General features: G+C 70.9%; 44 protein-coding genes and 1 pseudogene (1 of these 45 running past the window's edge). 35 read left to right on the top strand and 10 right to left on the bottom strand.

The window, feature by feature from the left end; all coding sequences use genetic code 11:
* Positions 1 to 41: 41 nt before the first annotated feature.
* A complete protein-coding gene (locus ACLQ3B_RS08680) occupies positions 42 to 1211 on the bottom strand; it encodes a DUF222 domain-containing protein (protein ID WP_425779843.1) in 1170 nt (389 codons plus the stop codon).
* 241 nt (positions 1212 to 1452) lie between these two features.
* Between ACLQ3B_RS08680 and ACLQ3B_RS08675 the strand changes: the two genes are divergently transcribed.
* From ACLQ3B_RS08675 to ACLQ3B_RS08665, 3 genes are read left to right on the top strand one after another with little or no spacing between them, the layout of a single operon-like run.
* Positions 1453 to 2037 carry an ArsR/SmtB family transcription factor gene (locus ACLQ3B_RS08675; protein ID WP_425778975.1) on the top strand — a complete coding sequence of 195 codons (585 nt, stop codon included), beginning with the start codon at positions 1453 to 1455 and terminating at the stop codon, positions 2035 to 2037.
* A gap of 42 nt (positions 2038 to 2079) precedes the next feature.
* Complete coding sequence (locus tag ACLQ3B_RS08670) at positions 2080 to 3468, top strand: MFS transporter (RefSeq protein WP_425778973.1); 1389 nt, start codon at positions 2080 to 2082, stop codon at positions 3466 to 3468.
* A complete protein-coding gene (locus tag ACLQ3B_RS08665) occupies positions 3420 to 4271 on the top strand; it encodes a menaquinone biosynthetic enzyme MqnA/MqnD family protein (RefSeq protein ID WP_425778971.1) in 852 nt (283 codons plus the stop codon). Before ACLQ3B_RS08670 ends, ACLQ3B_RS08665 begins: the two co-directional genes overlap by 49 nt.
* 23 nt (positions 4272 to 4294) lie before the next feature.
* Here the strand turns inward: ACLQ3B_RS08665 and ACLQ3B_RS08660 are convergent, their stop codons facing one another.
* Together ACLQ3B_RS08660 and ACLQ3B_RS08655 are read right to left on the bottom strand one after the other, a co-directional pair.
* Complete coding sequence (locus ACLQ3B_RS08660) at positions 4295 to 5257, bottom strand: hypothetical protein (RefSeq protein ID WP_425778969.1); 963 nt, start codon at positions 5255 to 5257, stop codon at positions 4295 to 4297.
* Positions 5257 to 6249 carry a hypothetical protein gene (locus tag ACLQ3B_RS08655; protein WP_425778967.1) on the bottom strand — a complete coding sequence of 331 codons (993 nt, stop codon included), beginning with the start codon at positions 6247 to 6249 and terminating at the stop codon, positions 5257 to 5259. The genes ACLQ3B_RS08660 and ACLQ3B_RS08655 overlap by 1 nt, the downstream gene beginning before the upstream one ends.
* A 371-nt stretch (positions 6250 to 6620) precedes the next feature.
* On the opposite strand from ACLQ3B_RS08655, the gene paaA reads away from it, so the two are divergent.
* The 26 genes and pseudogenes from paaA to ACLQ3B_RS08525 all read left to right on the top strand — a co-directional run bounded on the left by paaA (position 6621) and on the right by ACLQ3B_RS08525 (position 34058).
* Positions 6621 to 7697, top strand: coding sequence for a 1,2-phenylacetyl-CoA epoxidase subunit PaaA (gene paaA / locus ACLQ3B_RS08650; RefSeq protein ID WP_425778965.1), 1077 nt, complete (start codon positions 6621 to 6623; stop codon positions 7695 to 7697).
* Entirely contained in the window at positions 7694 to 8014 is a 321-nt protein-coding gene (paaB, locus tag ACLQ3B_RS08645; RefSeq protein WP_425778963.1) for a 1,2-phenylacetyl-CoA epoxidase subunit PaaB, read from the top strand. Before paaA ends, paaB begins: the two co-directional genes overlap by 4 nt.
* Positions 8011 to 8736 (top strand): 1,2-phenylacetyl-CoA epoxidase subunit PaaC, encoded by a 726-nt coding sequence (gene paaC, locus ACLQ3B_RS08640; protein ID WP_425778961.1) that lies wholly within the window; start codon positions 8011 to 8013, stop codon positions 8734 to 8736. The genes paaB and paaC overlap by 4 nt, the downstream gene beginning before the upstream one ends.
* Positions 8730 to 9206, top strand: coding sequence for a 1,2-phenylacetyl-CoA epoxidase subunit PaaD (paaD, locus tag ACLQ3B_RS08635; RefSeq protein ID WP_425778959.1), 477 nt, complete (start codon positions 8730 to 8732; stop codon positions 9204 to 9206). The genes paaC and paaD overlap by 7 nt, the downstream gene beginning before the upstream one ends.
* Positions 9203 to 10321, top strand: coding sequence for a 1,2-phenylacetyl-CoA epoxidase subunit PaaE (paaE, locus tag ACLQ3B_RS08630; RefSeq protein WP_425778957.1), 1119 nt, complete (start codon positions 9203 to 9205; stop codon positions 10319 to 10321). Before paaD ends, paaE begins: the two co-directional genes overlap by 4 nt.
* Entirely contained in the window at positions 10318 to 10719 is a 402-nt protein-coding gene (locus ACLQ3B_RS08625; protein WP_425778955.1) for a hypothetical protein, read from the top strand. Before paaE ends, ACLQ3B_RS08625 begins: the two co-directional genes overlap by 4 nt.
* 74 nt (positions 10720 to 10793) lie before the next feature.
* Complete coding sequence (gene mqnC / locus ACLQ3B_RS08620; RefSeq protein WP_425778953.1) at positions 10794 to 11984, top strand: cyclic dehypoxanthinyl futalosine synthase; 1191 nt, start codon at positions 10794 to 10796, stop codon at positions 11982 to 11984.
* Positions 11985 to 12362: 378 nt separating this feature from the next.
* Positions 12363 to 13448, top strand: a pseudogene (locus ACLQ3B_RS08615) (cell wall anchor protein); the annotation flags it as partial.
* Between the two features lie 720 nt (positions 13449 to 14168).
* A complete protein-coding gene (locus ACLQ3B_RS08610) occupies positions 14169 to 14879 on the top strand; it encodes a demethylmenaquinone methyltransferase (RefSeq protein WP_425778951.1) in 711 nt (236 codons plus the stop codon).
* Positions 14880 to 14966: 87 nt separating this feature from the next.
* Complete coding sequence (locus tag ACLQ3B_RS08605; protein ID WP_124821347.1) at positions 14967 to 15191, top strand: hypothetical protein; 225 nt, start codon at positions 14967 to 14969, stop codon at positions 15189 to 15191.
* Between the two features lie 139 nt (positions 15192 to 15330).
* Positions 15331 to 16608 (top strand): geranylgeranyl reductase family protein, encoded by a 1278-nt coding sequence (locus ACLQ3B_RS08600; RefSeq protein ID WP_425778949.1) that lies wholly within the window; start codon positions 15331 to 15333, stop codon positions 16606 to 16608.
* 135 nt (positions 16609 to 16743) lie between these two features.
* Positions 16744 to 17109 (top strand): NADH-quinone oxidoreductase subunit A, encoded by a 366-nt coding sequence (locus ACLQ3B_RS08595; RefSeq protein WP_007454588.1) that lies wholly within the window; start codon positions 16744 to 16746, stop codon positions 17107 to 17109.
* A 14-nt stretch (positions 17110 to 17123) separates the two neighbouring features.
* Positions 17124 to 17801 (top strand): NuoB/complex I 20 kDa subunit family protein, encoded by a 678-nt coding sequence (locus ACLQ3B_RS08590; protein ID WP_030486262.1) that lies wholly within the window; start codon positions 17124 to 17126, stop codon positions 17799 to 17801.
* A complete protein-coding gene (locus ACLQ3B_RS08585) occupies positions 17798 to 18535 on the top strand; it encodes an NADH-quinone oxidoreductase subunit C (RefSeq protein ID WP_425778947.1) in 738 nt (245 codons plus the stop codon). Before ACLQ3B_RS08590 ends, ACLQ3B_RS08585 begins: the two co-directional genes overlap by 4 nt.
* The gene (locus tag ACLQ3B_RS08580) at positions 18532 to 19860 is read left to right on the top strand and encodes an NADH-quinone oxidoreductase subunit D (RefSeq protein WP_425778945.1); all 1329 of its coding nucleotides are present in this window, start codon (positions 18532 to 18534) and stop codon (positions 19858 to 19860) included. The genes ACLQ3B_RS08585 and ACLQ3B_RS08580 overlap by 4 nt, the downstream gene beginning before the upstream one ends.
* Positions 19857 to 20858 carry an NADH-quinone oxidoreductase subunit NuoE gene (nuoE, locus tag ACLQ3B_RS08575; protein WP_425778943.1) on the top strand — a complete coding sequence of 334 codons (1002 nt, stop codon included), beginning with the start codon at positions 19857 to 19859 and terminating at the stop codon, positions 20856 to 20858. The genes ACLQ3B_RS08580 and nuoE overlap by 4 nt, the downstream gene beginning before the upstream one ends.
* Positions 20855 to 22171: an NADH-quinone oxidoreductase subunit NuoF gene (gene nuoF / locus ACLQ3B_RS08570; protein WP_425778941.1), complete on the top strand. Its 1317-nt coding sequence runs from the start codon at positions 20855 to 20857 to the stop codon at positions 22169 to 22171. Before nuoE ends, nuoF begins: the two co-directional genes overlap by 4 nt.
* Entirely contained in the window at positions 22171 to 24678 is a 2508-nt protein-coding gene (locus tag ACLQ3B_RS08565) for an NADH-quinone oxidoreductase subunit G (protein ID WP_425778939.1), read from the top strand. The genes nuoF and ACLQ3B_RS08565 overlap by 1 nt, the downstream gene beginning before the upstream one ends.
* The gene (nuoH, locus tag ACLQ3B_RS08560) at positions 24675 to 26027 is read left to right on the top strand and encodes an NADH-quinone oxidoreductase subunit NuoH (RefSeq protein ID WP_425778938.1); all 1353 of its coding nucleotides are present in this window, start codon (positions 24675 to 24677) and stop codon (positions 26025 to 26027) included. The genes ACLQ3B_RS08565 and nuoH overlap by 4 nt, the downstream gene beginning before the upstream one ends.
* 1 nt (position 26028) lies before the next feature.
* The gene (gene nuoI, locus ACLQ3B_RS08555) at positions 26029 to 26670 is read left to right on the top strand and encodes an NADH-quinone oxidoreductase subunit NuoI (protein ID WP_425778936.1); all 642 of its coding nucleotides are present in this window, start codon (positions 26029 to 26031) and stop codon (positions 26668 to 26670) included.
* Complete coding sequence (locus ACLQ3B_RS08550) at positions 26667 to 27437, top strand: NADH-quinone oxidoreductase subunit J (protein WP_124821337.1); 771 nt, start codon at positions 26667 to 26669, stop codon at positions 27435 to 27437. The genes nuoI and ACLQ3B_RS08550 overlap by 4 nt, the downstream gene beginning before the upstream one ends.
* Before the next feature lie 57 nt (positions 27438 to 27494).
* The gene (nuoK, locus tag ACLQ3B_RS08545; protein ID WP_030486270.1) at positions 27495 to 27794 is read left to right on the top strand and encodes an NADH-quinone oxidoreductase subunit NuoK; all 300 of its coding nucleotides are present in this window, start codon (positions 27495 to 27497) and stop codon (positions 27792 to 27794) included.
* Between the two features lie 12 nt (positions 27795 to 27806).
* Positions 27807 to 29732, top strand: a complete 1926-nt coding sequence (gene nuoL / locus ACLQ3B_RS08540; protein WP_425778933.1) for an NADH-quinone oxidoreductase subunit L — start codon at positions 27807 to 27809, stop codon at positions 29730 to 29732.
* 64 nt (positions 29733 to 29796) lie between these two features.
* Complete coding sequence (locus ACLQ3B_RS08535; protein ID WP_091395550.1) at positions 29797 to 31332, top strand: NADH-quinone oxidoreductase subunit M; 1536 nt, start codon at positions 29797 to 29799, stop codon at positions 31330 to 31332.
* Positions 31329 to 32882 (top strand): NADH-quinone oxidoreductase subunit NuoN, encoded by a 1554-nt coding sequence (gene nuoN / locus ACLQ3B_RS08530; protein WP_425778931.1) that lies wholly within the window; start codon positions 31329 to 31331, stop codon positions 32880 to 32882. Before ACLQ3B_RS08535 ends, nuoN begins: the two co-directional genes overlap by 4 nt.
* A 90-nt stretch (positions 32883 to 32972) precedes the next feature.
* Complete coding sequence (locus ACLQ3B_RS08525) at positions 32973 to 34058, top strand: polyprenyl synthetase family protein (RefSeq protein ID WP_425778929.1); 1086 nt, start codon at positions 32973 to 32975, stop codon at positions 34056 to 34058.
* Here the strand turns inward: ACLQ3B_RS08525 and ACLQ3B_RS08520 are convergent.
* On the bottom strand, positions 34034 to 35263 hold the full coding sequence (locus ACLQ3B_RS08520; RefSeq protein WP_425778927.1) for an MFS transporter: 1230 nt from the start codon (positions 35261 to 35263) through the stop codon (positions 34034 to 34036). The genes ACLQ3B_RS08525 and ACLQ3B_RS08520 overlap by 25 nt on opposite strands.
* Before the next feature lie 154 nt (positions 35264 to 35417).
* Here ACLQ3B_RS08520 and ACLQ3B_RS08515 point away from each other — a divergent pair, with 154 nt between their 5' ends.
* Positions 35418 to 36200: an IclR family transcriptional regulator gene (locus ACLQ3B_RS08515; RefSeq protein ID WP_425778925.1), complete on the top strand. Its 783-nt coding sequence runs from the start codon at positions 35418 to 35420 to the stop codon at positions 36198 to 36200.
* A gap of 102 nt (positions 36201 to 36302) precedes the next feature.
* Here ACLQ3B_RS08515 and ACLQ3B_RS08510 read toward each other — a convergent pair whose 3' ends face one another.
* A complete protein-coding gene (locus ACLQ3B_RS08510; protein ID WP_425778923.1) occupies positions 36303 to 38429 on the bottom strand; it encodes a PhoX family protein in 2127 nt (708 codons plus the stop codon).
* Between the two features lie 227 nt (positions 38430 to 38656).
* Between ACLQ3B_RS08510 and ACLQ3B_RS08505 the strand changes: the two genes are divergently transcribed.
* A complete protein-coding gene (locus ACLQ3B_RS08505; RefSeq protein ID WP_051708644.1) occupies positions 38657 to 39172 on the top strand; it encodes a sigma-70 family RNA polymerase sigma factor in 516 nt (171 codons plus the stop codon).
* Entirely contained in the window at positions 39169 to 39885 is a 717-nt protein-coding gene (locus ACLQ3B_RS08500) for an anti-sigma factor family protein (protein WP_425778921.1), read from the top strand. Before ACLQ3B_RS08505 ends, ACLQ3B_RS08500 begins: the two co-directional genes overlap by 4 nt.
* A gap of 266 nt (positions 39886 to 40151) precedes the next feature.
* Here the strand turns inward: ACLQ3B_RS08500 and rarD are convergent, their stop codons facing one another.
* The 4 genes from rarD to eccE all read right to left on the bottom strand — a co-directional run bounded on the left by rarD (position 40152) and on the right by eccE (position 44034).
* On the bottom strand, positions 40152 to 41081 hold the full coding sequence (gene rarD / locus ACLQ3B_RS08495; protein ID WP_425778919.1) for an EamA family transporter RarD: 930 nt from the start codon (positions 41079 to 41081) through the stop codon (positions 40152 to 40154).
* Positions 41078 to 41575: a GNAT family N-acetyltransferase gene (locus ACLQ3B_RS08490; protein ID WP_425778917.1), complete on the bottom strand. Its 498-nt coding sequence runs from the start codon at positions 41573 to 41575 to the stop codon at positions 41078 to 41080. The genes rarD and ACLQ3B_RS08490 overlap by 4 nt, the downstream gene beginning before the upstream one ends.
* 127 nt (positions 41576 to 41702) lie before the next feature.
* Complete coding sequence (locus tag ACLQ3B_RS08485; protein WP_425778915.1) at positions 41703 to 42089, bottom strand: phage holin family protein; 387 nt, start codon at positions 42087 to 42089, stop codon at positions 41703 to 41705.
* Between the two features lie 61 nt (positions 42090 to 42150).
* Complete coding sequence (eccE, locus tag ACLQ3B_RS08480) at positions 42151 to 44034, bottom strand: type VII secretion protein EccE (protein WP_425779841.1); 1884 nt, start codon at positions 44032 to 44034, stop codon at positions 42151 to 42153.
* Between the two features lie 360 nt (positions 44035 to 44394).
* Between eccE and ACLQ3B_RS08475 the strand changes: the two genes are divergently transcribed.
* Entirely contained in the window at positions 44395 to 44715 is a 321-nt protein-coding gene (locus tag ACLQ3B_RS08475) for a WXG100 family type VII secretion target (RefSeq protein WP_357355530.1), read from the top strand.
* A gap of 21 nt (positions 44716 to 44736) precedes the next feature.
* Positions 44737 to 45030, top strand: a complete 294-nt coding sequence (locus ACLQ3B_RS08470; RefSeq protein WP_124815472.1) for a WXG100 family type VII secretion target — start codon at positions 44737 to 44739, stop codon at positions 45028 to 45030.
* Between the two features lie 85 nt (positions 45031 to 45115).
* Here ACLQ3B_RS08470 and mycP read toward each other — a convergent pair whose 3' ends face one another.
* On the bottom strand, positions 45116 to 46339 hold the full coding sequence (gene mycP / locus ACLQ3B_RS08465; RefSeq protein WP_425778912.1) for a type VII secretion-associated serine protease mycosin: 1224 nt from the start codon (positions 46337 to 46339) through the stop codon (positions 45116 to 45118).
* A 152-nt stretch (positions 46340 to 46491) separates the two neighbouring features.
* Between mycP and ACLQ3B_RS08460 the strand changes: the two genes are divergently transcribed.
* On the top strand, positions 46492 to 46569 hold the 5' end (the start) of the coding sequence (locus tag ACLQ3B_RS08460) for an SseB family protein (RefSeq protein WP_425778910.1). The gene runs 2682 nt beyond the window's last position; only the first 78 of its 2760 coding nucleotides appear in the window; the start codon lies at positions 46492 to 46494; the stop codon falls past the right edge of the window.

Here is a 46569-nt window from a genome sequence, read left to right as displayed (position 1 = left end):
CGCGCCGCGCGGTTTCGGGCGGAGTGGGCGTGGTGGCGGCGTCAGCAGCGCAGGTGGTAGAGGTTGCGACGTGGGGTGCGCAGCGGGTCGAGCCAGCTGGGCGGGAGGAATTCAGGTCGACCGTCCGCCGCGATGCGAACCGTCCAGTCGCCGCGGTGGATGAACCGGTGGTGGTAGCCGCAGAGCAGCACCGCATTGCCCAGCGCCGTCACCCCACCGTCGGCCCAGTGTCGGATGTGGTGACCGTCGCACCACCTCGGCGGCCGATCACAACCAGGAAAGGCGCAACCGCCGTCCCGCAGGAGCAGCGCGCGACGTAGTGGGCCGGTGAAGAGCCGGCGCTGGCGACCGACGTCGAGCACCTGACTGTTGCCACCAAGCACGACTGGCAGCACGCCAGCGTCGCAGGCCAGGCGGCGGACCGCGCCGGGCGTGAGGCGCGTGCCGGTGTCCAGTGCTCCGGCGCGTACGCCGTTGACCAGCTCGTCGAGCGACACGGTCACCACCAGCTGAGGGCGGTCGCCGCCGTTGCCGGGCAGCTGACCGGTGCGTAGCGCCAGACGACAGACCTCGCCCAACGCGTCGGCGCGGCGCTGACCAGGACTGCGGTCATCGTGCTCACCGGTCGGGGCGCAGAGCGGGTCGATTGCCTCGCGCAGCAGGCTCGCGGTTTCGGTGTCGAGGTTGCCGCGGAGGCGTACCTGCCCGTTCTGCTGCTCGGAGAGGGTGACGTGCCGGCGGGCCTCGGCCCGCTCGCTGGCCCGCTCCAGAGCCTTCAGTTCAGCCTCGTCGGCCAGCTCCGGGGCGACGTGCGTGAGGACGCGTTCGCCGAGCCGACTGAGGCTTGTCGGACCGAAACGGTCGGCCCAGGTGACAAGCAGTTGGGCGGCCTTGTCCGCCACTTCGGGACCAGCCTCGACCGGGAGAGCGGCGATCGTCTCGGCCACCACCCGACCCTGCTCGACGGCGATGGCACCGCTGAGCAGCGCCGCGCGCACCGTTGGCGGGGCGGCGTCGATGGTGGCGGCGAGCTGGACCAGCTGGCGCGCACTGCGACCCGAGAGCCGGAGCCGCTCCCGCAGCCAGACCGCGGTGGACGAGGCACCCTGGGCGACCGCCACCCCGCGACCGTCCAACTCGCGAACCAGGCCGAGCTGAACGGCGGCCAACCGTTGCGCCAACACCTGAGTCGCGTCGAGAGAAGCAAGCAGATCGTCATCGGAGAGCCCTCAGAGCGCGGTCTCGGCGCAGTCGTCAACCGCACCGCCCACCTGCTCCAACGCCTCCAACATGTAAACAGAATGGAACTGGTGTACGACACTTTCGGGTTGGCGTTGATCAATGAATGGGAACTGAATTCGTCGTCATGGCGAGCCGCCCGCGCCCTGCTCGTGGTCCGGGCGGAACGTGGGGGTGATGGCAGGTTGGGGGACCTGCCGGGATCATGGGCCCATGACCGAGGCCCGCCCTGATTCGCGCCGGATGACGATCAGCGACCCGCAGGTGATGCGGGCGATGGCCCATCCGGCCCGGATCGCGATCATGGAATACCTGAGTAGCCGCGAGAGCGGCGGGACCGCCACCGAGTGCGCCGAGATCGTCGGGCTGTCGCCGAGCGCAACCAGTTACCACCTGCGTGCGCTGGCGAAGTTCGGCCTGGTCGAGCAGGCGCCGAGCCGGGGGGACGCGCGCGAGCGGCTGTGGCGCGTGCCGAGTTTGAGTGTGCAGGTCGAGGCGGGTCGTGATGCCGGGCCCGAGGCGCGTGCGGCTGAGCAGGCGCTGGTGGAGGCGCATGCGGTCCGGGCCATGGAACGGACCCGGGACTGGTTGCGGCGGGCCGGCGACGAACCCGCCGAGTGGTACGACAACGCCCTGTTCAGCGACACGTTGTTGCTGCTCACCGCCGAGGAGCTGGCCGAGTTGAACGAGGCGGTGCTGGCCCTGCTGCGGCCGTACCAGCCGCGACGACGGCAGGGTGATCCACCGCCGGGGGCGCGCAGGGTCGCCGTGCAGTACCGAACGGTGCCGCTGACATAGGCAGGGTTGCATGGATCAGTTGTGAAGGATTATCTTCGAAGTATGTCCTTCACAACTGATGAGTCGCGCTGGGCGGATGTCTGGATCGCCGCCGCCGCTCGGGGCACCACGATCTGTGGGGACTTCCTCGCGGCGACCGCCCTGGCGCTGGCCCTCCAGGGTGCCGGTGCCGGTGGGCTGGCCGTCTCGGGGCTGCTGCTGGCCGCCACCCTGCCCCTGGTGGTGCTCGCCCCGCTCGCGGGCCGACTCGCCGACCGGACGGACAGCCGTACCCTGCTGGTGACCATCGGCTTCGGGCAGGCCGCGATCTGCGCGCTCCTCGCCGTCGTCGAGCAGCCGGTCCTGGTGGTCGGGCTCGTCACCCTGCTGGCCTGCGGGCTCGCGGTGACCCAACCCTGTCTGGCAGCGCTGCTGCCGGCGATGGTCCGTCCGACCGACCTGCCGCGGGCCAGCGCGATCAGTCAGACCGCCGTCTCGCTCGGCGCGCTCGGCGGCCCGGTGCTGGCCGGCCTGTTGGTGGGGCAGTTCGGCACCCGCGTACCGCTGCTTCTCGACGCCGCGACCTACCTGGCGCTCGTGGTGGCGAGCCTGCTGCTGCGGACCCGACGCGGCGGCCGGCGGCCCGCCGCCAGCCACGCCGTCGCGACCAGCCGGGCCGTCTCGGGCGGCGTGACGACCGCCGGGGGTACGGAGATCGGCTGGCGGCTGCGCCGCGACCCGCTGATGCTCGTCATGGTGGTGAGCACCGCCGTGGTGATCGCGGCGATCGGCGGCATCAACGTGATCGAGGTCTTCTTCATCCGGGAGACGTTGGGGGGTTCACCCACCACGTACGGCCTGGTCAGTGCCGCGTGGATGGCGGGCATGCTGCCGGGTGGCTGGCTTGCCGTACGACTCGCCAGGCGGCTCGACGACGACGGCGCGTTGGTACGTGGGGTGCTGGCCACCCTGGCCGTGTGCAGCCTGATGGTGTTGCTCGCGGCGACGGTGCCGGCGGCGGGCGTGTTGGTGCCGCTCTGGCTGGTGGGGGGCGCGGCCAACGGTGGCGACAACGTCTTCGCCAACCTGCTCACCGCTCGGCGGGTGCCGGAGGCGATGCGCGCTCGTGCGTACGCCAGCTACGGCGCGGCGGTGCAGGGCGGCTCGATGGCGGGCTTCCTGATCGGCGGAGCGTTGCTCGCGGCCGTGCCGCCTCGGCCGCTGATCGCCGGCGCCGGTGTGGTCGGGCTGCTGGTGGTGCTGGTGTTCGTGCCGGTCGTGACCCGGGCGGCACGGCGGCCGTCGCCGGCAGGCGGCCGACAATCAGCCGGGTCAAGTGCGGGCTTGGCCACTCCGGGCCGGCCCGCCGAGCCGGAGCCAGCCGCCGGGGATACGGTCGGGCCATGTCTGAGCGCATCGCACGCCCGCGAGTCGGGCACATCCAGTTCCTGAACTGCCTGCCGATCTACTGGGGTCTGATGCGCTCCGGTGCCCTGCTCGACGTCGACCTGCACAAGGACTCGCCGGACCGGCTGAGCGCGGCGCTGGTCGCCGGCGATCTCGACATCGGCCCGATCACGCTGTTGGAGTACCTGAAGCACGCCGACGAGCTGCTGCTCCTGCCGGACCTGGCGGTGGGCAGCGACGGGCCGGTGCTCTCGGTCAACATGGTCTCCACCCGGCCCCTCGGCGAGTTGGACGGCGCCCGGGTGGCGCTCGGTTCGACCTCGCGGACCGGGGTCATGCTGGCGCAGCTGCTGCTCGCCGAGCAGTACAACGTGCGGCCCGAATACTTCCGCTGCCCGCCGGACCTGACCCAGATGCTGTTGGAGGCCGACGCCGCCGTGCTGATCGGCGACGTGGCGCTGCGGGCGTACTACGAGGCGCCGCAGAAGGGCCTCACGGTCACCGACCTCGGGCAGGCGTGGCGGGAGTGGACCGGGCTGCCGATGGTCTTCGCCGTCTGGGCGGTCCGCCGGGACTTCGCCGCCGCCCACCCGGGCCTGGTCAAGGAGGTGCACGAGGCCTTCCTGCGCTCGCGGGACCTCTGCCTGGCGGAGTTGGACCAGGTCGCCGAGGCGGCGGCCCGCTGGGAGACCTTCGACGCGGAGACGCTTGCCACGTACTTCCGGACCCTCGACTTCTCCCTTGGCGACCGGCAGGTCGCCGGGCTGCGCGAGTGGGCCCGGCGGGCCGCCGCCATCGGCGAGGCCCCGGCGCTGCCGGACGGCGGCCCCGAGTTCTTCGCCGGCTGACCCGGCCGGCCGGGCCTGCGGGATCAGGTGCCGGGGCGGAGCAGTGCCTCGGTGATCTTCTCGCAGTTCTTCATGCCGTAGTCGTAGCCCATGTTGATCGGGTACTTGACCATCACGCCCATCGTCCAGGTGTCACCGATGGCCAGGCAGTTGATGTGCATCTCCTGCTCCCTGGTCCGGTCGATCCACCCGTTCTTGATGGCGATCTTCTTCTGCTCGGCGGCCGGGAAGGCCTTGCGGATACCGAAGTCGCCGGCACCGCGAACCTGCTTCATCTCGTTGAGCAGCCACTTGGTCCACTTCGGCCCGGCGGCCGTGCCGGTGACGATGCAGTTGCCCATCCGAGCGGTGTCGCGGGGGGAGAGCGCCGTCCGGCTCCAGCCGCCGTCGGGGGCGACGCTGCTGTCGGTCAGCTTGCACATGGAGATGAGTCGCTTGATCGAGGCGTCCCGGTCGACCTGGTTGTAGAACTGCTCGGCGCGGGTGTTGTCGCTGTCCCGGATGATCCGTGTCGCGTCGGCGAGTTTCGCGTCGCTCGGGGTCTGGCCGGCGTCGGCCGCGCGACGCAGGTAGTCGGCGACGATCCAGGCCTTGATCATCGAGGCGGTCGTGCTGGTCTCGCCCATGTTCTTCGAACCGATGATCTTTCCGGTCCGACGGTCGAGGACGCTCCAGGAATACCAGCCGGTGATGTCCAGCTTGAGGTCCTTGGCCACGAAGGGCAGCGGTTCCAGCGACGGGCTGGGGCTCGGTGACGGCGAGGACGGCTGGCGGGCGCTGCGGTCGGTGCCGGCGCCGGTGGGGCGGTCGCTGGCGCTGGAGCCGGCGTCACCCCACTTGGCCGCGGCGGACGACTCGAACGGCGACCCGGGCAGCAGCCGCAGCGACACCAGCACCAAGCCGATCAGGATGACCGCGACGGCGATCAGCCGAATCGGGGAGGTCTCGCCGCCGTTGCGCCGGTCGACCCGACGGTTGCCGGCCATCAAAGCTTCCCGACCGGCTGCTGCGGCACCTTGAGCGCGGCGCCGGGCTGCGGGGTGACCAGTTGGGTGGCCACGCTGGCGCAGACCTTCGCGCCGTAGTCCAGGCCGGTCCTGATCGGATAGCGAAGCATCACGGCGAGGCTCCACTTGCCGGTGACGGCGAGGCAGTTGACGTGCCAGTTGCCGTCGCCGTAGATCGGTGTCCACCCGTTCTTGATGCTGACCGGGCCCTGCGCGGTGATCGACTTGGGCAGACCGTCGATGATCCCCCAGCGACCACCGCCGGACGAGGTCCGCTGGTCCTTGGCCGCGGTGGTGCCCTTGACCTTGCTCATCTGGTCCAGCACCCACTTGGTCCACTTCTGACCGGCGGCCTTACCGTCGGCGATGCAGTCGCCGACCCGGACCGCGTCGCGGGGGGACATCCGGGTGAAGCTCCAGTAGCCGGTGTACGGCTTGACGTTGCCGCGCCTGGTGTCGGTCAGCCCGCAGATCTTGATCGCCCGCTGGATCACCGGGTCGGGAACGCTGCTCGACGAGGGCTTGTACGAGCCTCCCGCGGCGGCGTAGACCTTGTTGGCCGCCCCGTCGTTGCTGTCGACGATGGCGAGTCGCGCCATCTCCTTCATTGCTGCGGACGGCTCCTTGTTGCCGAGCTGCCGCAGGTAGTCGGAGACGATCCACGCCTTGATCATCGATTCGGTGGTGCTTGTCGCGGTCATGTTCGGCGACCCGGAGATCTTGCCGGTCTTGCGATCCAGCAGCGCCCACGAGAAGAACTGACCCTTGAAGCTCACCGACACCGGGCCCGGCGCCAGGGTGGGCGGCGGTGGTGGGGCGGGTGCGGGAGCGGCGACGCTCGACGTGCCGCCTCCACCGCCTCCGCCGGCGTTGTCGTCACTGGCGAGTTTGGCGTACGCGGTGGGGACCAGCAGGACGCCGCCGAGCACGACTGCCGTGATGGCGAGCACCAGGGTCACGCGAGATCGCATGAGTGGGTGAACTCCAGGTGTCAGGGCCGGGGGGACCGGCTTGTCGTCGGGACGAATCGGTGCGATCGCCGAGGCCGGGGGAGGTGGCCTCTGTGGAGATGTCGATGGTCGGCAGCCGATCGGTTGTCCGGCAGAAGTCTACGTCCGGACCGGCGGACCGCCAGGGTTCGACACTAGGCAACCTGCGATAAAGGCGCGATATGGGGCCACTATGAGGTTTTTGCAATGATTCACCTTTGTTTCGTGGCCTAAGTCACGGCGTCGGGGCGGCCGCCAGGTAGCACAAAGCAGTCATTCAGTTACGGATGGGATGCCCGGATTCCTGTTACACCCCCTGGTGCAATGAGGCGCTAGCTGTAACACTTAGCCTCATGTATGGCAACGACTTCTCCGCCCCGGACGGCGCCCCCGACGAGGCGCCCGGCGGCCTGCTGGGCGAGGTCGAGGCCGCCGAGGCCGAGCTGCGGGCAGCGGCGGCGCGCGGGCGGCGTGGCGGTCCCGGGCCGGACGAGGACCTGGCGGCGTACTTCGCCGAGGTGGTCGACGCCGAGCAGAAGATCGAGCCCCGCGACTGGATGCCCGACGCGTACCGGCGGACGCTGATCCGCCAGATCGCCCAGCACGCCCACTCCGAGATCATCGGCATGCAGCCGGAGGGCAACTGGATCAGCCGGGCGCCGTCACTCAAGCGCAAGGCGATCCTGCTGGCCAAGGTGCAGGACGAGGCGGGCCACGGCCTCTACCTCTACGCCGCCGCCGAGACCCTCGGCATCAGCCGCGACGAGCTGGTCCGGCTGCTGCTCGACGGCCGCCAGAAGTACAGCTCGATCTTCAACTACCCCACCCTGAGCTGGGCCGACGTGGGCGCCATCGGGTGGCTGGTGGACGGCGCGGCAATCGTCAACCAGGTGCCGCTCTGCCGCTGCTCCTACGGCCCCTACGCCCGCGCGATGATCCGGGTCTGCAAGGAGGAGTCGTTCCACCAGCGGCAGGGGTACGAGATCCTGCACACCCTGGGGCACGGCACCCCCGCCCAGCGGGCGATGGCCCAGGACGCGGTGGACCGGTGGTGGTACCCGTCGCTGGCCATGTTCGGCCCGCCGGACGGCGACTCCACGCACTCCGCCCAGTCGATGGCCTGGAAGATCAAGCGCTTCTCGAACGACGACCTGCGGCAACGCTTCGTCGACATGTGCGTCCAGCAGGCCGAGATCCTCGGGCTGCGCATCCCCGACGCCGACCTGCGCTGGAACGACGAGCGGCAGGCGTACGACTACACCCAGCCGGACTACGACGAGCTGATGCGGGTGATCTCCGGCGACGGGCCGTGCAACCGCGAGCGGATCGCCCACCGCCGCGCCGCGCACGCCGACGGCAGCTGGGTACGCGAGGCCGCCGCGGCGTACGCCGCGAAGCGGTCGGGACAGAAGGAGACGGTGGCCGCATGAGCGAGCGTAGCGAGCAAGCCGAGCAACCTGGCATGACGAGTCATTCGCCCTTGTGGGAGGTCTTCGTGCGGGCCCGGCGCGGGCTGTCGCACACGCACGTCGGCAGCCTGCACGCCCCCGACGCCGAGCTCGCCCTGCGCAACGCCCGTGACCTCTACACCCGCCGCCAGGAGGGCGTGTCCATCTGGGTGGTGCCGGCCGGCGCGATCACCGCGTCCAGCCCGGACGAGAAGGACGCCTTCTTCGACCCGGCCGCCGACAAGGTCTACCGCCATCCCACGTTCTACGAGGTGCCGGACGGGGTGGCACACCTGTGAACGGGCCCTTCGACTTCACCCTCGGCCTCGGTGACGACGCGCTTGTCACGGCCCAACGGCTGGCCGAGTGGACCACCCGCGCACCGGAGATGGAAGAGGACATCGCGCTGGCCAACATCGCCCTCGACCAGCTCGGCGCGGCGCGCCTGCTGCTGTCGTACGCGGGCGAGTTGGAAGGCGCCGGTCGCGACGAGGACGCGCTGGCGTACCTGCGCGACGACCGCGAGTTCCGCAACGCGCTACTGGTCGAGCTGCCCAACGACGACTTCGCGGTGACGATGGCGAAGCTGTTCTTCCTGGCGGCGTACCAACTGCCGTTGTACACGGCGCTGGCCGGTTGCGCGGACGAGCGGTTGGCCGCGATCGGCGCGAAGGCGCGCAAGGAGTCGGCGTACCACCTGGACCACGGCTCGCTGTGGGTGAAGCGGCTCGGTGACGGCACCGAGGAGTCGCATCGTCGGATGCAGGCGGCCGTCGACCAGGTGTGGCCGTACACCCATGAGCTGTTCGCCGCGGACCCGGCGGCGCCTGTCGACCCGGCCACCCTGCGGCCGGCGTTCGACGAGGTCGTCGGCCCGGTGCTGGCCGAGGCGACGCTCACCCGGCCGGAGAGCGCCTGGGCCCCGGCCGGCGGGCGGGCCGGTGTGCACACCGAGCACCTGGCCTACCTGCTCGCCGAGATGCAGGTGCTGCACCGGGCCCACCCCGGAGCGACGTGGTGAACCCCAGAGACGCGGCCGCGTCGGTGGTGGACCCGGAGATCCGGGTCATCACCATCGACGAGCTGGGCATCCTGCGGGCGGTCGAGGAGGATCCGGCCAGTGGCCGGGTCACCGTCACCATCACCCCGACCTACACCGGCTGCCCGGCCATGGACGTGATCCGGGCCGACATCCGCCGCGCGCTCACCGCTGCCGGCCACCCGGACGCCGAGGTCCAGACCGTCTACAGCCCACCGTGGAGCACCGACTGGATCTCCGAGGGCGGGCGGGCCAAGCTCGCCGCCGCCGGGATCGCCCCGCCGGCCCGGGTGCCCGCCGCCGGCGTCGTCTCGCTGACGCTCGCGGTCCGCTGCCCACAGTGCGGCTCGCCGGAGACCGAGCAGCTCAGCCGGTTCGGCTCCACCGCGTGCAAGGCACTGTGGCGGTGCCGCTCCTGCTCCGAACCCTTCGACCACCTGAAGGCGCTGTGACTGTCACCATCACCCGCCCGGTTCGCCGCCGGCCCGTCTTCCACAAGTTGTCCGTAGCCGCCGTCGACCGGCTCACCGACGACTCCGTGGCGGTGACCTTCGCCGTACCCGAGGAACTGCGGGAGACCTTCGCGTTCCGCGCGGGCCAGCACCTCACCGTGCGTCTTCCCGGCTCAGCCGCGCCGGACGGCGCGGACGTGCGCCGGTCGTACTCGATCTGCTCCACCCCCGACGACCTGGCCCGGCGCGGCCGGTTGCGGATCGGGGTGCGGGAGATCCCCGGCGGCGCCTTCTCGGCGTTCGCCTGCGGGGCGCTGCGCGGTGGCGACACGGTCGAGGTGCTGCCGCCGCTGGGCACCTTCACCACGGCGTTCGCGCCGGACCGGGCGCGGCACTACGGCGCGGTCGTCGCCGGCTCCGGCATCACCCCGGTGCTCGCGCTCGTCGCAACCGCCCTGGCCGTCGAGCCGGCCAGCACCTTCACCCTGGTGTACGGCAACCGCACGGCGAACACCGTGATGTTCGCCGAGGAGTTGGCCGACCTGAAGGACCGCTATCCCACCCGGCTGCACCTGGTGCACGTCCTCTCCCGGGAACAGGGCGAGTCGCCGCTGCTCTCCGGCCGGATCGACGCCGAGCGGCTGGGCCGGCTGCTGGGCACCATCGTGCCGGGCGACCTGATCGAGGAGTGGTTCCTCTGCGGCCCGTACGCCATGGTGGTCGACGTCCGGGACGTACTGACCGCACGCGGGCTGCCCGAGTCGGCGGTGCACACCGAACTGTTCCACGTCGACACGCCACCGGAGCCGGTGCGTCGACCCGTCGACCAGGCGGGCGCCGGGGCCGAGGTCACCATCGTGCTGGACGGCCGGTCGTCGAGCTTCACCATGGGTCGCGAGGAACGGGTGCTGGACGCCGCGCTGAAGGTGCGGGGCGAGCTGCCGTACGCCTGCAAGGGCGGTGTCTGCTCGACCTGCAAGGCGAAGGTCGTCGACGGCGCGGTCACGATGGCCCGCAACTACGCGCTGGAGCCCGACGAGCTGGCCGCCGGCTATGTGCTGACCTGCCAGTCCAGCCCGACCACCGACAAGCTCACCATCGACTACGACGCATGACGACGCCGAACGACCGCGAGTTCGTCGACCGGTTCGCCGAGGTCACCAGGGGACGACGGCCGACCGGCTACGTGGAGGGGTGGGAGCAGCTCGTCGAGTTCTGCGAGGAGGGGTACGACGACAACCTCGACGAGTACTGGTCCGACCTCAGCATCCGGGAAGCCATCGAGCGGGTGCTGACCGACGAACGGTTGTTCGGCTTTCCGCAGATGGGGTGGGTCCGGGAGCGGATCGAGGCGGCGGACGAGCGGTTCCGGGCGCTGCTCTCCGAGCAGCCGATGCCGGGGCACTCCGAGCGGTCGTGGTGGGAGGCGTACCTGCCGGCGTGGGTGGGGCCGGAGCTCGCGGCGGAGCTGCGGGACAGCTACGGCATCCACGTCGAGGTACGCGAGAGCTGACGGCGGCTGTGGGACGTGCCGCACCGCGCCGGGGTCCGGCGGCCGAGTCGGGTGGGCCGACGTAGGCTCGGGGGGTGACGGTGAGCCGGGAGATCGACGACATCCTGCAGCGCGGCGCGGACGGCGGGCGGATCACGCCCGAGGAGGCGCTGCTGCTCTACACCGAGGCGCCCTTCCACGCGTTGGGCGAGGCGGCGGACGCGGTGCGTCGGCGGCGCTACCCGGACAACGTCGTCACGTACCTGATCGATCGCAACATCAACTACACGAACGTCTGCGTGACGGCGTGCAAGTTCTGCGCGTTCTACCGGGCCCCCAAGCACAAGGAAGGGTGGACCCACCCGACCGAGGAGATCCTGCGCCGGTGCGGCGAGGCGGTCGAGCTGGGCGCCACCCAGGTGATGCTCCAGGGCGGGCACCACCCGGACTACGGCGTGGAGTACTACGAGGAGCTGTTCTCCTCGGTCAAGCAGGCGTACCCACAGCTGGTCATCCACTCGATCGGCCCCAGCGAGATCCTGCACATGGCCAAGGTCTCCGGGGTGAGCCTGGACGAGGCCATCGCCCGGATCAAGACCGCCGGCCTGGACTCGATCGCCGGCGCCGGCGCGGAGATGCTTCCCGAGCGGCCCCGTAAGGCCATCGCGCCCCTCAAGGAGTCGGGCGAGCGGTGGCTGGAGGTCATGGAGTTGGCCCACCGGCAGGGCGTCGAGTCGACCGCCACCATGATGATGGGCACCGGCGAGACGCACGCCGAGCGGATCGAGCACCTGCGCATGATCCGGGACGTGCAGGACCGCACCCGCGGTTTCCGGTCGTTCATCCCGTGGACGTACCAGCCGGAGAACAACCACCTCAAGGGCCGCACCCAGGCGACCACCTTGGAATACCTGCGGCTCGTCGCGGTGGCCCGGCTCTTCTTCGAAACCGTGCCGCACCTGCAGGCGTCCTGGCTGACCACCGGAAAGGACGTCGGGCAGCTCGCGCTGCACATGGGCGTGGACGACCTCGGCTCGATCATGCTGGAGGAGAACGTCATCTCCTCCGCCGGTGCGCGGCACCGCTCCAACCTGCACGAGCTGATCGGCATGATCCGCTCGGCGGACCGGATCCCCGCCCAGCGCGACACCCTCTACAACCGGCTCGCCGTGCACCACACGCCGGCCGACGACCCGACCGACGACCGGGTGGTCTCGCACTTCTCCTCGATCGCGCTGCCCGGTGGCGGCGCGGGCCGATCCCTGCCCCTGGTCGACGTCAGCTGACGGTCGAGGCCCGGCCGTTCGGCTGATCGACGCTCATGCTCCCGCCGGATCACCCCCCGGCGGTACGGGTGGTCCCCGCCGCCGCAGCGTCAGGCTGTCCGGTGCGGGGCTGGTGGAGATGATCGTCGGCGGCTAGCGTCCCGGCTCATATCCGTCACCGTCGCCAGACGGGGCAGTCCTCCATCGGCCCGCTGCGGGTCGTTCATATAACGCACGGCAGTACGGGCGGGATGGGTGACCATCCCGCCCGTACTGTCTGCCCAGCTGGAGCCGGACGGCTGAAAACGGGTCCGCCTGCTGGCGTGGAAGATCGGCCTCCGATAGCGTCCGCTCGTTCCGCAACCATTCTTCTCTTTCTTCCCTACCCCCGGGGGACTGATGACAGCGTTCCACCGCTCGACGCTGGTGCGCGCCAGTGTCGTGGCGCTGCTCGCGGCCGGCGGCATCGCCGCCGTGGCCGCCCCAGTGCTGGCGGCCGAGCAGGCCGATCTGGCCCTGGTGCCGCTCAGCTACAACCTGGCCAAGGGTGTCACGGAGGCCAAGAGCAAGCCGTTCAAGTTCACGGTCGACAACACCCGGAGCGAGGAAGACGCCAAGGGCGTCAGTTACACAGTGGACACCAGCAGGCTGAAGACGAGCAAGGTCCGGGTCGTGGTGCCCGACGGCTGCCGGGTGAACGGCGAGAAGTTCACCTGCCGCCTCGGCGACCTGGCCGCCGGCACCAGCGAGGACTTCGGCATCCCGGTCTTCTCCACAGGTGGTAAGGGCGACGCCGGCACGCTTGTGGTCACCATCCGCTCCGCCACCGAGGACCCCAACAAGGAAGACAACAAGGTCGAGCACGACATCACCGTCACCGAGCCCGGGTACGACCTGACCAGCTGGGTGCAGGACGTCAACGCGAACGTCGTGGTGAACGGCGTCAACGGCGACGACCCCGACCTCCGGCCGGTGCGGCCGGGCGAGACGGTGCCTGTCGACTGGGCGGTCTACAACGACGGCAGCCGTAAGGCCACCGGCCTCGCCTACGTGCTCACCCTCCCGGCGGGCGTCACCTTCGACACCCTGCCGGACACGTGCACCGAGCAGTCCTTCGGCGTCGCTCAGGCGCTCTGTCAGGACGACGGCGCGGTGATCCGGCCCGGCGACTACTACACGGCGGACATCAAGGTGACCGTCGGCAAGGACGTCACCGAGCCGGTGCTGCGGGTGGGCGAGCTGGTGGCGCACGGCCTGGACGCGGCAGCCGGCACGCCCGAGGAGCAGCCGAAGCGGGCCAACACCGCTCAGCGCAAGGCCTTCACCGAGGTCGACGAGGGCGACAATCAGGCGGTCTTCGACGTCTTCGTCGACCAGGCCGTGGAACCGACGCCGACCCCGACGGTCACTCCGACCGAGTCGCCGACTCCGACTCCGACGGTCACTCCGACCGAGTCGCCGACCCCGACGCCGACGGTCACTCCGACGGAGACGCCGACCCCGACGCCGACGGTCACTCCGACGGAGACGCCGACCCCGACGCCGACGGTCACCCCGACCGAGACGCCGACGCCGACCGGGTCGCCGACGCCGACGCCGACGGTCACCCCGACCGGGTCGCCGACGCCGACGCCGACAGCCACCCCGACGCCGACGGCCACCCCAACGGAGACGCCGACCGCTACGGCTACCCCGACCGCGACGGCCAACCCGACCGAGACCCCGACCGCGACGGCTACTCCGACGCCGATCCCGAGCGGTACGACGACGCCGGGCACGACCGTCTCGCCGGGTGCCGGTGGCGGCTCCGACGGTGGCGGCTCGGGCGGTGGCGGCCTGCCGGTGACCGGTGTGCAGGTCGGTCTGATCGGCGGAATCGGTGTGATCATCCTGCTCGTGGGCGGAGCGCTGCTGGTGCTCAGCCGCCGTCGCAAGGTGGTCCTGGTCTCGCCGGCCGACGAGAAGTCGACCGACTGACGCCGGTGCCCTGACCAGCGGCGCGCGGAAGAGGCGCGACCGTCACGGGTGCGAGAGCGACACGTGTCCTGACGAGGCGTCATGGACGCGGGCACGACGCGAGGGCGGGGTGGGCGACCACCCCGCCCTTTCGCGTACCCGGGGGCGTGCCGCCCAGCCGACGAGCGTCGCGGGGCGTGCCGCCCACCCAGCGAGCGTCGGTTGGCGGGCGGCTGGCAGAGTGGAGGGGTGAGCCGTTCCCCGCAGGGCCAGCGCGCCAGTCTGGACAAGCAGCCGCACGAGGTCGCCGCGATGTTCGACGGCGTGGCAGAGCGTTACGACCTGACCAACACGGTCATCTCGATGGGTCAGGACCGCTCCTGGCGCCGGGCCACCCGGGCGGCGCTCGGGCTGCGGCCGGGCGAGCGGGTGCTGGACGTGGGCGCGGGCACCGGTGTCTCGACGCGCGAGCTGGCCCAGTCCGGGGCGTACGCGGTCGGGGTCGACCTGTCGCTGGGGATGCTGCACACCGGCAAGCGGGCCCGGCCCGAGGTGCCGCTGTTGGCCGGAGACGCGCTGCGGCTGCCGTTCGCCGACGCCAGCTTCGACGCGGTGACCATCTCCTTTGCGCTGCGCAACGTCAACGACACCGACGCGGCGTTGCGTGAGCTGGCCCGGGTGACCCGGCCGGGTGGCCGGCTGGTGGTCTGCGAGTTCAGCACCCCGGTCAACCCGGTCTTCCGGACGGTCTACCTGTCGTATCTGATGCGGTCGCTGCCGGTGGTGGCCCGCACGGTGTCGAGCAACCCCGAGGCGTACGTCTATCTCGCCGAGTCGGTCCGGGCCTGGCCGGCGCAGTCGGCGCTGGCCGGGCGGGTGGCCGCGGCCGGGTGGGGACGTGTGGCGTGGCGCAACCTGACCGGTGGCGTGGTGGCGCTGCACCGGGGGATCCGCGAGTAGCGGACGGACCGCCCCAACCGGCACGGACATTATTCAGGTTCCGGCAATGTCGGTCTTTAGTCCACTTTGCCCCGTACGCTCGATCGCATGACCGGAGCAGACCCGGCGGACCCGGTGGCCGCCACCGATGACGACGCGGCCGAACTCATCGCCCAGTTGCGCCAGTTGGCCGGGGCCGACCCGGTCGAGGTCCGGCAGGTGGTCGCCGAGGTGTTGGCAGCACTGGACCGGGCGGCGGGTGGGGCGCTCCGCGAGCATCTGCCGGAGACGATCCGGGTCGACGCGGGCCTGGACGCCTCCAGCCCGGCCTGACACCCGACCGGTGTGGACGGTCGTCGGCTGTCACATCGGCGAGTTAGGTACCCCTGATCCTGCGCTGGTATGACGCCGGTCATACACTCGTCCCGTCTGGCTTGTGAAGCATTTCACGAGCGTGCGGGAGGAGGCGCGAATGACCGCGGTGGAACACGACGCCGACGTCATTGTCGTGGGCGCCGGTCCCGGTGGATCAGCGACTGCGTACCACCTGGCCCGGCACGGCGTACGGGTGCTGTTGTTGGAGAAGACCGAGTTCCCCCGGGAAAAGGTCTGCGGCGACGGGTTGACCCCGCGCGCGGTGCGCCAGCTCATCCGGATGGGTGTGGACACTTCGCCCGAGGCGGGCTGGCTGCACAACCGCGGCCTGCGGGTCATCGGCGGCGGGGTGCGCCTCGAACTGGACTGGCCCGAGCTGGCCAGCTTCCCCAACTACGGTCTGGTGCGCACGCGTCTGGACTTCGACGACCTGCTCGCCCAACGGGCGGTGGCCGCCGGCGCGAAGCTGCGGACCAGCGTCAACGTGCTGGGCCCGGTCCTCGACGGCGACGGCCGCGTGGCAGGTGTCGAGGCGGAGGTCGGGCCGGGCAAGGAGCCCACCACCTTCCACGCCCCGCTTGTCGTCGCGGCGGACGGCGTCTCCGGCCGGTTCCCGCTCGCGCTCGGGCTGGCCAAGCGGGAGGACCGGCCGATCGGCGTTGCCGTCCGCCGCTACTACCGCTCGCCGGCCAAGGCCGACGACAACTACCTGGAGTCCTGGCTGGAGTTGCGCAGCAAGGACAGCGGCGACAACCTGCTGCCCGGCTACGGCTGGATCTTCGGCCTCGGTGACGGCCGGGTCAACGTCGGCCTCGGCGTGCTCAACTCGTCCTCGGCGTTCGGCAAGACCAACTACCGCCGGCTGCTCACCGACTGGCTCGCCAACACCCCGGAAGACTGGGGGATGACCGACGAGACCAACGCCGACGGCCCGATCCTCGGCGCCGCGCTGCCGATGGGCTTCAACCGGGTGCCCCACTACACGCGGGGCGTGCTGCTGGTCGGCGACTCGGGCGGCATGGTCAACCCGTTCAACGGTGAGGGCATCGCGTACGCGATGGAGTCCGGCGAACTGGCCGCGGAGGCCATGGTCCAGGCCCTCGCCCGGCCGGCCGGCCCGGAACGCGAGCGCGCGCTGATGGCGTACCCGAACGAGCTGAAGGCCCGGCTCGGCGGCTACTACCGGTTGGGCGGCATCTTCGTGAAACTGATCGGCCGCCCCGAGATCATGCGGATCGCCACCAAACACGGCATGCCGCACCCGACGCTGATGCGTTTCGTGCTCAAGCTGTTGGCCAACCTGACCGACCCGCGCGGCGGGGACGCGATGGATCGGGTCATCAACGCGATGACGAAGGCCGCGCCAGCTGTCTGAGTAGGACGGCATCGGCGCTGGTCACGGCCCCGACGCTGACAAAGATCGACCCCCGCCGACTGCCACTGCGAGGGACGTGAATAGTGTGATTTTCGTCAAGCACCGAGGGCAGGGAAGGACGAGCAGGAGAAAACGATGTCGCTCTCGCCTTACGCACCGATCATCGGGCTGTTCGCCCTCGCCGCGGCGTTCTCGCTGTTTTCCGTAGGCGCCGCCCGCTTCGCCGGTCCCCGTCGCTACAACAAGGCCAAACTCGAGGCTTACGAGTGCGGCATCGAGCCCAGCCCGCAGCCGGTCGGCGGCGGGCGGTTCCCGATCAAGTTCTACCTGACGGCGATGCTCTTCATCGTCTTCGACATCGAGATCATCTTCCTCTACCCCTGGGCGGTCTCGTTCGACGCTCTGCCGATCTTCGGCTTCGTGGAGATGGTCCTGTTCATCGTCGCGGTCTTCGTTGCGTACGCCTACGTGTGGCGGCGCGGCGGCCTGGACTGGGACTGAGGAAGGAACGTCAGATGGGCATCGAGGAGAAGCTTCCCGCCGGCGTCCTGCTCACCTCGGTGGAGAAGCTGGTCAACTGGTCTCGGAAGTCGTCCGTGTGGGGCGCGACCTTCGGCCTGGCCTGCTGCGCCATCGAGATGATGGCCGCCGGTGGTCCGCACTACGACATGGGCCGCTGGGGCATGGAGGTCTTCCGGGCGTCGCCCCGGCAGGCCGACCTGATGATCGTGGCCGGCCGGGTGAGTCAGAAGATGGCCCCGGTGCTGCGCCAGATCTACGACCAGATGGCCGAGCCGCGCTGGGTGCTCTCGATGGGCGTCTGCGCCAGCAGCGGCGGCATGTTCAACAACTACGCGATCGTGCAGGGCGTCGACCACGTGGTGCCTGTCGACATGTACCTCCCCGGCTGCCCGCCCCGGCCGGAGATGCTCATCGACGCGATCCTCAAGCTCCGCGAGAAGATCATGTATGAGCCGCTGGGCCCGAACGGTCGCAAGATGCTCGCGGCCCGCCAGGAGCGCGGCGACGTTCCGGTCGTCCCCTACGGCTCGATGCCCTCCTCGTACCGCAGCGACAAGGCCCGGCGCGCCGAGTGGACCCGGGCGGTCCGCGAGGGCCGCGAGGAGCAGCTGCGCATCGAGAACTGGATGAACGCTCAGAACCACCTCCACCCGCAGGCAGGCCCGAAATGACGTCACCCACGGACAAGCCAAACGACGGAGGCGTACCGCTGCCGGTGGTGCCGGCCGGCGCCACAAGTGGTGCTCCCGCCGAGCTCCCGCCGTCCAGCCCGGCCGGTCGCGGGATGTTCGGCAACCAGGGCACCGGCGACGTGTCCGGTTACGGCGGCCTGGTCCGCCAGCGTCAGCCCATCGAAGAGGCGTCCCGACCGTACGGGGGCTACTTCGACGAGGTCCGCGACGCGCTGGAGGAGGCGTACCCGGCCTTCGCTGACGCGATCGAGAAGGTCGTGGTCGACAGGGGTGAGCTGACCCTGCACGTACGCCCGGAGCGCATCGCCGAGGTCTGCCAGGTGATGCGGGACGACCTGGCGCTGCGCTTCGAGCTGTGCTCCTCGGTGTCCGGTGCGGACTACCTGGGCGCCGACGAACGCCGGCTGCACGTGGTCTACCTGCTCACCTCGATGACGTACCGGCGGCGGGTCCGGCTGGAGGCCGCGGTCTCCGTCGAGGCACCGAACCTGCCCAGCGTGACCGCCATCTACCCGACCGCGGACTGGCAGGAGCGGGAGGCGTACGACATGTTCGGCATCGTCTTCGACGGCCACCCCAGCCTGACCCGGATCCTGATGCCGGACGACTGGGAGGGCCACCCGCAGCGCAAGGACTACCCGCTCGGCGGCGTCCCCGTCGAGTACAAGGGCGCGGAGATCCAGCCGCCGAACGAGCGGAGGTCGTACCAGTGAGCGCTACGTCGAACTACGCCAGCGAGCGCGAGACCGACGAGGGGCGTGTCTTCACCGTCACCGGTGGAGACTGGGACACGATCGTCTCGGGTACCGACCCGATCAACGACGAGCGCATCGTGGTCAACATGGGCCCGCAGCACCCGTCCACGCACGGGGTGCTGCGGCTGATCCTGGAGCTGGAGGGCGAGACGGTCCGCGAGGCCCGCTCGGTCGTCGGCTACCTGCACACCGGCATCGAGAAGAACCTCGAATACCGCAACTGGGTCCAGGGTTCGACGTTCGTGACCCGGATGGACTACCTCGCCCCGATCTTCAACGAGACGGCGTACGCCCTCGCGGTCGAGAAGCTGCTCGGCATCACCGACGACATCACCGAGCGGGCCACCACGATCCGCGTGCTGATGATGGAGCTCAACCGGATCTCGTCGCACCTGGTCTGGCTGGCCACCACCGGCATGGAGCTGGGCGCGATCTCGATCATGTTGTACGGCTTCCGCGAGCGGGAGTACATCCTCGACATCTTCGAGACCATCACCGGTCTGCGGATGAACCACGCGTACGTGCGGCCGGGCGGTGTGGCGCAGGACGTGCCGGACGAGGCGATCGTCAAGATCCGCGAGTTCCTCAAGATGATGCCGAAGAAGCTCAAGGAGTACGAGGACCTGCTCTCCGGCCAGCCGATCTGGACCGAGCGGACGAAGGGCGTCGCGGTGCTGGACGTCACCGGCTGCGTGGCCCTCGGCATCACCGGCCCGGTGCTGCGCTCCGCCGGCCTCGCCTGGGACCTGCGCAAGACCATGCCGTACTGCGGCTACGAGACGTACGAGTTCGACGTGCCGACCCACCCCGACGGTGACGTGTGGGGCCGCTACCAGGTCCGGCTCGCCGAGATCCGGGAGTCGATGAAGCTGGTCGAGCAGGCTCTGGACCGGCTCCGCCCGGGCCCGGTGATGGTCGCCGACCGCAAGATCGCCTGGCCGGCGCAGCTGGCCATCGGCGTGGACGGCATGGGCAACTCGCTGGAGCACGTCGCGAAGATCATGGGTCAGTCGATGGAGTCGCTGATCCACCACTTCAAGCTGGTGACCGAGGGCTTCCGGGTCCCGCCCGGCCAGGTGTACGTCGCCATCGAGGCGCCCCGCGGCGAGCTGGGCGTACACGCGGTCTCCGACGGCGGCACCCGGCCCTACCGGGTGCACTACCGGGAGCCGAGCTTCGTCAACCTCCAGGCCCTCCCGGCGATGGCCGAGGGCGGTCTGATCGCCGACGTGATCGCCGGCGGCGCCTCGTTGGACCCGGTGATGGGTGGTTGTGACCGATGAGTGTTTTCACTGACGAGACCCGGGAGCGGGCGCGCGAGATCATCGCCCGTTACCCGGCGGACCGGTCCCGCTCGGCGTTGCTGCCGCTGCTGCACCTGGTGCAGGCCGAAGAGGGGTACGTCTCCCCGGCCGGGGTCGCGTTCTGCGCCGAGGTGCTGGGGCTGAACAAGGCCCAGGTCGGCGCGGTGGCCACCTTCTACACGATGTACAAGCGCAAGCCGACAGGTGACTTCCTGGTCAGCGTCTGCACCAACACGATGTGCAACGTGCTCGGTGGCCAGGAGGTCTACGACACCCTCGCCGAGCACCTGGGCGTCGGGCACGACGAGACCACCGCGGACGGCACGATCACGCTGGAGCACGCGGAGTGCCTGGCGGCGTGCGACTACGGCCCGGTGATGACAGTCAACTACGACTTCTTCGACGGCGTGGACGCCTCCACCGCGGTAGGTGTGGTCGACGAGCTGCGGGCCGGCGGCCGGCCGATGCCGACCCGGGGCGCCCGGCTCTGCACCCTCAAGGAGATGGCGGTGCAGCTCGCCGGTTTCGCCGACGAGCGTGACGGTGCGGTCGCCGACGGCGGGCCGGGCGAGCCCACCCTGCGCGGGTTGCGGCTGGCCCAGCAGCACGGCGTCTCGGTGCCGGGCTTCGACCCGAACACCCCGATCCGCAGCAAGGCCGAGGCCGACAAGGCCGCCGCCGAGGCGAAGGCGAAGGCGGAGGCCGCCAAGCCGGCGCCCGTCGAGGCCAGCGCGGCACCGGTCAAGGGTGGCGACGGGGCGTCCGCCACGGTTCCCGCGGAGACCTCGCCGCCGGCACCGCGCGACGCGCAGAAGGCGGAGTCCGCGGGCGTTGCGGCCAACACGCCCGCTGGCGACCGCAAGCCCGCCGGCGACGAGGCCGGGGCACAGGAGCGCAACCTCACCGAAGCGAAGGCTGGGACGGACGCCGACGGCGCCGGCCCGGCGGACGCGAACGAAACGGGGGCCCAGAAGTGACCACTCCCCGCCCGGAGACGCTGGCCAAGCTGACGCCGGTGCTGACCAAGCGCTGGCTGTCGCCGGACGCCTGGCAGATCGGCACGTACGAGCAGCTGGACGGCTACGCCGCGCTGCGCAAGGCGCTCAAGGCCCACCCGGACGACCTGATCCAGCTGATCAAGGACTCCGGGCTGCGGGGCCGAGGTGGCGCCGGCTTCCCCACCGGCCTCAAGTGGGGCTTCATTCCGCAGGGCGACGGTAAGCCGCACTACCTGGTGGTCAACGCCGACGAGGGCGAGCCGGGCACCTGCAAGGACCTGCCGCTGATGACCCACGACCCGCACGCGCTGGTCGAAGGCGTGATCATCGCGTCGTACGCGATCCGGGCCGCCCGCGCCTACATCTACATCCGGGGCGAGGCGGTGCACGCCGCGCGTCGGCTGCGCAACGCGGTCCAGGAGGCGTACGACAAGGGTTACCTGGGCCGGAACATCCTGCGCAGCGGCTACGACCTGGAGCTGGTGGTGCACTCCGGCGCCGGGGCGTACATCTGCGGCGAGGAGACGGCGCTGCTGGACTCGCTTGAGGGGTTCCGGGGCCAGCCCCGCCTGCGCCCGCCGTTCCCGGCCACCCACGGCCTGTACGCGAGCCCGACTGTGGTGAACAACGTCGGCACCATCGCCAGCGTGCCGCCGATCGTGCTCGGTGGGGCCGACTGGTGGAAGAGCATGGGCACCGAGAAGTCCTCCGGGCCGATGATCTACTCGCTCTCCGGCCGGGTCGCCAACCCGGGCCAGTTCGAGTGCTCGATGGGTGTCACGCTGCGCGAGCTGCTGGAGCTGGCCGGCGGGATGCAGCCCGGTCACAACCTGCGGTTCTGGACGCCGGGCGGCTCGTCCACCCCGCTGCTCGCCGCCGAGCACCTGGACGTGCCACTGGACTTCGAGGGGGTGGCGGCGGCCGGCTCGATCCTCGGCACCACGGCCACCCAGATCTTCTCCGACCAGGACTGCCCGGTCTACGCGACGTACCGGTGGCTGGAGTTCTACCACCACGAGTCGTGCGGCAAGTGCACCCCGTGCCGCGAGGGCAACTACTGGATGGTCCGGGTCTACCGGCGGATCCTCGCCGGTCAGGGCACCCACGAAGACCTGGACACCCTGCTGGACACCTGCGACAACATCCTCGGCCGCTCGTTCTGCGGTCTGGGTGACGGCGCGACCAGCTCGGTGACCTCCTCGCTGAAGTACTTCAAGCAGGACTACCTCGACTACATCGAGGGTCGGACCGCACCCAAGCTGTCGGAGAAGACCCTGGTAGGGGCGCACTGATGACCGACGTAGCCAAGCAGACCGAGACCGTCACCCTCACCATCGACGGCGTCGAGGTCACCGCCCCCAAGGGGACGCTGCTGATCCGGGTCGCCGAGCAGATGGGCACCGAGATCCCCCGGTTCTGCGACCACCCGCTGCTGGCCCCGGCCGGCGCGTGCCGGCAGTGCCTGGTCGAGGTGGAGGGGCAGCGCAAGCCGGTGGCCTCCTGCACCCAGACCGTCGCCGACGGCATGGTCGTGCGTACCCAGATCACCTCCCCGGTGGCCAAGAAGGCGCAGGAGGGGGTGATGGAGCTGCTGCTGCTCAACCACCCACTGGACTGCCCGATGTGTGACAAGGGCGGCGAGTGCCCGCTCCAGAACCAGGCGATGTCCACCGGCCGCACCGACTCGCGCTTCCACGAGCACAAGCGGGAGTACGAGAAGCCGATGGCGATCAGCAGCCAGGTGCTGCTGGACCGCGAGCGGTGCGTGCTCTGCCAGCGGTGCACCCGGTTCTCCGATGAGATCGCCGGCGACAAGTTCATCGACCTGATGGGCCGGTCGTCCGCCGAGGAGATCAACATCTACCGGGACGACGCGTACGGCGAAGAGGGCGACGCCGGGGACGTCCCGTTCAACTCCTACTTCTCCGGCAACACCGTCCAGATCTGCCCGGTGGGCGCGCTGACCGGCGCCCAGTACCGCTTCCGCGCCCGCCCGTTCGACCTGGTCTCCAGCCCGAGCGTCTGCGAGCACTGCTCGGCCGGCTGTGGGCAGCGCACCGACTGGCGGCGCGGCAAGGTGCTGCGCCGGCTGGCCGGCGACGAGCCGGCGGTGAACGAGGAGTGGAACTGCGACAAGGGTCGGTGGGGCTTCCAGTACACCCGGGCCGCCGACCGGCTGACCACTCCGCTGGTCCGCGACGAGCACACCGGTGAGCTGCGCGAGGCGTCCTGGAGTGAGGCGCTCACCGTCGCCGCCGAGGGGCTGCACACGGCTCGGGAGAGCGGGCAGGGCACCGCGGTGCTCACCGGTGGTCGGCTGACCGTCGAGGACGCGTACGCGTACGCCAAGTTCGCCCGGGTCGCGTTGAACACCAACGACATCGACTTCCGGGCCCGGCCGGTCTCCCGCGAGGAGGCCGACTTCCTGGCCAGCTCGGTCGCCGGGGTCACCGACGTCACCTACACCGACGTGGAGAACGCGCCGGCGGTGGTGCTGGTCGGCCTGGAGCCGGAGGAGGAGTGCCCGATCCTCTTCCTGCGGCTGCGCAAGGCGTACCTGAAGAAGACCCTGACGGTGTACGCGCTGGCGCCCTTCGCCACCCGCGGCCTGGAGAAGCTCGGTGCGAAGCTGGCCCGGGTGGTGCCGGGCGAGGAGGCCAGCGTGCTCGCCGAGCACGCCACGGTCAGCGAGGCGCTGGGCGCACCGGGAGCGATCCTGATCGTCGGTGAGCGGTTGGCCAGCGTGCCGGGCGGGCTCTCCGCCGCGGCCGACGTGGCCCGGCGTACCGGCGCGAAGCTGGCCTGGGTGCCGCGGCGCGCGGGTGACCGCGGCGCGGTCGACGCGGGCTGCCTGCCCAACCTGCTCCCCGGTGGACGCCTCGTCACCGAGCCGGCCGCCCGGGCCGAGCTGGGTGAGGCGTGGGACATCCCGGCCGGGGTGATCCCGAGCCAGGCCGGCCGGGACACCGACGGCATCCTGACCGCGGCCGCCAACGGGCAGCTCGGCGCGCTTGTCGTCGGCGGTGTCGACCCGGCCGACCTGGCCGACCCGCGACTGGCCGAGTCCGCTCTGGACGCGGTGCCGTTCCTGGTCAGCCTCGAACTGCGCGCCAGCGCGGTGACCCGGCGGGCGAACGTGGTGCTCCCGGTCGCCCCGGTGGCCGAGAAGGCCGGCAGCTTCCTGGACTGGGAGGGCCGGCTGCGCCCGTTCGAGGCGGTGCTGAACACCGCGGCGATGACCGACGGCCGGGTGCTCGACGCGCTGGCCGCGCTGCTGGACGTGCGCCTCGGCACGGCCGACGTGCTGAGCGTGCGGCGCGAGTTGGCCACGCTGCCGGCGACGCGGATGTCTCGGCCGACCACGCCGTCGGTCGCGCCGGGCCGGGTGCCGCAGCCCAACGCCGGGGAGGCCGTGCTGGCCACCTGGCACCAGCTGGTGGACCTCGGCACCCTGACCGAGGGCGACGAGAACCTCGCCGGGACCGCCCGTCCGCCGGTGGTCCGGCTGGGCAAGGGCACCGCCGAGGCGCTCGGTGTGGTCGACGGTGACGCGGTCACGGTCGGCACCGACCGGGGGGCGCTGACCCTGCCGGCGGAACTCACCGAGATGCCGGACGGCGTGGTCTGGCTGCCGACCAACTCACCCGGCTCGACCGTGCGGCGCAGCCTCGGGGCGACGTCCGGCGCGGTCGTCCGGATCTCCGTCCCCGCACCGAGCGCGGCCATCCCGGCCGGGCGCGTGGCGGCCGACGAGACCGGTCTCCCGGGTCCGCTCCTCAACTCCGGGGGTAACCAGTGAGTCCGATCTACCTGGCCCAGGATCCGACGCTTGCCGACTTCGGCCGGGATCCGTGGTGGCTGGTCCTCGGCAAGATTGTCTTCGCGTTCGCCTTCGGTCTGCTGGCCACCCTGCTCGGTGTCTGGTTCGAGCGGCGCGTGGTCGGCTACATGCAGGTGCGGCCCGGCCCCAACCAGGTCGGCCCGTTCGGCCTGCTGCAGACCCTCGCCGACGGCCTGAAGATGGCCTTCAAGGAGGACATCCTGCCGAAGGCGGCCGACAAGGTCGTCTACTTCTTCGCCCCGACCATCTCGGTGATCTGCGCGGTCACCGCCCTGTCGGTGGTGCCGTTCGGCCCGATGGTGAGCATCTTCGGTCACCACACGCCGTTGCAGGTCACCGACGTGCCGGTGGCGGTGCTGCTGCTGCTCGCCTGCTCCTCGATGGGCGTCTACGGCATCGTGCTGGGTGGTTGGGCCTCCGGCTCGACGTATCCGCTGCTGGGTGGTCTCCGGTCGAGCGCCCAGATGATCTCCTACGAGGTCGCCATGGGGCTGAGCATCGTGGCGGTCTTCATGACCGCCGGCACGATGAGCACCAGCGGGATCGTCGCGAAGCAGGCGCACGGCACCGAGCTGAGCATCTTCGGCCAGACGATCCCGGCGCCGGGCTGGTACGCGATTCTGCTGCTGCCGAGCTTCGTCATCTTCTTCATCGCCACGGTGGGTGAGACCAACCGGGCGCCGTTCGACCTGCCCGAGGCCGAGTCCGAGCTGGTCGCGGGCTTCATGACCGAGTACAGCTCGTTGAAGTTCGCGCTCTTCATGCTCAGCGAGTACGTGGCGATGGTGACCATGTCCGCGGTCACCACCACGCTGTTCCTGGGCGGTTGGCGGGCACCCTGGCCGATCACCCTCTGGGAGGGCGCCAACTCCGGTTGGTGGCCGATGCTCTGGTTCTTCGGCAAGGTGATCGCGCTGGTCTTCGTCTTCGTGTGGCTGCGGGGCACGCTGCCCCGGCTGCGGTACGACCAGTTCATGCGGCTCGGCTGGAAGGTGCTGCTGCCGATCAACCTGGTCTGGATCCTGGTCCTGTCGGGCCTGCGCTCCATCGAGGACTGGGACACCCGCGGCAAGGTGATCGCCGTCGGCATTCCGGCCGGCATCCTGCTGATCGCCTCGATCTTCTGGCCCAGCCGGCGCCCGAAGCCGAAGCCGACCACGCAGGAACAGGTCGACAACCGACCGCACGGGAGCTTCCCGCTGCCACCGATGGATCTTCAGGTACCACCGAGCCCGCGTATCACGCGCGTGGTCGCCGAGCGGGAGCCGGCCAACATCGTTGCCGGCTCGGACTCCAGGGAGGTGTGACGTGGGCGCGATCACCGGAACGTTCAAGGGATTCGGTGTCACCTTCTCGCACATGTTCAGGAAGGTCGTCACGACCGACTACCCGTTCAAGCCGCCGGTGTCGGCGCCGCGCTACCACGGGCGGCACATCCTCAACCGGCACCCGGACGGCCTGGAGAAGTGCATCGGCTGCGAGCTGTGCGCCTGGGCCTGCCCGGCGGACGCGATCTACGTCGAGGGTGGCGACAACACCGACGAGGAACGCTTCTCGCCGGGTGAGCGGTACGCCAGCATCTACCAGATCAACTACGCCCGGTGCATCTTCTGCGGGCTGTGCATCGAGGCCTGCCCGACCCGGTCGCTCACCATGAGCAACGAGTACGAGCTGGCCCGGGACAACCGGCAGGACCTGATCTTCACCAAGGAGCAGCTGCTCGCGCCGTTGCTCGAGGGCATGGAGCAGCCGCCGCACCCGATGCGGCTGGGCGACAGCGAGAAGGACTACTACGTCGGCGCGCTGGACAACCCGGGCACCTCCGCCGGTGCGGAGACGTCCCCGATGGGCCCCGGCCGCTACCAGGTCGAGGAGCACCCCGGCGTGACGTTCCCGGGCGCCGAGCAGGCCGCCCAGCGCGTCGCGGCCGGCAAGGGAGAGAACGCATGACCACGTCTACGGTGCTGGCCGCGGCGGGTGGGGTGTCCGGCGGCGAGGAGGTCACCTTCTGGATCCTCGGCCCGCTCGCGCTCATCGGCGCGATCGGGATGGTGGCCGCCCGCAACGCGGTGCACTCCGCGCTCTGGCTGGTGCTCACCATGCTCTGTCTGGGCGTGTTCTACGTGCTCCAGGCCGGGCCGTTCATCGGCATGGTGCAGATCATCGTCTACACCGGCGCGATCATGATGCTCTTCCTCTTCGTGCTGATGCTCGTCGGTCGGGACTCCACCGACTCGCTGATCGAGACGTTGCGTGGTCAGCGGGTCGCCGCGATCGTGCTGGGGCTGGGCTTCGCCGGCCTGGTCGGCGGCGCGCTCTACCGGGCGTTGCAGGGGACCACAGCGGTCGGCCTGGAGCAGGCCAACGCGGAGGGCAACGTCCAAGGCATCGCCCGACTGCTCTTCACCAAGTACGTCTTCGCGTTCGAGCTGACCTCGGCGCTGCTGATCACCGCGGCGGTCGGTGCCATGGTGCTCGCGCACATCGAGCGCCGTAAGCAGGACAAGGTCGACCAGGTGTCGACGATGCGGGCGCGTTTCGCGCCGGGCAACTACCCCGGCCCCAAGCCGGGCCCCGGTGTCTTCGCGACCTCGTCCTCGGTGGCCACCCCGGCCCGACTGCCGGACGGCCGCCTCTCCGAGCGGAGTACGCCGGACATCCTGCCGGTGCGGGAGTTGACCGCGCAGGAAACCACCCTGAAGGGGACGGACCGGTGAGCGCGAGGAGTGCAGCGAAGCGGAGCCCCGCAGTCGCGAACGAAAGCGAGTCCAGCCATGACGCCTGACTACTACCTGGTGCTCGCGGCGGTGCTGTTCACCATCGGCGCTGCCGGGGTGCTCGTCCGGCGCAACGCGATCGTGCTGTTCATGTGCGTGGAGCTGATGCTCAACGCGGCCAACCTGACGCTGGTCACCTTCAGCCGGATCAACGGTGACCTCAACGGTCAGATCATGGCGTTCTTCGTGATGGTGGTGGCGGCGGCCGAGGTCGTGGTCGGGCTCGCGATCATCATGTCCATCTTCCGGACGCGACGCTCGGCGAGTGTCGACGACGCCAACCTGCTCAAGTACTAGAGGGGTCCACCGGTGGAAGAGACTGTGGAATACGCCCAGGCCACGGGGCTGCTAGGGGGCGTCTGGCTGCTGGTGGCGATCCCGCTGGTCAGCGCGGCCATCCTGCTGCTGCTCGGCCGCCGGGCCGACCGCTGGGGGCACTGGTTGGGCGTCGCCGCCATCGGCGCCGCGTTCGTGCTCGGCCTGAGCTTCTTCTTCCAGCTGCGTGGCCTGGAGAACAAGTCGGTCGAGCTGAGCCTCTGGGACTTCATCGCGGTCGGTGATCTGCGCGTCGACTTCGGCCTGCTCTTCGACCCGCTGGCCGCGGTCTTCGTACTGCTGATCACCGGGGTGGGTTTCCTGATCCACCTGTACGCGGTGGAGTACATGTCGCACGACGCCGGCCGTCGTCGGTTCTTCGCGTACTTCAACCTGTTCGTCGCGGCGATGCTGCTGCTGGTGCTCGGCAACAACTACGTGATGCTGTACTTCGGCTGGGAGGGCGTCGGTCTGGCGTCGTACCTGCTGATCTCCTTCTGGACCGAGCGGCCGAGCGCGGCCACCGCCGGCAAGAAGGCGTTCCTGATGAACCGGGTCGGCGACACCGGTCTGGCCATCGGCATCTTCATCATGTTCGCCACCCTGGGCACCACCCAGTACGACGAGGTGTTCAATGGTGTCGGCGCGCTGACCGGCACCACCGTGCTGGTCCTCGGCCTGTTGCTGCTGCTCGGCGCGGCCGGTAAGTCCGGTCAGTTCCCGTTGCAGGCGTGGTTGCCGGACGCGATGGAGGGCCCGACGCCGGTGTCGGCGCTCATCCACGCCGCCACCATGGTCACCGCGGGCGTCTACCTGATCGCCCGGTCCAACCCGATCTTCTCGGCCAACTCGACGCTGCAACTCGTGGTGGTCAGCGTCGGCGCGCTCACCCTGCTGATCGGCTGCATCATCGGTGCGGCCAAGGACGACATCAAGCGGGTGCTCGCCTGGTCCACGGTGAGCCAGATCGGCTACATGTTCCTCGGTGTCGGCCTCGGCGGCGCGGCGTACGCGCTGGCCATCGTGCACCTGCTGGCGCACGGCTTCTTCAAGGCCAACATGTTCCTCGGCGCCGGCTCGGTCATGCACGGGATGAAGGACCAGGTCGACATCCGTCGCTTCGGCGGGCTGTCGAAGTACATGAAGATCACCTGGCTGACCTTCATGATGGGCTGGCTGGCCATCATCGGCATGTTCCCGTTCTCCGGCTTCTTCTCCAAGGAGCCGATCATCGTGGCCGCCTTCGAGCGGGAGGACTGGACCGCCTGGCTCTTCGGCGGGGCGGCGCTGCTCGGCGCCGGGCTGACCGCGTTCTACATGACGCGGCTGTTCGTGCTCACCTTCCACGGTCCGCAGCGGTGGACCGAGGACATCGAGCACCCGCACGAGTCGCCGAAGCTGATGACCATCCCGCTGATCCTCCTGGCGGTCGGGTCGGTCGGCGCCGGTTTCCTGCTCGCCACGTCCGTGCCGGACTGGCTGACCGAGACCGCCGGGCTGGGCGGCGAGCACGCCGAGCACGAGGCGGTCCTCTCGCACGCCGTGATCACCACGTTGTCGCTGCTGGTCACCGTGCTCGGTGCCGGGCTCGCCTGGTTCCTGTTCCGGGCCGGCACGGCCACCGCGCCGCAGCCGGCCGGGGTGCTGGTCACCGCCGCTCGGCGCAACCTCTACACCGACGCGGTAAACGAGGCGGTCTTCGAGAAGCCGGGCATCTTCCTCACCCGGGCGCTGGTGTACCTCGACAACCGGGGCATCGACGGGCTCGTGAACGGGCTCGCCGCCGCGGTCGGCGGGGGCTCGGGTCGCCTCCGTCGGATGCAGACCGGCTTTGTCCGCTCGTACGCCACCTCGATCCTGGCCGGTGCGCTGCTGGTGATGGCGGCGTTCCTGGCGGTGCAGGCGGGGTGGTTGGCGTGATCGACCTCTTTCCGGCCGCCCCCGCCGGCGGACCACGCAGTGACGACGGAGGTAAGGCCGCATAATGTCCAACTTCCCGTTCCTCTCGGTGCTCACCGTGGCGCCGCTGGTGGGCGCCCTGGTGGTGGCCTTCCTGCCGCGCCACCGCCCGGAGCTGGCCAAGCAGGTGGCGTTCGCCTGGTCGCTGCTGGTGCTGGTGCTCTCGGTGGTGATGTGGGTCAGCTTCAACGCCGGCGGTGACCGGTTCCAGTTCCGCGAGTCGTACTCGTGGATTCCGAACTGGGGTGTCAGCTTCACCTTCGCGGCCGACGGCATCGCGTTGGTGATGCTGATGCTGATCGCGGTGCTGGTGCCGCTGGTGATCCTGGCGTCCTGGCACGACGCCGAGTCGTCGAAGCGGTCGGTGCCCGTCTACTTCGCGCTGCTGCTGGTCCTCGAGTGCACGATGATCGGCGTCTTCGCGGCCGCCGACGTCTTCCTGTTCTACGTGTTCTTCGAGGTCATGCTCGTGCCGATGTACTTCCTCATCGGCAGCTACGGCGGCCACCAGCGGCAGTACGCGGCGGTGAAGTTCTTCCTCTACTCACTCGTCGGCGGTCTGTTCATGCTGGCCGCGGTGATCGGCCTGTGGGTGGTCGGCGGCAAGACCTTCGACTGGCAGGCGCTCTCGCAGGTCGACATCAGCACCGGCACCGAGCGGTGGCTGTTCCTCGGCTTCTTCCTCGCGTTCGCCATCAAGGCGCCGTTCTTCCCGTTCCACACCTGGCTGCCCGACGCCGGTGGGGCCGCCCCGGCGGGCGCGGCGGCGCTGCTCGTCGGCGTGCTGGACAAGGTCGGCACCTTCGGCATCCTGCGCTACTGCCTGCCGCTGTTCCCCGAGGCGTCGAAGTGGTTCGCGCCGTGGGCGCTGGCCCTGGGCGTGATCGGCATCGTCTACGCCGCGCTGCTGGCGGTCGGCCAGAACGACCTCAAGCGGCTGGTGTCGTACACCTCGATCGCGCACTTCGGCTTCATCGGGGTGGGCATCTTCGCCTTCACCACCCAGGCCGGCACCGGCGCGGTGCTCTACATGCTCAACCACGGGCTGGCCACCGGCCTGCTCTTCCTGGTGGTGGGCATGCTGATCTCCCGGCGTGGTTCCTCGCTGATCAGCGACTTCGGTGGCGCCGGCAAGCTGGTCCCGGTGCTCGCCGGGGTGCTCTTCTTCGCCGGTCTCGCCTCGCTGGCGCTGCCCGGTACGGCGCCGTTCATCTCCGAGTTCCTGGTGCTGATCGGCACCTTCACGGTGAACAAGCCGGTTGCGGTCATCGCCACGCTCGGCATCATTCTGGCCGCCGCGTACGTGCTGTGGATGGTGCAGCGCACCACCCAGGGCACCCTCAACCCGGCGTTGACCGAGGTCGACGGCATGCGTCGGGACCTCAACCTGCGTGAGAAGGTCGTGGTCGCCCCGCTGATCGCGCTGATCGTGCTGCTCGGCTTCTTCCCGAAGCCGGTCACCGACGTGATCAACCCAGCCGTCCAGGCGACCATGGACGACATCGGCAGAACCGACCCGGCGCCGTCCGTGGGCGGCACCGTCCAGGAGGCGGCAAAGTGACCGAGTTGAAACTGCCGTCGATCGACTACGCGGCGATCGCTCCGATCCTGATCATGCTGGGCACGGCGTTGCTCGGCGTGCTGGTCGAGGCCCTGGTGCCTCGGCGCTGGCGGCACGTGGTGCAGCTGACGCTGGCGCTGCTGGCGGTGCTCGCGGCACTGACCATGGTGGTCCTCAGCGCCGACGAGCGGATCATCACCGCCGGCCAGTCCCTCGCGATCGACGGGCCGACGCTCTTCCTCCAGGGCGCGATCCTGGTGCTGGCCGCGATGGCGCTGCTGCTCATCGGTGACCGCTCGGTCGAGCGGGGCGGGGCGTTCGTGGCCCAGGCCGCGGTGACCGCCGAGTCGGCCGACGACCGGCGGCAGGCCGAGGGGCGCAACGGCCTCACCGAGGTCTACCCGCTCACCACGTTCGCGATCGGCGGCATGCTGATCTTCGTGGCGGCGAACGACCTGCTGACCATGTTCATCGCGCTGGAGGTCTTCTCCCTGCCGCTCTACCTGCTCTGCGCGCTGGCCCGTCGCCGGCGTCTGCTGAGCCAGGAGGCGGCGATGAAGTACTTCCTGCTCGGCGCGTACGCCTCGGCGTTCTTCCTGTTCGGCGTGGCCCTGATCTACGGCTTCACCGCCGGCATTCCGGGTCGCTCGGCCGGGGTCGACTTCGCCACCATCCACGCGGCGGTGAGCGAGTCGCCGGCCAGCCCGGTGCTGCTCTTCGCCGGCATGGCGCTGCTCGCCATCGGTCTGCTCTTCAAGGCCGCGGCGGCCCCGTTCCACGTGTGGACCCCGGACGTCTACCAGGGCGCTCCGACCCCGGTGACCGGGTTGATGGCGGCCTGCACCAAGGTCGCCGCGTTCGGTGCGCTGCTGCGGGTCTTCCAGGTCGCGTTCGCCGACGCCAACTGGGACTTCACTCCGGTCCTCGGCGCGGTGGCGGTGCTGACCATGCTGATCGGCGCGGTGCTCGCGGTCACCCAGACCGACATCAAGCGGCTGCTCGCGTACTCCTCGATCGCCAACGCCGGCTACCTGCTTGTCGGTGTGTTGGCGCCGAGCCGTGACGGGCTCGCCGGCACGATGTTCTACCTGGTCGCGTACGGCTTCTCGGTGCTGGCCGCGTTCGCCGTGGTGACCCTGGTGCGGGACGAGGACGGCGAGGCCACCCACCTGTCCCGCTGGGCCGGGCTGGGCCGGCGGTCGCCGTTCTTCGCCGCGCTGTTCACGTTCATCCTGCTCGCCTTCGCCGGTATCCCGCTGACCAGCGGGTTCACCAGCAAGTTCGCCATCTTCGGGCCGGCGCTGGAGGGTGGCCAGGCCTGGCTGGTGATCGCCGGTGTGCTGACCAGCATGGTGCTCGCGTTCCCGTACCTGCGGGTCGTGGTGATGATGTGGCTCTCCGAGCCGGGCGAGTCCACCCCGACCGTCACCGTGCCCGGTGGGCTCACCTCCGCGGCGCTGATGATCGGTGTGCTGGCGACCCTGGTGTTGGGCGTCGCGCCGGCGCCGCTTCTCGATCTGGCCGCCGGAGCCGCCGAATTCGTCAGGTGACCGAAGGATCGATCACCGGGGGTCGGCGCGTGTTCACGTGCCGGCCCCCGGTGCGTATCCCCGGCCCGGAGCAGGTCGAACGCATGTGGCATGGTTGATAGCGTGGTGAATCCGGCGGGCGAGCGTTCAGGTGCCTCCGGCTCCGGCGGTCGACGGGGTCGGGCGAGCACGAGTCAGTTCGGCGCGCTTGGCCTCAACCTCGCCGATCCCCGTGTCGAGGTGTCCGTGTTGGGCCTGCTCGACACGGTCGAGGTCGAGTTGCGGGCCAGCGTCGCCAGCGCCGATCCGTTCGTCACCGAGGCTGCCCGGCACCTCGTCGAGGCGGGCGGGAAGCGTTTCCGACCGTTGCTGGTGGCGCTCGGCGCCCAGTTCGGTGACCCGACCAGCGCGCAGGTGGTCCCGGCCGCCGTGGTGATGGAGCTCACGCACCTGGCCACCCTCTACCACGACGATGTGATGGACGAGGCCGCCGTCCGTCGGGGCGCGCCGAGCGCGAACTCCCGGTGGACCAACTCGGTCGCCATCCTGGTCGGCGACTACCTCTTCGCCCGCGCGGCGGACATCGCCGCCGACCTGGGCCCCGAGGCGGTCCGGTTGCAGGCGCGCACCTTCGCCCGGCTCGTGCACGGCCAGATCGCGGAGACGGTGGGGCCGCGCGCCGACGACGACCCGGTGACCCACTACCTGCACGTGATCGCCGAGAAGACCGGCTCGCTGATCGCCACGTCGGCCCGGTTCGGTGGCATGTTCGGTGGCGCCGCCCCGGAGCACGTGGAGGCCCTCGCCGGGTACGGCGAGACGATCGGTGTCGCCTTCCAGCTCTCCGACGACCTGCTGGACATCGCCTCCGAGTCGGTGCAGTCGGGCAAGACCCCCGGCACGGACCTGCGCGAGGGCGTCCCGACGCTGCCGGTGCTCTACGCCCGCGAGGCGGACGACTCGGACGCGTCGTCGGTGCGGCTGCGGGAGATCCTGGCGACCGGCCCGTTGACCGACGACGCGCTGCACGCCGAGGCGTTGGGGCTGCTCCGGGAGAGCCCGGCGCTCAAGCGGTCCCGGGAGACCGTGCGCAGCTACGCCGAGGAGGCCCGCGCGCAGCTCGCCCCGCTGCCGCACGGCCCGTCCCGCAGCGCGCTCGAGTCGCTCTGCGACTACATCGCCGACCGCACCAGCTGATCCACGCCCCGGTCCGCTCCGGCGCCGGCGCGGGTCAACAGCCGGCTGCCGACGAGCATGAGGGCGGCGGCGAGCAGCATCGCCACGGCCGCGATGGTCCACATCGCCGGGTAGCCGAGGTGGGCGGCGAGTGGGCCCAGGCTCAACGGGCCGAGACAGCCGCCCGCGTACACCCCGGTCTGGGTGATCGAGGTGGCGGTGGCCGGTGACTGTGGGTGCAGCCGGACCACCGCGAAGTTCATCAGGCCGGGCCAGGCCCAGCCCAGGCCGAAGCCGAGCACCACGCCGACCACCAACGGCACCGAGCCGGTCGACGCGAGCAGGCCCAGCCCGACCGCGCCGACGAGCAGCATCGCGGCGATGAGGGCGACGTGACCGGTCTCGCGGCGATCGGCCAACCAGCCGGCGCCCACCCGAGCGACCACGCAGACCGCGCTGCCCAGGGTCAGGGTGAGGCCGGCGAGGCCCGGTGACAGCCCCCGGGCCGCGGCGGAGTCCACCAGGAAGGTGCCCAGCGAGTTGGCCGCGCCCGAGGCCAGCGTCGCCGCCGCACCGATCACCACAAGCGCCGTCGTCGCCCGCCCGGCGCGCGTGGCGCCGGCCCGCCGTGCCGGGCCGGGCAACTGCCGGGGTACGGCGGCCAGCGTCGTCAGCGCGGCCACGGCGGCGGCCACGAACGCCCAGCGCCAGCCGGCGGTGAGCGCGATGGTGGGCACGGCGACGCCGGCCAGCAGGGTGGAGACCGGGATGGCGGCCTGCTTGACACCGAACGACAGCCCCTGCCGTCGGGCCGGCACGTGCTGGGCCAGCGCGGTGTTGCTGGCCAACTGGCCGAGCGCGTTCGCGGCGGCGCTGAGCGCCAGCAGGCCGACCAGCACCGGGTACGACCGGGCGAAGGCGGCCACGGCCAGCATCGACCCGGCGGCCAGCAGGATGCCGCAGCGGGCGACCACTGCCGGTCCGTACCGCTCGACCAGACGGCCGGAGGGCACCGATGCCAGCGCGCTGACCCCGAAGTAGACGGAGACGGCCAGGCCCAGACCGGCCGGCGAGAAGCCGAGGTCCGTCCCCATCTGCACGGCGAGACCGCCGAGCAGGAAGACGGGGAGTACGCAGGCCACTGTGGTGACGACTGCGCCGGCGCTCGCCCGGACCGGGCGGGGTCGGGCGATCGCCGGATCGGGGGTGATGGAGGTGTCGGTCATCGTTCGGCAAACCTACGCGAGCCCCACTCAGAGCACTCCTGGTGACCGGCGGGGCACAAGCTGTGGATGGTGATCTGGCATCCTCGACCCGAACAGGCATTTCGCACCGGGCCTGTTTTTCATATGGTGTAAGTCCCCGGCGGCGGAGGTGGTTGTGCGCGACCCCTTGGCAGAACCTTCGGACCTGATTCGCAGCGTGTCCCGAGCGCTACGGGTGCTGGAGTCGGTCGGTCGCGCCCCGAAGGGCCTGACCGTCAAGCAGATCGCCCGGCGCTGCGAGCTGACCGTGGCCACCACCTACCACCTGGTCCGCACCCTCGCCTACGAGGGCTACGTGATCCGTCGGGAGGACGGCACGTACATCGTGGGGTTGGAGGTGGCCGACCGGTACCGGGAGCTGGTGACGGCGTTCCGGGGTCCGCCGGCGGTCGGTGAGACGCTGCGGCGGGCCGCCCTGGACACCGGCTACAGCCACTACCTCGGTCGGTTCGTCGGCGGTCAGGTGGCCCTCACCGCGGTCGCCGAGGGGCACCGCTCGCCCTACCTGGAGGACCTGGTCCCCGGCTTCGACGAGGGGGCGCACGCGACAGCTCTCGGCAAGTCCCTGCTCGCCACCCTCACGACCGACCAGCGTTACCGCTATCTCCGCGAGTACGGCATGCGCCCGTTCACCGCCGCCACGCTGACCACCACCGAGAGTTTCGAGGCCGACCTGGCCGCCGGCGACCGGCGCGGCATGCAGTTGGAGATGGGGCAGTTCCGGCAGGGGGTGGCCTGCGCCGCGGTGCTCGTCGCACCGGACAAGGACATGGAACGCCGGGTCGTGCTGGCCTGCGCGTTGCCGGCCAGCGAGATGATGACCTCCGCCCGGGTGGTACGCGCCAAGCTGCTCACCGTGGCCCGCAGCGTGGCCGACGGCATCGCCTCCGACAACTGACAGCCGAGAGGCCCTCTCCCGGGCTGGGAGAGGGCCTCTCGGGGCGGTCCAGCGCCGGACCGCCGGAGCAACGTCAGTGGTCGCTCGGCCGCGCGTACGACGTCAGCTGCCCACCGGGCCGCCGTCGAGGCGCCAGGTGACCACCACGCCCGGCTTGGCGTAGTCGCCGTCCGGCCAGTTCGAGGCCGGGTTCTCCACCGAGGCTCCGGTGATCTCACCCGGGTGCTGCACCGCGACGAAGACCGAGCGGTTGTCGCCGGTGATGAACGGGCCGCAGGTCTCCGCGCCGAGGGGCACTGTCAGGAACTGCTTGAGGTGACCCCGCTCCGGACCCTCCACGGCGACGGCGAACAGGCCGTCGTTGCTGCCCAGCGCGTTGCCGTCGGTGGAGATCCAGAGGTTGCCGGTGGCGTCGAAGGCGACGTTGTCCGGGCAGGAGATCGGGGAGACCTTGGTCTTGTCGTACCCGGCGAAGAAGGTCGACTGGTCGGTCGGGTCGCCGCAGACGATCGGCAGCGACCAGGCGAAGGTCTCCGCGGCGTTGTCGTTGCGGTCCTCGACCAGCTCCAGGATCTGCCCGTGCTTGTTGGCGTTGCGCGGGTTGGCCTCGTCCGCCCTCGGGTTGCTGCCGACGCCCCGGTTGGTGTTGTTGGTAAGCGCCACGTACACCTTGCCGGTGAGCAGGCTCGGCTCGACGTCCTCGGGGCGGTCCATCTTTGTCGCGCCGACCTTGTCGCCGGCGAGTCGGGTGAAGGTGAGCACGTCCGCGGCGGTCATCCCGTCGACGAACGACCGGTTGCCGCTGACCAGCTTGATCCACCGACCCCGGCCGTTGAACGCGCCGTCGGTGGGGAGCTTGCCCGAGCCGTCGATCTCGGCGGCGCTGGTCTGGTCGAGCTTCGCCACGTAGAGCGTGCCGGACTCCAACAGGGTCAGGTTGTGCTTGCGGGCGGCCCAGGAGTTGCCCTTCATGAACTTCTGGTCCGAGACGAACTTGTAGAGGTAGTCGAACCGCTCGTCGTCGCCCATGTACGCGACCACGTGGCCGTCCTTCGCGACGATCACGTTGGCGCCCTCGTGCTTGAACCGGCCCATCGCGGTGTGCTTGCGCGGGCGGCTCTCCGGGTCGAACGGGTCGATCTCGACGACCCAACCGAACCGGTGTGCCTCGTTGGGGTGCTTCGCCAGGTCGAAGCGCTCGTCCGCGCGTTCCCACTTGCGACTGCCGCTGGGGTAGCGGCTGGCGGTGCCGATGCCGTAGCGGTCCAGCTTCGGCTTCAGCTCGGCCGGGGCGGCGTCGGCGCCGACGAAGTACTGGTTGAAGTTCTCCTCACCGGAGAGCACCGTGCCCCACGGGGTCACGCCACCGGCGCAGTTGTTGAGCGTGCCGACGACCGTGCGGCCCCTGGGGTCGGCGGCGGTCTTCAGCCAGGCCGAGCCGGCGGCCGGGCCGGTCAGGTCGAACTTGGTGCTCAGGGCGGTGACCCGCCGGTTGTACGGCCGCGGCCCCTTGCCGACCGGCTTCCACTGCCCGGTGCCCGCGACCCGCTCGACCTCCACCACGGACATGCCGTGTGCGGCCATTGCGGTGCGCAGCTGCTCCACGGACAGCCCGTCCAGGCCGGGGAAGCCCGGGAACATCAGGTCCTCGTTCGTGTACTCGTGGTTGACCACGAGCAGCGCCCGCTTGCCCTGCTTGTCCAGCGGCAGCACGCCCACGAAGTCGTTGTTGTAACCGAACTGCTTGGACTGCGCGGCGGCGGTCTGGTGGTGCAGGTTGAACTCCGGCGCGCCCGGCAGCACCGGGTCACCCCACTTGATCACCACGGCGTGGTCGTAGCCGTTCGGCACGACCAGGGTGTCCAGCTTGTTCGGTGGGATCGGCTTGAAGGTCAGCGCGCCGCTGCCGACTCCGGTGCTGGGACGGCCGAAACCGAAGGCCTCCGGTACGTCCGGGGTGGCCGGGGCCGCCAGGGCTGGGGCCGCACCGGCGAGCGCGCCGGCCGCCGCGCCGCCGAAACCGAGCACCAGCGCGCCGACCGCGCCGGCCCGTACCACGCCACGCCGCGACACCTCGGCGTTCACCACGTCACCGAAGTACGCGTTGTCGGAGGTGTTCGGCACCGGGTGGTCACAGGCGTTTCCGCACCGGTACAGGCAGGTCATGGCGTCGCGGGTGCCATGACGGGTGCCGTTCAACAGGGGGAGCAGCCGGGGACGGTCGCTCATGGGAGTGGCCTCCAGAGAAGTCGGTGGCACGACAGGCGGCGTACCAGCCGGACGCTAGGAGGACGTGGTGAGCGCTCGTCGGCCACGATGTGAACCGGACATGAACACCTTCGTGGGCGGCAACCACCAGGCAACCGGTCTGACCTCGGGCTGAACCGATCGGCGTGACCGCACGTATTCCCGAGCGGACGCACCGCCGGACGCGCGCCGGAAGCGAGGAGACCGCCATCAGCGACCACGACGCCCAACTGCTGCGCGCGCTGCACGACGAGCACGCGGAGGCGCTGTACGCCCATGCCCTGCGGCTGGTCAACGGGGACCGGCAGCGGGCCGAGGACCTGGTGCAGGAGACGCTGCTACGGGCCTGGCGACATCCGGAGTCACTCGACCCGAGGCGCGGATCGGTGCGGTCCTGGCTGTTCACCACCGCGCGTAACCTGGCCATCGACGCCTGGCGGCGACGATCCACCAGAGTCGGCGAGGTGTTCACCGACGATCTGCCCGAACCACCCGAGGTGATCGACGAGGCCGAGCGGGCGGTGGAGGCGTGGACCGTCGCCGAGGCGCTGAACCGGCTCAGCCCGACCCACCGGGAAGTGCTTGTCGAATGCTTCTACCAGGGGCGGTCGGTGGCCGAGGCGGCGTCCCGCCTGGGCGTACCGCCAGGGACCGTGAAGTCCCGCACCCACTACGCGTTGCGGTCTCTACGGTTGGTCCTGGCCGAGATGGGGGTGACGGGATGACCCGGTGCGAGTTCGCGTACGACGACGGCGCGTACGTGCTGGGCGCCCTGGCCCCGGCCGAGCGGGCGGCCTACGAGCGGCACCTCGGCGGTTGCGCCTCGTGTCGGGAGGCGGTCGCCGAGATCGCCGTCCTGCCCGGGTTGCTCGGGCGCCTCGACCCGGCGGGGTTGGAGCAGATCCTGCCGCCGCCGGCGCCGCCCCGGGCGCCCGCGCTGCTCGACGAGGCCCGCCAGCGCCGTCGTCGGGAACGTTCCGCGGACCGGCGACGGTACGCACTGACCACACTGGCAGCCGCCGGGCTGGCGGTGCTGGTCGGCGTGGGCACCGCCGTGGCGCTGCCTCGACCGGTCAGCCCTCCCGGGCCGCCCGGCGCGCAGGGCAATCCGGCCCCGCAGGTGTCGATGGTCGCCATGCGGCCGGTGGCCGCGGCCGGGCCGGTGCACGCCGACCTCGGGCTCACCGGCACCAAGTGGGGCACCGAGGTGACCATGCGCTGCGGGTACGACGCGCGGACGAGCTACGGCAAGGCGTACCCGTTCCGGCTGGTGGCGCGCGGCCCGAACGGCGCCACCGAGCAGATCGGCTCCTGGCTGGCGGCGCCCGGCGACGACCTCAGCTTCACCGGTGCCACCAGGTTCACCGACGCCGAGCTGATCAGCGTAGAACTCCAAAAGTCCGACGGCACCCCTCTCCTCACCTACGCGGTCCCCTAACCCCCCGGGTCCCACCCCACACCGGCCCACCCCGGCCCGGCCCCTGCCCATCCGCGTCGATCATGGAGTTGTGGTGGGTGGCAAATCGCCCAAACTGGTGCTGGACGGGCACCGCAACTCCATGATCGATCTCCGCGCGCGACCTTCCCGGCGATCTTGCACTTTCTGTCCCTCGATAAAGGGCAAAAAGGGGTGTATCGGCGTCTGAAACTGCAAGATCGCCGGGCCGGGCCGGGCCGGACCGGGGCGGTCCGGGGCGGGGCGGGTTAGGGGGTTGGGATTGCGACTGGGGTTTGGGGTGTGGTGCGGCGGGACTGGCGGGTCTGGCGGGAGGTGCGGACGGCGTCGGCGGTGAAGACGATCAGGGCCAGCCAGACCAGTGCGAAGCCGGCCAGGCGAGCCGGCGGCATCGGCTCGTGGAAGATCAGCACACCGCAGCCGAGCTGAAGGATCGGCGCCAGGTACTGGACCATGCCGAGGCTGCTCAGGGGCAGCCGGTTGGCCGCCCCGGCGAACAGCAGCAACGGAACCGCCGTGGCCGCGCCGGCCAGCACCAGCAGCGCGGTGTGCCCGGCCGACACGTGCCCGAAGGTCAGGTCGGACTTCGCCGTCAGCCACGCCAGGTAGCCCAGAGCAGGCAACGCCAGCACCGCCGACTCGACGAAGAGCCCCTCCGCGGCCGGCAGACCGAGCCGCTTCTTGACCAGGCCGTAGCCGGCGAAGCTGAACGCCAGCGTCAACGCCAACCAGGGCAGCCGGCCGTAGTCCACGGTGAGCACCGCCACCGCCGACGCGCCGATCCCCAGCGCCACCCACTGCGCCGGGCGGAGCCGCTCCCGCAGCACCGTCACCCCGAGCAGCACCACGACCAGCGGGTTGATGAAGTAGCCGAGCGCGGTCTCCACCACCCGGTCGGAGTTGACCCCGTAGATGTAGGTGCCCCAGTTGACCGCGATCAGCGCGGCGGCGGCGACGATGCCCGCCACCGCCCAGGGGCGGCGCAGCAGCGCCCGCAGGAAACCGACGTTGCGCAGCGCCGCCAGCAGCAGGGCCACGAAGAGCACCGACCAGACGATCCGGTGGGCCAGGATCTCCAGCGGGCCGGCGGGTCGCAGCAACTTCAGGTAGAGCGGGAAGAAACCCCAGAGCAGGTACGCGCCGAGGCCGTAGAGGTATCCCAGGCGGAGTGGCGTCACGCCTCCACCGTAAGGGGCGTGGTGCTGCTTTGCTCCTTTCCGGTGATCGGGGTCACCGGGGGCCGCCGGTCCAACTGCATCCACCGCTCGGGCGCGTCCAGCGGCGTGAAACCAACCCGCGCGTACACCTGGTGAGCGTCGTTGGTGCAGAGCAGGATCCGGCGTACGCCCAGCTCGGCCAGGTGGTCGCGAACCGCGCCGGCCAGCCACCCGCCCAGCCCGCGACCCCGGGCCGCCCGGTCGACGTACACGTCGCAGAGCCAGGCGAAGGTGGCACCGTCCGTGACGACTCGGGCCACCGCGACCTGGCGGCCGTCCTCCGGCCGGTAGACGCCGAACGGCAGTGAACCGGCGAACGCCCGCTCGATGGTCTCCCGGTCCCGTCCGAGCGCCCAGTACGCGTCGGTGGACAACCAGTGGTGCACCAGGTCCAGGTCGATCCGCGCCGGGTCGGTGCTGAGCAGGTGGCCGTCGGTGTAGGTCAGCGAGAACATGCCGCGACGCTAACCGCCGGGGCGGGTGGTCAGGCCGCCAAATTCCCGAAGTCTGGTCATCGGCCCGCCGAGGCCCCGGCCGAGGTCGGAGCCCCGGCGGGCCGGGTCGGTGCTAACTGGTCGGCGGTCAGTCCCGGTCGAGGACGGCGCCGAGGATCCAGGTCACGATGCTCACGAAGAGGGCGCCGAGCACGGCTGCCGGCCAGAAACCGTCCACCGAGAACGGCAGCCCGGCCTGGTCGGCGATCCAGCTGGTGAGCAGGAACAGCAGCCCGTTCACCACCAGGGCGATGAGGCCCAGGGTCAGCAGGTAGAAGCCACAGCCGACGGTCTTGACGATCGGCTGGAGAACCGCGTTGACCACACCGAAGATCACCGCCACCAGCAGCAGCGTGGTCACCGTCTCGGTGGCCGAGTTCGAATCCAGGGAGATGCCCGGGATGAGGAGCGTGGCCAGCCAGAAAGCCAGAGCTGTGCTGGCCAGCCGAATCAGCAGACCTTTCAGAAAACCCATGGCGGGGATCGTGCCACGGACCACGCACCTGCGTAACCCGGCAGCTGGCCATCCTGGCGGATCAGCCGCGCGTCGGCGGCCCGATCAGCTGCGCCTCGATCGGAGTGGGGGAGAGCAGCGCCCAGCGCAGCGCCCGGCGGTTGACCACGGCCACCATGTCCTCGCGGATCCGGGTCAGCCAATCGGCCGAGCCGCCCAGCCCCAACGCGGCTCCGGCAAGGGCGGCCTCGGCGGGGGTCAACGGCTGGAGCAACGCCAGGTCGGCCCGGCTCAACGCGTCCACATCGGCCGGGGTCAGCTCGTCGCGTACCACAAGGGTGGCCCGCCAGGGCGGGCCCGGCGCGGCCTCGGCCGCCACCGGCCCGGCGTCGACGATCAGCAGCAACGGACGCAGCGCGGTGCCCACCCCGTCGGCGACCGCCCGGCCAAGCGGGAGCAACGGGATCACGCCCGGCGCGCCAACCCCCCGGACGAACGGCTCCCAGGCGCGTGGCCGGGCGGTCTGCACCACCACCAGGGCACCGAGCGCCAACGCGCGCAGGGCCACCAGTTGGGCTGCGCGCACCCCACCGACCAGCAGCACGCGGGTGCTCTCCGGCCGGAACAGTCGCACGGTGACGGCTCGGCCGTGCCGGTTGGTGCCGACCATCAGGCCCGCGTCGCCAAGGGACAGCTCCCAGTCGTCCACCGTCGCGCCGGGCTGCGCCCCGGACGCCGCTGGGCGGGGCGTTGGCCCAGGCCCCGTCAGCGCCAACGGCAGCGTGGCGGCCAGCCCGCCCAGGTGGGCGCCGTCGAGGCGTCGCAGCTTCCCGCCCAGGTCGGTCACCAGGCGGATCAGCGCCTCGGTGGCCGCCGCCAGCTCGGTCGCCGTCCCGGCCGCCAGGCGTACGGTCAGCTCGGTCGGCACTCCGGTGGTCGTCGACGGACCCGACGACGTCGTCATCGTCGGCGACGGGCCCGAGCACATCGACACCGTCGTGGCCGTGGCCGGCAGCGCGAGGAGGCGGGGCACCAAGCGCCGACCGGCCGCGCCTCCCGGGCCGGGCCACTGGATCAGGCGAAAGGTGGCCTGGACCAGGGTGCCGGACCGGATCGTCGGCCAGGACTCCCGGACCGGTTCGCCGTCATGGTGGGCCAGCTCGCCCAGGACGCGCAGCGCCGCGGGCACCCCGAGTGGCCGCGCGGCCAACGGCCCGAGCCGCCGGACGATCCGGCGGACCGTGCCGGCGAGTACGCGCCGCAGGTCCTCCTCGGACCAACCGTTCACCCGCAGCACCCGGACGGCCACCACCGCCCGTTCGCGCCCGGCGAGACGCCCGTCGGTGAGCTGCCGGTACGACGTGCCGATCGTGCCACCGGCGCTCGGCACCGGCGCCGGCGCACCGGCGAGCAGCAGTTGGACCAGCACCGGGGGCTGGTCCGGCCCGGCCGGGGGGAGCAACGCGGCCGGGGCGGGGATCGGCTGGGACGCGTCGCCCAGCAGATCACCGGGGTCGCCGAGCTCCAGGAGCGCGACCATGCCCGTGGTGTCCTCCAGGACGGCCGCCGGCCCGCCGGTCAGCTCGGTCGAGCGGACGACGGTGCCCGGGGCGACCAGGTCGAGCAGTTCGGTAGCTCCGGCCGGCCCGGTCAGCGCCCGCCGGCGGGAGAGGTGCCCGATCGCGGTGCCCAGCCACTCGAAGAGCCACCGCCCCCGAACCGGCACCCAGGCGGCCGCCACCAGCAGCACGGCCACCAGCACGGCCACCGCGACGACAGGTGCGGGTCGGCCGAGGGCGACGAGCACGAGCGCCGCCGCGACCTGCGCGGTGACCAGTTGGCCGGCTCGTACTGCGGCGCCGGCGCGACGGCCGAGCGTGACCCAGCGGTCCACAGGTGATCGGCGACGGGGGGTGCGTTGGTCGGCCGAACCCGGGCCGGGGTCGGTGGGCCGACCCGGCCCGATCGCCCGTGCGGAGGCGTCCGCCTCGGCCCCGACCGTCGGTGGATGCGGCCCTCCGGTGGTGATCGCCGGCACCGTGCCTCCTCGACCGTGGGGACCGGGTCGGGCGGCCGGCCGTCTCCGACGGCCCGTCACACGCCGCGACGTGGCTGCGGCACATCGTAAGCGACCGATGGCCGTCCCGGTTGTCCACAGGGGAAGCCCGTGGGGTAGCAGAACCGCTACGAGGTCGCTACCGTCAGCCACGAAGCCCTTCGCTGACCCGTGTCTCAGTGCTCGACGACCGGGCCAAGCGACGGCGCGTCAGCCCAGGGTGGGCGCGTCGACGGCCAGGTTCGATCCGAGAGACGAGGTGACGTCCGGGTGTCCCAAACCAAGGCAGAAGCCGCAGTGATGCAGCAGACCGCCGCGAAGTTCGAGCAGGTGGACCAGTCGTTGCAGTCCATGCTGACCGGCCTGCTGGCCGAGCTGGAGGTGTTGCAGCAGGCCTGGCGTGGCGCTGGTGGCCGGTCGTTCGAGCAGGTCAAGCAGCAGTGGTCCCAGGACCAGGCCGCGCTGCACCGCGCCCTGCGGGAGACCGCCGGTGCGATCCGCACCGCCGGTCGGCAGTACGACGCGTCCGACGACGAGGTGGCCAGCCGGGTAGCCGGCACCAACCGCGGCGGCATCCAGCTGCCGCTCTGATCCCGCTGGGGAGGGAATCCGATGGACCATGGTGTGCTGGTCGTCAACTTCGCCGCGCTGCAGCAGGCCGGCGCTGACATTCAAAAGGCGTTGAAGACCCTCGACGCGCAACTCGGCCAACTCGAACGCGACGCCGCTCCGCTTGTGGAGAGCTGGACGGGCGAGGCGCGGCAGGCCTACGAGCAGCGGCAGGCCCGGTGGCGTTCGGCCTCGCAGGACCTCCAGGGGATGCTGCGTGACATCAGGTTGGCGGTGAACGACTCCGCCACCGACTACCTGGACACCGAAAAGAAGAACACCGGGCTGTTCCAGTGAGCGAAGTGGGCCGGGAGCGCTGACCGTGTCCGGGGCAGCGCCCCGCCCGCGGCCGGTCCGAGGTCGGGGCCGTGCGCGAGCGGGCTCAGGCCGGGCCGGCCGGGCGCCAACGTCGACGGACGCCCCGGGGCACCACCAGGGCGAGCAGCGCCACGGTGACCGCCGTCATGCCGGCCACCGCGGCGAGCAGCAGGGCCCGGTCCCGCGCGGCGGCCCGGCGGGTCTGACGGGCGAGCTGCGCCGGGTCGGCCCGATCGTCGGCGAGCGCGGCGACCGGCCGCGCACCGGCCGCCCGGCCACCGCTGGTCTCGGTGACCGCCCGGTAGGGGTTCAACACCCCGGCGCCGTACCCCCCGCCGTGGCCCGCACCCGGGGCTGGATCGGCGGTGGCGATGATCCGTTCCGCCACCTGGGCGGCGGTCAGCTCCGGCCGGTATTCCCGCAGCAGAGCGGCGGTGGCGGCCACGAAGGGCGCCGCGTAACTGGTGCCTTCGACCCGATGGTGGCCCGCACTGGGCGCGGCGGTCAGCACCTCGCTGCCCGGCGCCACCAGGTCGACGTACGGGCCGGTCTGCGAGAAGGTCGCCCGTCCACCGTCCGCCCCGATCGCCCCCACGCCGAGCACCCCGTCGTAGCCGGCGGGGAACGGCCGCGGGTTCCCGCTGTCGTGCAGGTTGCCGGCGGCGGCCACCAGCACCACGTCCCGGTCGACCGCGTACCGCACGGCCGCACGGACCTCCGGGTCGTCCGCGTACAGCACCACGGACAGGTTCACCACGTCGGCGTCATGGTCGACGGCCCACCGGATGGCCCTGGCGAACTCGTCGGCGGTGACCGTGCGGCCCGACTCCCGCCCCTGCACCACCTGCTGCTCACTCACCCGCACCGGCAGGATTCGGGCACCCGGCGCCAGGCCACGGAAGGCGACGTCGGGGCGGGGTGCCGCCGCGATGATGCTCGCCACACCGGTGCCGTGCCCGGCGCAGTCCCGACCGCCGTCCCCGCCGGGGTCGAGCAGGTCTGCGCCGGCCAGCACCCGACCAGCCAGCTGCGGGTGCGCCCGGTCCACCCCGGAGTCCACCACCGCGACTGTCACCCCGGCGCCGGTGGCCAGCGGCGCGAGCCGCGCCGGGTCGTACCGCTGCTGTGGCCAGGGCCTGGCCGCGACCGGCCGGACGGGGGCGAGCGGGGTCGCGCAGAGCGGTGCCGTCCGGAGCCCGGCGGTGGCGGCGACGGTCGGGAGGACCGGTACGGTCAACAGGCTGACGGCCAGACCTGCGAGGACCGGGCGCGTGATCGATCGGGACATCGACACCCTCCGTATCGTGTCGGCTCCGGAACGGGATGTTATCGCCTCCTCCGCGCCCTGGCAGGCCGCCGCCGGCCAGCCATTGTGATCTTGGTACCACCTTGTAGGTTGTACGCGATACCTGTGGCCTGTTCTCGGAAGGGGAGGTGGCCGTGACCGAATGGGAGCCGGCCACGGAGGCCGAGGTGGCGATGCGCGACGCGCTGCGCGCCAACGACCAGGAGCTCTAC

Origin of the sequence: Micromonospora sp. DT53 (genome assembly GCF_049841535.1) — a bacterium.
Taxonomy (GTDB): Bacteria; Actinomycetota; Actinomycetes; order Mycobacteriales; family Micromonosporaceae; genus Micromonospora.
Note: the sequence above shows the minus strand (reverse complement) of the source record. Positions and strands in the feature narration are given on the sequence as shown.

Excerpts from the sequence above, each read along its gene's own strand:
- ACLQ3B_RS08675 (WP_425778975.1), top strand. The coding sequence starts at position 1,453 with ATGACCGAGGCCCGCCCTGATTCGCGCCGGATGACGATCAGCGACCCG.
- ACLQ3B_RS08670 (WP_425778973.1), top strand. The coding sequence starts at position 2,080 with ATGTCCTTCACAACTGATGAGTCGCGCTGGGCGGATGTCTGGATCGCC.
- ACLQ3B_RS08665 (WP_425778971.1), top strand. The coding sequence starts at position 3,420 with ATGTCTGAGCGCATCGCACGCCCGCGAGTCGGGCACATCCAGTTCCTG.
- ACLQ3B_RS08660 (WP_425778969.1), bottom strand. The coding sequence starts at position 5,257 with ATGGCCGGCAACCGTCGGGTCGACCGGCGCAACGGCGGCGAGACCTCC.
- ACLQ3B_RS08655 (WP_425778967.1), bottom strand. The coding sequence starts at position 6,249 with ATGCGATCTCGCGTGACCCTGGTGCTCGCCATCACGGCAGTCGTGCTC.
- paaA (WP_425778965.1), top strand. The coding sequence starts at position 6,621 with ATGTATGGCAACGACTTCTCCGCCCCGGACGGCGCCCCCGACGAGGCG.
- paaB (WP_425778963.1), top strand. The coding sequence starts at position 7,694 with ATGAGCGAGCGTAGCGAGCAAGCCGAGCAACCTGGCATGACGAGTCAT.
- ACLQ3B_RS08625 (WP_425778955.1), top strand. The coding sequence starts at position 10,318 with ATGACGACGCCGAACGACCGCGAGTTCGTCGACCGGTTCGCCGAGGTC.
- ACLQ3B_RS08605 (WP_124821347.1), top strand. The coding sequence starts at position 14,967 with ATGACCGGAGCAGACCCGGCGGACCCGGTGGCCGCCACCGATGACGAC.
- ACLQ3B_RS08600 (WP_425778949.1), top strand. The coding sequence starts at position 15,331 with ATGACCGCGGTGGAACACGACGCCGACGTCATTGTCGTGGGCGCCGGT.
- ACLQ3B_RS08595 (WP_007454588.1), top strand. The coding sequence starts at position 16,744 with ATGTCGCTCTCGCCTTACGCACCGATCATCGGGCTGTTCGCCCTCGCC.
- ACLQ3B_RS08590 (WP_030486262.1), top strand. The coding sequence starts at position 17,124 with ATGGGCATCGAGGAGAAGCTTCCCGCCGGCGTCCTGCTCACCTCGGTG.
- ACLQ3B_RS08585 (WP_425778947.1), top strand. The coding sequence starts at position 17,798 with ATGACGTCACCCACGGACAAGCCAAACGACGGAGGCGTACCGCTGCCG.
- nuoE (WP_425778943.1), top strand. The coding sequence starts at position 19,857 with ATGAGTGTTTTCACTGACGAGACCCGGGAGCGGGCGCGCGAGATCATC.
- ACLQ3B_RS08565 (WP_425778939.1), top strand. The coding sequence starts at position 22,171 with ATGACCGACGTAGCCAAGCAGACCGAGACCGTCACCCTCACCATCGAC.
- ACLQ3B_RS08550 (WP_124821337.1), top strand. The coding sequence starts at position 26,667 with ATGACCACGTCTACGGTGCTGGCCGCGGCGGGTGGGGTGTCCGGCGGC.
- nuoK (WP_030486270.1), top strand. The coding sequence starts at position 27,495 with ATGACGCCTGACTACTACCTGGTGCTCGCGGCGGTGCTGTTCACCATC.
- ACLQ3B_RS08535 (WP_091395550.1), top strand. The coding sequence starts at position 29,797 with ATGTCCAACTTCCCGTTCCTCTCGGTGCTCACCGTGGCGCCGCTGGTG.
- ACLQ3B_RS08525 (WP_425778929.1), top strand. The coding sequence starts at position 32,973 with ATGGTTGATAGCGTGGTGAATCCGGCGGGCGAGCGTTCAGGTGCCTCC.
- ACLQ3B_RS08520 (WP_425778927.1), bottom strand. The coding sequence starts at position 35,263 with ATGACCGACACCTCCATCACCCCCGATCCGGCGATCGCCCGACCCCGC.
- ACLQ3B_RS08510 (WP_425778923.1), bottom strand. The coding sequence starts at position 38,429 with ATGAGCGACCGTCCCCGGCTGCTCCCCCTGTTGAACGGCACCCGTCAT.
- ACLQ3B_RS08500 (WP_425778921.1), top strand. The coding sequence starts at position 39,169 with ATGACCCGGTGCGAGTTCGCGTACGACGACGGCGCGTACGTGCTGGGC.
- ACLQ3B_RS08490 (WP_425778917.1), bottom strand. The coding sequence starts at position 41,575 with ATGTTCTCGCTGACCTACACCGACGGCCACCTGCTCAGCACCGACCCG.
- ACLQ3B_RS08485 (WP_425778915.1), bottom strand. The coding sequence starts at position 42,089 with ATGGGTTTTCTGAAAGGTCTGCTGATTCGGCTGGCCAGCACAGCTCTG.
- ACLQ3B_RS08470 (WP_124815472.1), top strand. The coding sequence starts at position 44,737 with ATGGACCATGGTGTGCTGGTCGTCAACTTCGCCGCGCTGCAGCAGGCC.
- mycP (WP_425778912.1), bottom strand. The coding sequence starts at position 46,339 with ATGTCCCGATCGATCACGCGCCCGGTCCTCGCAGGTCTGGCCGTCAGC.